Origin of the sequence: Amycolatopsis sp. La24 (genome assembly GCF_029087445.1) — a bacterium.
Taxonomy (GTDB): Bacteria; Actinomycetota; Actinomycetes; order Mycobacteriales; family Pseudonocardiaceae; genus Amycolatopsis; species Amycolatopsis nivea.
This window is the reverse complement of record NZ_JARACH010000016.1, coordinates 57,672-115,342: the sequence shown is the minus strand read 5'-3', so window position 1 is coordinate 115,342 and position 57,671 is coordinate 57,672. Positions and strand designations below refer to the sequence as shown.

At 70.5% G+C, this 57,671-nt stretch carries 36 protein-coding genes (2 of these 36 cut by a window edge); 19 read left to right on the top strand and 17 right to left on the bottom strand.

Going from position 1 to position 57,671, the window contains the following annotated elements; all coding sequences use genetic code 11:
* The 6 genes from PUT80_RS17615 to PUT80_RS17590 all read left to right on the top strand — a co-directional run.
* Nucleotides 1-779 carry the 3' portion of a sugar ABC transporter permease gene (locus tag PUT80_RS17615; protein ID WP_043829941.1) on the top strand. The gene continues 136 nt to the left of window position 1, outside the view, so 779 of the gene's 915 nt are visible here — the last part of the coding sequence; its start codon lies beyond the left edge, outside the window; it ends in the stop codon at nt 777-779.
* Nucleotides 776-1,663 carry a carbohydrate ABC transporter permease gene (locus tag PUT80_RS17610; protein WP_275292867.1) on the top strand — a complete coding sequence of 296 codons (888 nt, stop codon included), beginning with the start codon at nt 776-778 and terminating at the stop codon, nt 1,661-1,663. Before PUT80_RS17615 ends, PUT80_RS17610 begins: the two co-directional genes overlap by 4 nt.
* 26 nt (nt 1,664-1,689) lie before the next feature.
* Entirely contained in the window at nt 1,690-2,628 is a 939-nt protein-coding gene (locus PUT80_RS17605; protein ID WP_275292866.1) for a sugar kinase, read from the top strand.
* On the top strand, nt 2,625-3,929 hold the full coding sequence (locus tag PUT80_RS17600) for an alpha-glucosidase/alpha-galactosidase (protein WP_275292865.1): 1,305 nt from the start codon (nt 2,625-2,627) through the stop codon (nt 3,927-3,929). The genes PUT80_RS17605 and PUT80_RS17600 overlap by 4 nt, the downstream gene beginning before the upstream one ends.
* Before the next feature lie 177 nt (nt 3,930-4,106).
* Complete coding sequence (locus tag PUT80_RS17595) at nt 4,107-4,937, top strand: endo alpha-1,4 polygalactosaminidase (protein ID WP_275292864.1); 831 nt, start codon at nt 4,107-4,109, stop codon at nt 4,935-4,937.
* A gap of 52 nt (nt 4,938-4,989) precedes the next feature.
* Entirely contained in the window at nt 4,990-5,799 is an 810-nt protein-coding gene (locus tag PUT80_RS17590; RefSeq protein ID WP_275292863.1) for a class I SAM-dependent methyltransferase, read from the top strand.
* On the opposite strand, the gene PUT80_RS17585 is transcribed toward PUT80_RS17590, so the two are convergent.
* Nucleotides 5,796-6,692, bottom strand: coding sequence for a DMT family transporter (locus PUT80_RS17585; protein ID WP_037813012.1), 897 nt, complete (start codon nt 6,690-6,692; stop codon nt 5,796-5,798). The two genes, PUT80_RS17590 and PUT80_RS17585, sit on opposite strands and share 4 nt — an antisense overlap.
* Before the next feature lie 82 nt (nt 6,693-6,774).
* Here PUT80_RS17585 and PUT80_RS17580 point away from each other — a divergent pair, with 82 nt between their 5' ends.
* From PUT80_RS17580 to PUT80_RS17560, 5 genes are all read left to right on the top strand, one after another.
* Entirely contained in the window at nt 6,775-7,668 is an 894-nt protein-coding gene (locus PUT80_RS17580) for a LysR family transcriptional regulator (RefSeq protein WP_037813014.1), read from the top strand.
* A 592-nt stretch (nt 7,669-8,260) separates the two neighbouring features.
* A complete protein-coding gene (lanKC, locus tag PUT80_RS17575) occupies nt 8,261-10,795 on the top strand; it encodes a class III lanthionine synthetase LanKC (protein ID WP_275292862.1) in 2,535 nt (844 codons plus the stop codon).
* A gap of 32 nt (nt 10,796-10,827) precedes the next feature.
* Nucleotides 10,828-10,962: a class III lanthipeptide gene (locus PUT80_RS17570; RefSeq protein WP_158691391.1), complete on the top strand. Its 135-nt coding sequence runs from the start codon at nt 10,828-10,830 to the stop codon at nt 10,960-10,962.
* A gap of 384 nt (nt 10,963-11,346) precedes the next feature.
* Nucleotides 11,347-12,999, top strand: coding sequence for an ABC transporter ATP-binding protein (locus PUT80_RS17565; protein ID WP_275292861.1), 1,653 nt, complete (start codon nt 11,347-11,349; stop codon nt 12,997-12,999).
* 517 nt (nt 13,000-13,516) lie between these two features.
* Nucleotides 13,517-15,232 (top strand): ABC transporter ATP-binding protein, encoded by a 1,716-nt coding sequence (locus PUT80_RS17560; protein WP_238606902.1) that lies wholly within the window; start codon nt 13,517-13,519, stop codon nt 15,230-15,232.
* A gap of 155 nt (nt 15,233-15,387) precedes the next feature.
* On the opposite strand, the gene PUT80_RS17555 is transcribed toward PUT80_RS17560, so the two are convergent.
* Nucleotides 15,388-15,774 carry a hypothetical protein gene (locus PUT80_RS17555; RefSeq protein ID WP_037813020.1) on the bottom strand — a complete coding sequence of 129 codons (387 nt, stop codon included), beginning with the start codon at nt 15,772-15,774 and terminating at the stop codon, nt 15,388-15,390.
* 191 nt (nt 15,775-15,965) lie between these two features.
* On the opposite strand from PUT80_RS17555, the gene PUT80_RS17550 reads away from it, so the two are divergent.
* On the top strand, nt 15,966-16,919 hold the full coding sequence (locus tag PUT80_RS17550) for a 2-dehydropantoate 2-reductase N-terminal domain-containing protein (protein WP_275292860.1): 954 nt from the start codon (nt 15,966-15,968) through the stop codon (nt 16,917-16,919).
* A gap of 504 nt (nt 16,920-17,423) precedes the next feature.
* Here the strand turns inward: PUT80_RS17550 and ligA are convergent.
* Nucleotides 17,424-19,415, bottom strand: a complete 1,992-nt coding sequence (gene ligA / locus PUT80_RS17545) for an NAD-dependent DNA ligase LigA (RefSeq protein ID WP_275292859.1) — start codon at nt 19,413-19,415, stop codon at nt 17,424-17,426.
* A 586-nt stretch (nt 19,416-20,001) separates the two neighbouring features.
* On the opposite strand from ligA, the gene PUT80_RS17540 reads away from it, so the two are divergent.
* Nucleotides 20,002-20,157, top strand: coding sequence for a hypothetical protein (locus PUT80_RS17540; protein ID WP_275292858.1), 156 nt, complete (start codon nt 20,002-20,004; stop codon nt 20,155-20,157).
* A 4-nt stretch (nt 20,158-20,161) separates the two neighbouring features.
* Here the strand turns inward: PUT80_RS17540 and PUT80_RS17535 are convergent, their stop codons facing one another.
* Both PUT80_RS17535 and PUT80_RS17530 read right to left on the bottom strand, forming a co-directional pair.
* Nucleotides 20,162-20,659: a hypothetical protein gene (locus tag PUT80_RS17535; RefSeq protein ID WP_275292857.1), complete on the bottom strand. Its 498-nt coding sequence runs from the start codon at nt 20,657-20,659 to the stop codon at nt 20,162-20,164.
* Between the two features lie 117 nt (nt 20,660-20,776).
* Complete coding sequence (locus tag PUT80_RS17530; protein WP_343076889.1) at nt 20,777-21,139, bottom strand: helix-turn-helix domain-containing protein; 363 nt, start codon at nt 21,137-21,139, stop codon at nt 20,777-20,779.
* A 93-nt stretch (nt 21,140-21,232) separates the two neighbouring features.
* Here PUT80_RS17530 and PUT80_RS17525 point away from each other — a divergent pair, with 93 nt between their 5' ends.
* Nucleotides 21,233-21,877 (top strand): SDR family oxidoreductase, encoded by a 645-nt coding sequence (locus PUT80_RS17525; protein ID WP_275292856.1) that lies wholly within the window; start codon nt 21,233-21,235, stop codon nt 21,875-21,877.
* Between the two features lie 40 nt (nt 21,878-21,917).
* Here PUT80_RS17525 and PUT80_RS17520 read toward each other — a convergent pair whose 3' ends face one another.
* The 6 genes from PUT80_RS17520 to PUT80_RS17495 all read right to left on the bottom strand — a co-directional run bounded on the left by PUT80_RS17520 (nt 21,918) and on the right by PUT80_RS17495 (nt 29,176).
* Nucleotides 21,918-23,543, bottom strand: coding sequence for a carboxylesterase family protein (locus PUT80_RS17520; RefSeq protein ID WP_275292855.1), 1,626 nt, complete (start codon nt 23,541-23,543; stop codon nt 21,918-21,920).
* A gap of 1,275 nt (nt 23,544-24,818) precedes the next feature.
* Nucleotides 24,819-25,640, bottom strand: coding sequence for a helix-turn-helix domain-containing protein (locus PUT80_RS17515; protein ID WP_275292892.1), 822 nt, complete (start codon nt 25,638-25,640; stop codon nt 24,819-24,821).
* A gap of 861 nt (nt 25,641-26,501) precedes the next feature.
* The gene (locus tag PUT80_RS17510) at nt 26,502-27,239 is read right to left on the bottom strand and encodes a hypothetical protein (protein WP_275292854.1); all 738 of its coding nucleotides are present in this window, start codon (nt 27,237-27,239) and stop codon (nt 26,502-26,504) included.
* A gap of 494 nt (nt 27,240-27,733) precedes the next feature.
* Nucleotides 27,734-27,934, bottom strand: a complete 201-nt coding sequence (locus tag PUT80_RS17505; protein ID WP_275292853.1) for a hypothetical protein — start codon at nt 27,932-27,934, stop codon at nt 27,734-27,736.
* Between the two features lie 172 nt (nt 27,935-28,106).
* Entirely contained in the window at nt 28,107-28,745 is a 639-nt protein-coding gene (locus PUT80_RS17500) for a hypothetical protein (protein ID WP_275292852.1), read from the bottom strand.
* 47 nt (nt 28,746-28,792) lie between these two features.
* The gene (locus tag PUT80_RS17495) at nt 28,793-29,176 is read right to left on the bottom strand and encodes a hypothetical protein (protein ID WP_238606933.1); all 384 of its coding nucleotides are present in this window, start codon (nt 29,174-29,176) and stop codon (nt 28,793-28,795) included.
* 887 nt (nt 29,177-30,063) lie between these two features.
* Here PUT80_RS17495 and PUT80_RS17490 point away from each other — a divergent pair.
* The 4 genes from PUT80_RS17490 to PUT80_RS17475 are packed head-to-tail and all read left to right on the top strand — an operon-like array spanning nt 30,064 to nt 34,888.
* Entirely contained in the window at nt 30,064-30,915 is an 852-nt protein-coding gene (locus PUT80_RS17490) for a geranyl diphosphate 2-C-methyltransferase (RefSeq protein ID WP_037813061.1), read from the top strand.
* Between the two features lie 10 nt (nt 30,916-30,925).
* Nucleotides 30,926-32,023, top strand: a complete 1,098-nt coding sequence (locus PUT80_RS17485) for a family 2 encapsulin nanocompartment cargo protein terpene cyclase (RefSeq protein WP_275292851.1) — start codon at nt 30,926-30,928, stop codon at nt 32,021-32,023.
* Between the two features lie 49 nt (nt 32,024-32,072).
* On the top strand, nt 32,073-33,488 hold the full coding sequence (locus PUT80_RS17480) for a family 2B encapsulin nanocompartment shell protein (protein ID WP_275292850.1): 1,416 nt from the start codon (nt 32,073-32,075) through the stop codon (nt 33,486-33,488).
* A gap of 5 nt (nt 33,489-33,493) precedes the next feature.
* Nucleotides 33,494-34,888, top strand: coding sequence for a family 2B encapsulin nanocompartment shell protein (locus PUT80_RS17475; protein WP_238606939.1), 1,395 nt, complete (start codon nt 33,494-33,496; stop codon nt 34,886-34,888).
* Nucleotides 34,889-35,023: 135 nt separating this feature from the next.
* On the opposite strand, the gene PUT80_RS17470 is transcribed toward PUT80_RS17475, so the two are convergent.
* Nucleotides 35,024-35,560, bottom strand: coding sequence for a snapalysin family zinc-dependent metalloprotease (locus PUT80_RS17470; RefSeq protein ID WP_275292849.1), 537 nt, complete (start codon nt 35,558-35,560; stop codon nt 35,024-35,026).
* 38 nt (nt 35,561-35,598) lie between these two features.
* A complete protein-coding gene (locus PUT80_RS17465; RefSeq protein WP_238606941.1) occupies nt 35,599-36,294 on the bottom strand; it encodes a serine protease in 696 nt (231 codons plus the stop codon).
* A 443-nt stretch (nt 36,295-36,737) separates the two neighbouring features.
* Here PUT80_RS17465 and PUT80_RS17460 point away from each other — a divergent pair, with 443 nt between their 5' ends.
* On the top strand, nt 36,738-37,808 hold the full coding sequence (locus PUT80_RS17460) for a S1 family peptidase (protein ID WP_275292848.1): 1,071 nt from the start codon (nt 36,738-36,740) through the stop codon (nt 37,806-37,808).
* Nucleotides 37,809-38,082: 274 nt separating this feature from the next.
* On the opposite strand, the gene PUT80_RS17455 is transcribed toward PUT80_RS17460, so the two are convergent.
* The 4 genes from PUT80_RS17455 to PUT80_RS17440 form a co-directional block, all read right to left on the bottom strand.
* The gene (locus tag PUT80_RS17455; RefSeq protein WP_037813453.1) at nt 38,083-38,280 is read right to left on the bottom strand and encodes an MbtH family NRPS accessory protein; all 198 of its coding nucleotides are present in this window, start codon (nt 38,278-38,280) and stop codon (nt 38,083-38,085) included.
* 20 nt (nt 38,281-38,300) lie between these two features.
* The gene (locus PUT80_RS17450) at nt 38,301-39,542 is read right to left on the bottom strand and encodes an MFS transporter (RefSeq protein WP_275292847.1); all 1,242 of its coding nucleotides are present in this window, start codon (nt 39,540-39,542) and stop codon (nt 38,301-38,303) included.
* 914 nt (nt 39,543-40,456) lie between these two features.
* Nucleotides 40,457-55,255, bottom strand: a complete 14,799-nt coding sequence (locus PUT80_RS17445; RefSeq protein ID WP_275292846.1) for a non-ribosomal peptide synthase/polyketide synthase — start codon at nt 55,253-55,255, stop codon at nt 40,457-40,459.
* 9 nt (nt 55,256-55,264) lie between these two features.
* Nucleotides 55,265-57,671: the 3' end of a non-ribosomal peptide synthase/polyketide synthase gene (locus PUT80_RS17440; RefSeq protein ID WP_275292845.1), read on the bottom strand. It continues 15,548 nt past the right edge of the window; 2,407 of the gene's 17,955 nt are visible here — the last part of the coding sequence; the start codon falls outside the window, past its right edge — the gene reads right to left on this strand; its stop codon occupies nt 55,265-55,267.

The following is a 57,671-nucleotide window of genomic DNA, read 5'->3' as shown; positions in this document are numbered from 1 at the left end:
GGTCGCTGATCCTGTCGTTCCAGGCCGACGACCTCGTCACCCCGTCCCGCTTCGTCGGCGTCGACAACTACGCGGCGCTCGCGCAGGACCCGCACTTCGGCCAAGCGGTCGGCAACACGCTGCTGTACACGGCGTTATACGTTCCGCTGAGCATCGTGCTCGGCCTCGCGCTGGCGCTCGCGCTGAACCGGCGCGTGCGCTTCATCGGCGCGTACCGGACGTTGATGTTCGTTCCGTTCGTGCTGTCGGCCACCGCGCAGGGCGTGCTGTTCTCGTTCATCCTCGACCCGGAGTTCGGTGTCGCCAACTCGCTGCTGCACCGGATCGGCCTGAGCCCGCAAGGGTTTCTGACCGACCCGTCGCAGGCGTTGCTGGTCCTCGTGGCCATCACGCTGTGGAGCGGCACCGGGTTCTGCATGGTGGTCTTCCTGGCCGCGCTCCAGGACGTCCCGCCGTCGCTGATCGAAGCCGCGCGGCTGGACGGCGCCGGTCCGTTCCGGATCCTCCGGCACGTCACCCTGCCCGCCGTGCTGCCGGTGACCACGTTCCTGACGCTGTGGCAGCTGATCCAATCGCTCCAGGTGTTCGACCTGACGTACGTCACCACCAAGGGCGGACCGCTCGGCTCGACCACGGTGATCGTCTACTTCATCTGGCAGCAGGCCTTCCAGAACTTCACCGCCGGATACGGCGCCGCCGCGGCCTACGTGCTCGCCGTCGTGCTGCTCGCGCTCGGGCTGGGCGTCCGGTTGCTGCGCCGCGACAAGGAGGTCCGATGACCACGCGCGCCCACGTTGCCCCGGTTTCCGCATCCCAACTGCCTGGCGTGATCCGTCAGCCCAGGCGCTGGCGGCTTCCGTTCAGCCCGTGGCATCTGCTGCTGGCCCCGCTGGCGCTGGTGTTCGCCGCCCCGCTGGTGTGGCTGCTGCTCAGCTCGGTGATGAGCAACGCGGAGATCAACCGGTTCCCGCCGTCGCTGTGGCCGTCCGGGATCGACTTCTCCGGCTACCGCTACGTGCTGGAGAACGCGCTGTTCCTGCGCTGGTTCACCAACTCGCTCACCGTGTCGGTCGTGACCGTGGCGGCCAACCTCGTCTTCGGCTCGCTCGGCGGCTACGCGTTCGCCCGCATGCGGTTCCGCGGTTCGAAGGTGATGCTCGGGCTGATGATGGCGACCATGGCGGTGCCGTTCCAGCTGACCATGATCCCGACGTTCCTGGTGATGAAGAAGCTCGGCCTCATCGACTCGCTCGGCGCGCTGATCGTCCCGTCGCTGGTCACGCCGTTCGCGGTGTTCCTGCTGCGGCAGTTCTTCCTGTCGCTGCCGCGCGAGCTGGAGGAGGCGGCCTGGATCGACGGCTGCTCGCGGCTGCGGGTACTGATCCGGATCGTGCTCCCGCTGTCCCGGCCCGCGCTGAGCACCGTCGCCGTGCTGACCTTCCTCAGCACCTGGAACGACCTGACCTGGCCGTTGATCGCGATCAACCACGACACCCAGTACACGCTGCAGCTCGGACTGACCACCTTCCAGGGACAGCACCACACCAACTGGGCGGCGGTGATGGCCGGGAACGTCATCACCGTGCTGCCGGTGCTGCTGGCCTTCCTCGGCGCGCAGAAAACCTTCATCCAGTCCATCACCTCCAGCGGCCTCAAAGGCTGAACCGCACTCCTCCAGAGGAACCACGCATGCCGCACCGCTTCGACCTGCTCGTGCTCGGCGACGTCAACCCCGACGTCGTCCTCGGGCCGCTGACCGGGGACCTCGACTTCCGGCAACGGGAGAACCTCGTCGGCCACGGCTCGCTCACGCTCGGCGGGTCCGCCGCGATCACCGCCGCCGGGGCCGCCCGGCTGGGGCTGAAAACCGCCTTCGCCGGGCGGATCGGCGACGACGCCGCCGGTCGCTTCGTCCGCGACATCCTCGACGAACGCGGCGTCGACACCCAGGCGCTCACCGTGGATCCGGCGTTGCCGACCCCGCTCACCGCGATCCTGACCCGCGACGACAGCCGGGCGATCGTCACCAGCTCCGGGGTGCTGGACGCGGTGTCGGCGGCGGACGTCCCGGCTGAGCTGCTCGCGGACGCGCGGCACGTCCACGCCTCGTCCTACTTCCTGATGCCCAAGCTGGCCGCCGGGCTGCCGGAGCTGTTCCGCACCGCACGGGCGCACGGCGCGACCACGTCGCTGGACACCAACGACGACCCGGCGCGGCAGTGGGATCCCAGCGGCATCAAGCTGGTACTTCAGGAGACCGACTTCCTCCTGCCCAACGCCGCCGAAGCACTCGAGCTGTCCGGACAATCCAGCCTGCTCGACGCCGTGGCGCACCTCGCCGCACAAGGGCCGACGGTCGTCGTCAAGAACGGCGCTGACGGCGCGATCGCCCACCACCGCGGCGAAACCGTCACAGTTCCCGCGTCCCCGATCACCCCGCTCGACACCGTCGGAGCGGGCGACAGCTTCAACGCCGCGTTCCTCGCTGCGATGCTGCGCCGGCTGCCGCTGTCCGACGCGCTCCGGGCCGGGGTGACCGGCGGCGGCCGTTCGACGCTCGCGCGCGGCGGGATCGACGGCCAACCGACTTGGAACGAGCTCCACCTCACTGAAACGGAAAGTGCATGACCACCAAGATCACCTTCATCGGCGCCGGCAGCGTCGTGTTCACCCAGGGCCTGCTCGCGGACCTGTTCGCCTATCCCGAACTGGCCGAGGTGCACGTCGCGCTGCACGACATCGACCCGGAACGCCTGCGCGTCGCGCACGCGGCGGCCGGTCGCATCGCCGAAGCCCGCGGTGCCAAGCCCGTCCTCACCGCGCACCTCGACCGTCGCGAAGCCCTGGAAAGCGCGGACTTCGTCGTCAACATGGTCCAAATCGGAATGGGCGAAGCCACCCGCGTCGACTTCGACATTCCGGCGCGGTTCGGCGTGAAGCAGACCATCGGCGACACGCTCGGCGTCGGCGGGATCTTCCGGGCCCTGCGCACTTTCCCGTTCCTGCGCGAGCTCGGCGAGGACATCACGCAGGTGTGCCCGCGGGCGTGGCTGCTGAACTACACGAACCCGATGGCGATGAACGTGCAGTACCTCTCCGAAACGCTCGGCCCGGACCGCGTGGTCGGCCTGTGCCATTCGGTGTACTGGACCGTGCACGACCTGGCCAAGCTGCTGGAGGTGCCGCTGTCCGAGGTCACCTACCACGCCGCGGGCATCAACCACCAGGCCTGGATCCTGCGTCTGGAGCATCAGGGCAACGATCTGTACCCGCGGCTCGCCGAACTCGCCGAAGACCCGCAGCTGCGGCGGCGCGTGCGGTTCGACATGTTCCGGCGGCTCGGCTATTACCCCACCGAAACCAGCGAGCACTCGTCCGAATACGTGCCCTGGTATCTGGGCCACGCCAGCGAAATCGAGCGGCTGCGGCTGCCGATCGGCGCGTACCTGGACGTCGTGGCGGAGAACGAGGCCGAATACGAACACACCCGTCAAGCCATCGAACGCGACGAACCGCTCACCGTCGAGGGCACCAACGAATACGCGCCGCAAATCATCCACAGTGTCGTCACCGGGACGCCGCGGACCGTTTACGGCAACGTGCTCAACCGCGGGCTGATCCCGAATCTCCCCGCGACCGGAGCCGTCGAAGTGCCGTGTCTCGCCGACGCGACCGGCATCCGCCCCACCCGCGTCGACGCGCTTCCGCCGCAACTGGCGGCGCTCAACGGCACCTATCTGAGCACGACCGAACTCGTGGTGCGCGCCGCGGTCGAGGACGATCCGCGGCACATCCGCCACGCAGCGATGGCCGACCCCGCGACGGCGGCCGCGCTTCCGGTCGAACGGATCTGGGAACTGTGCGACGAAATGGTGCTCGCGCACGGCGACGCGCTCCAGCCCGGATTGCGGAAAACCCTGGGCAGCTAACGAGTCTTGACGGCGCGGCGCGGTGATCCGCTAAACTTCTGGTGCCTGCCGGACGGGCAGGCGCCAGAAGTACGCCCAGCCGGTAATGCGGAATGCCCCGCGAGCCCGGACCCAGTCGCCAGGATGTCTTCGAACCCTCCGAGGCGGGGCCGTACTCACCATCGCTGGAGTCACCAGATGCATTCGCTTCCTGGTCGGATTTCTCGGGGAACCGCGGCGGCCGCGCTGCTCGTCGGCAGTTCGGCGTGCGCGCTCGGGGCCGCCGGCCCGGCGGAGAGCGCGCCGCTCCCCGCGCCGCACAGCGTCACGCTGCCCGCCCCGCATGCCGGGTTCGACTATCAGATCGGCGGTCCGTACACGCCGCCGTCGGGCGTCCAGGCGGTCAGCCGCGACCACAGCGCCCCGGCCGCCGCCGGGGCGTACAACATCTGCTACGTCAACGCTTTCCAGGCCCAGCCCGGCGCCGAGGGCGAATGGGGCGACCTGGTCCTGCGCGACGGCAACGGCGACGTCGTCATGGATCCCGACTGGAACGAGGCGCTGCTCGACCTGCGCACCGCGGACAAGCGGAGCCGGATCGCGGACAAGGTCGGCGGGTGGATCGACGAGTGCGCCGGCAAGGGCTACCAGGCGATCGAGCCGGACAACTACGACAGCTTCACCCGGTCCCAGGGCCTGCTCAGCGCGCGGAACGCGCAGGACCTCGTGAAGCTGCTTTCCTCGCGCGCGCACGGGAAAGGCCTGGCGATCGCCCAGAAGAACACCTCGGAACTGTCCTCGTCGCGGACGGACAACGGGCTGGACTTCGCCGTCGCCGAGGAATGCGGCGAGCAGGACAATTGCGCGGAATACACCCAGTATTTCGGCGACCACGTGATCGTCATCGAATACACCTCGGACGGTTTGCACAACGCGTGCGCCAAGTGGGGCAGCAGCCTGAGCGTCGTCCGGCGCGACCGGGACGTCACGCCGAAGGGCGAATCCGGCTACGTCCGCGAAACCTGCTGAGACTTCCGTCATCCTGCCAGCGCCGCCGCGCGGATGCTGGCAGGGTGGCGGAATGGCCGACGAGTACCCGTTCGACAACGCGAGCGCCCCGGCGAGCGACCGGATGTCCGCGCTGGAAGCCAGCTACGACCGGACGACGTTCGAGCACCTGGGGAAACTCGGCGTCGGCGCGGGATGGTCCTGCTGGGAAATCGGCGCGGGCGGCGGGTCGGTCGCCCGGTGGCTGGCCGGGCGGGTCGGTCCGGACGGGCACGTGCTGGCCACCGACCTCGACACCCGGCTGCTCGCCGACCTGCCCGCCAACGCTGAGGCGGTGCGCCACGACGTCCGAGCGGAGCCGGTCCCGGATCGGAAATTCGACCTGATCCACGCGCGCCTGGTGCTGATCCACTTCCCGGAGCGGGACGAACTGGTCGCGAAACTCGCCGGCGCGCTCGCCCCCGGCGGTTGGCTGGTCCTCGAAGAAATCGAGCCGCGCGGGCAAACCGTGCTCGCGACGCCCGACGAGACCAGTGCGACGGTTTTCCGTTCCGTGCAAGGCCGGATCCTGGACCTGCTCGAACGAGCGGGCAGCGACGTCGAATGGGCCGGGCGGCTGCCGGAGGTACTCGCCGGGGCCGGGCTGCGCGAGGTCGGCAGCGCGCGGGTCACGACCCGGTGGCCGGGCGGCGGGCCGGAAATCCGGTTGCTGGGCGGCGGGCCAGAAATCCGGTTGCTGGCGGCGAATTCGGTGGAGCTGGCCGAAAAGCTGGCCGCGGACGGCGTGCCGCCGGCGGACATCGAGCAGTTCCGCCGGGTGCTCGCCGATCCGCGGTTCACCGTGTCGTCCTATCCCCTCGTGTCGGGGTGGGGACGCCGTTAACGACGGCGGGAGATCGCCACGCCGGCCAGGCAGAGCACGCCGCCGACGAGTCCGTACGCGGTCGGGGTTTCGGCGAGCAGCAGCCAGGACAGCAGCACGGCCACCGCGGGCACGGCGTAGGTCACCATCGTCAGCCGACCCGCGTCCGTGCGACGCAGCGCGTATGCCCACGCGGTGAAGCCGACCGCGGTCGGGAACACTCCCAAGTAGACGCTGCCGAGCACCGCGCCGGCCGGTGCCACCTGCAGTTCGCTGACCAGCTGCGGTGCCCACGGCAGCAGGACCACGGTGCCGACGACGCAGCCGAGCCAGATCGCGGTCAGCCCGTCGACGTGGCGCAACGTGATCTTCTGGACCATGACTCCGGCGGCGTAGAGCACGGCGGCCAGCAAGCACAGCAGCACGCCGGCCCAGTCGTTGCTGCCGGTGGCTCCGGTCGCGATCAGCGCGGCCCCTCCCAGCGCGACCAGCGAGCCGATGACGAGCGAGCGCGAGAAGCCTTCGCCGAGGAACTTCCCCGCCGCGACGGCGACCATCAGCGGTGCCAGGTTCACCAGCAGCGCCGCGGTCCCGGCGTCGACGTGCCGCTCCCCCGCGTTGAGGACGACGGTGTATGCGGCCAGCCACAGCACGGCGTAGGCCGCGACCAGCAGGAACGCCTTGCGCGACAGCCGGACGCGAACCGCGCCCTTGGCCACGGCGAACACGGTCAGGGTGACGGCTGCGACGGCGAGCCGCAGCAACGCCAGCGGCGCCGGGGACAGCGCGTGCCCAACGCTGCGGATAGCGACGAACGACGAAGCCCACAGCACGACGGCGAGCCCGGCAGCTGCCGCGATCTTGCCGAGGTCGGTCTTGCCGGCGGGCGGGACGGTTTCCACGAGATCGGTCACCTGGCCATCGTCGCCTCGGTCGGATGTACAGCACAAGCGATGAGTTCTGTACCTCCGTAAAGGAGTGCTGTACATTCGCCGCATGCTGGACATTCCCCGGCTCCGCGTGCTGCGCGCAGTCGTCGCGTCAGGGTCGATCCGCGCGAGCGCCGCCGCGCTCGGCTACACGCCGTCCGCGGTGAGCCAGCAAATCACCACGCTGCAACGGGAGACCGGGCTGCAACTGTTCGAACGGTCCGGCCGCGGCATCGAGCCCACCGAGGCCGGGCGCACCCTCGCCGCCGAGGCCGAGACGCTGTTCGAGGCGTTCAGCCGGGTCGAGCAGGTGGTGAGCGAGTTGCGGGCCGGACGCGTCGGCCGCCTGTCGATCGGCTACTTCGGCTCGGCAGGCTCGACCTGGCTGGCGCCGACCGTCGCCGCGCTGCGCACCGAATTTCCCGGCCTGCGGCTGGACCTGATGCTGACCGAGTTCACCCCGGGCGACCCGGACATCGACATCTTCGTGGAGGAAACCGGGGCCGAACATCCCGGGTCGGTCGTCGTGCACCGGCTGGCCGAGGACCCGTACCTCGCGGTCGTCCGCCGGGACGACCCGCTCGCCGGGCTGCCGGAGGTGCCGCTGGCCGCGCTCGCCGAACGGCATTGGGTCGACAACGACCTGCGCGAAGGCCCGTGCCGGCAGGTGCTGCTCAACGCCTGCACGCAAGCTGGGTTCTCGCCGAGTTTCGTCGTCGAGACGCACGACTACCGCACCGCGATGTCTTTCGTGGCAACGGGAATCGGACTGACGGTGGTGCCGGAGCTCGGCATCGGCGAATTGCCGGACGGGCTCACCACCGTGGCGCTCGCCTCCCCCGCGCCGGTGCGGCATCTCAGCCTGGCGGTGAAGAAGCCGATCGCGGAGCACCCGGCTGCGCGGCGGGCGGTGGAGTTGCTGGAAAGCCTGGTGTGTTCGGGGAAGGCACTGGCCGGGTAGGGAGCTTGGGCGAGGCGCGGCCGGGAAAGCCGTGAGGGTGCCCCTCACGGACGGCCGACCCGCGAGCCCGGGATCGCCGAGGTTTCGCCCGCGCGGCCGGGAACGCGGGCCGGAAAAGCCGTGAAGGACTCCTTGAGGGAATCAGATTCCCTCAAGGAGTCCTTCACGGCACGCCGGGCGGGGCGAGAATCGCGCGGATCCCCCTTCTCTGGTAACGAATGCGGCACATTCCCGACGCGAATGCGCCGCCGCCACCCCGAATGGCCCAATCCGCACCGGGTTCGCGCCGGACGACGGGCGGAAGCCGGGTCACCGGAACGGGTTGATGGCCTTCCGCCAATTTCTCCGGCTCTTTCCGCGCCGACCTGGGCGAGTCGCCGGGAAACGTCTTCGTTACACCCCGATCGGGTAGGGATGACTCACGCGCAGTCCCGGTTTTCGCGGCCCGAACCCGCGTCCGTCACCCTGACGAGGAGCCTCGAACCCCCGGGTTGGCGGATTGGCCGGGGCACCCCCCTCGTGCGGGAATGGTGTCACCGTCCGACATCGAAGTCGCCCGGTTTTCCTCAGGAAAAGGGAAGGGCTCGTTTTCATGGACGTCCGGTACGAGGCTTTCTGCTTCGCCGATCCGCTGTTCTTCGACGAACCGCGGGAATCCCCGGGCGCGGCAGGCGACCTGGCCGCGGGACTGCCGCTGCCGGGGCCCGGGTGGACGGACGAGACGCACGGGATCTGGCGGTCGCTGCGCCCGGCCGGGCGGAAACTTCCCGCCCAGGGCTGGAAAATCCACGTCTCCGCCGGTCTGGACAACGCGGCCGGCGTACTGTCCCGGGTGCACCGGTACTGTGTGGAGCATCAGGTCGCGTACAAGCATCTGCGCTCCCGGGCGACCCTGCTCAGCCGCAATTCGAAATACGCGCCCCGCGAAGGAAGCGGCAAGCTGATCACGATTTACCCGCACTCCGAAGACGCGCTCGCGACGATACTGTCCGACCTTTCCGCCGAGCTGGAAGGCGAGCACGGTGCGTATATTCTGAGCGATCTGCGCTACCGCGAAGGTCCGCTTTACGTCCGATACGGCGGATTCGCCGAACAGTGGACCGAACACGCCGGAACGAGGGTGCTGGCAATCCGCCGTCCGGATGGCACGCTCGTGCCCGACCGGCGGGAACCGTCCTTTTCCGTGCCGGAATGGGCGCCGATTCCGTCCTGTTTGTCCGACAGCCTGGCCGCGCGCAAGAGCGGAGCCGAATTCCCGTACCGGGTGACCGGTTCCCTGCACTTTTCCAACGGCGGCGGCGTTTATCTGGCCGAACGAGGGGTCGACCGGAAGACCGTCGTGCTGAAGGAGGCCCGGCCGCACGCCGGGCTGGACCGCGACGGCGCCGACGCGGTCGCCCGGCTGAACCACGAGCGCGAGGTGCTCGAAAGGCTGGCGGACGTCCCGGGCGTCCCGCGCGTGTACGAGCAGTTCACCGTGTGGGAGCACCATTACCTGGCGATGGAGCACCTGCCCGGCAGCACGCTGAGCAGCTGGCTCGCCCGGCATTACCCGCTCACCAGCGGCACCCGGGCCGAAGACGGCCTCGAGTCCTTCCGCGATCGCGCGCTGGCGGTGCTCGCCCAGGTCGAACGGATCGTCGCGGACATCCACCGGCACGGGATCGTGTTCGGCGACCTGCACGGCAAGAACATCCTGGTGGACGAGCAGGACCGGGTGTCGCTGATCGACTTCGAACTGGCCGTCGACGCCGATTCCGGCGACCGGCCGGGGCTGGGCGCGCCCGGATTCCGCGCGCCCGCCGACCGGCACGGTTTCGAGATCGACGAGCACGCACTGGCCGCGCTGCGGCTGTGGCTCTTCCTTCCGCTGGTGATGCTGCTGGAACTCGCGCCGGGCAAGCTGCGCGGGCTCGCCGACTTCGCCCAGCAGCGGTTCGACCTGCCGGACGGGTACGCCGACCGCGTGGTCTCCGTGCTCGCCCCGCGCACCGACCGGCCCGCGACCCACACCGCGCTGGACGAGCCGCGGCCGGACTGGGCGCTGGTCCGCAAGCAGATCGCGGAAGCCATCCTCGCGAGTGCCACGCCAGACCGGACCGACCGGCTGTTCCCCGGCGACATCGAGCAGTTCCGCTCCGGCGGCGCGGGGTTCGGCGTCGGCGCCGCGGGTGTGCTGCACTCGCTGCACGTCGCCGGAGCAGGCCGTTTTCCGGAATACGAACAGTGGCTGCTGGCGGCCGCCCGGCGGCAACCGCCCTCGCGGCCCGGATTCTTCGACGGCAGCCACGGCATCGCGTACGTCCTCGAGGAATTCGGCTACACGGCAGAAGCCGACGAGCTGCTCGCCGCGTCGCAGTCGCTGGTCAGCCAGACCACCGACCACGGCCTGGAAAGCGGGCTCGCCGGAATCGGCCTCACCCGACTGCATTTCGCGACGACCCGCGGCGACAACGAATTCGGCCGCCAGGCGCTGGACATCGCCCTCAAGCTCGCGACCGCGTTCGAGACCGCCGACCCGCCCGGCCGCTTCGCCAGGGCCGGACTGCTCAGCGGCTGGTGCGGGCCCGCGCTGCTGTTCCTGCGCCTGTACGAGCACACTGGAGAACCGTCGTGGCTCACGCTTGCCGACCGCGTGCTGGCCCGCGACCTGGAGGAATGCACTGCCGCGTCCGACGGATCGCTGCAGGTCCGCGACGGCACCCTGCGCCTGCTCCCTTACGCCGCGATCGGCAGCGCCGGAATCCTGCTGGTCGCCGAACAGGTCGCCCGGAGCCTGCCGGACTCGGCCGCCGCCCAGAGCCTGCCCGGGCTGCGGGCCGCGTGCCGCGGGGAGTTCGTGATCCACCCGGGCCTGCTCTACGGCCGGTGCGGGCTCGCCGCCGCGCTGTCCTTCGCCGACGAGCCGGACCGCGAAGCCATCGACCTGCACCTGGCGCGGCTGTCGTGGCACGGCGTCCCGTACCACGGCGGGCTGGCCTTCCCCGGCAACCAGCTGCTTCGCCTGTCGACCGACGTCAGCACCGGCAGCGCGGGGGTCCTCCGCACGCTCGCCGCACTAATGGACGGCGCGGAACTGCTGCCCTTCCTGGGCTCCGCACCGTCCCCGCACACCTCCGGCCGATGAGCGCCGGCGGACCCCGAGAGAAGGGAACACCCATGGAACACGTCCTGGAGCTGCAGGCGTTGGAGGCCCCCGAAGCCCTCGAAGGCCAGGGACTGGACCACCACGGCCACAGCCACTACAGCGCATGGTGCGGCGAGAGCACGCTCAGCCTGCTTCTCTGCTACTGACCGCGCGGGCAGGGCGGGAACGGCGCAGGACAAGTGCGCCGTTCCCGCCCCGTTCATTCTGCACTGACTGTTCGTCGCGGTCGCGGCGAGGCAGCTGTCGGGGATCGACGGGCGCGGCCAGGCAACTGCCGAGGGTCGACGGGCGCGGCGAGGCAACTACCGGGAACCGACGGTCGCGACGAGGCAACTGCCCGGAATCGACGGGCGCGGCGAGGCAGCCGCCGGAAAACGACGAGCGCAGCCAGGCAACCGCCGAGGGTCGACGGGCGCGGCGAGGCTTCCGGTGCGTTCGGTTGTCGTCCAGCCCTCGCCTTCCGCCGACGCCACGCTCGCTGCCGGCGCCCGCCGATCTCAACTCGCCGACCACCACGCGAAGGGAGCGACATGGCCGGAGCCGCCGATCGCCTCCTGACCTCGGTCGCCCGCCTGGACCGTCCCCGGCTCGCCGCGCTGATCGTGGCGTCGCTGATCTCCGCCGGCGCCGGACTGCTGCTGCCCGGCGCCCTCGCCGCCGCCACCGACGCGGTGCTCAGCGGCCGAAGCAGCACCGGCGCGGTGGTGTGGCTGCTCGCCGTAGGTGCCGCGGAGATCGCCGCGGACGCCGTCATCGTGGTCCTTCCCGCCCGCCTGACCAGCAACGCAAGCGCCTGGCTGCGCCGCCGGATAACCGACCGCGTCCTCGCCTTAGGCACCGGCTCGCCGTTCGCCCCGGGCGACGCGGTCAGCCGGGTAAGCGGCGATTGCGCCGCCGCCGGAGGCATCGCCGCGGTCGTGGTGCAACTGGCCGCGACCGGGCTCATGTCCTCCGGTGCGATAGTCCTGCTCGCCCTTTTGGACTGGCGGCTCGCGCTGGTCTTCCTGGGCAGCCTGCCCTTCGCCTTGCTGCTGGCGCGATCGCACCTGCGCGGAACGGCGAAGGATGTTCTTGCCTACCAACGGGTTTCCGGCGAACTGTCCGCCCGGCTGCTCGACGCCGTCGCCGGCCTGCGGACGATCGCCGCGTCCGGCACCGCCGACGCCGAAGCCGCCCGGGTGCTGCGTCCGCTGCCGCGGCTGAACCTCGCCGGCCAAGGCATGTGGCGCACCCAGGCGCGGATGGTGTGGCGAGCCGGTCTCCTGCTCCCCACGGTGGAAATCGTCACCCTCGCCGCCGCCGGTTTCGGTGTCCTGGACGGACGCCTGAGCGCCGGAGACGTCCTCGCCGCCCTGGGCTACGTCGCGCTCGGCCTGGGCCTGGTCACGCAGATCCCGTTGCTCACCACCCTTTCCCGGATCCGCTCGGCCGCGCTCCGGATCACCGAAGTCCTCGACACCGAGCCCCCGCCGCGCGGCGCTCTCGGACTGCTGCCCGGAAACGGCACCCTGGAACTCCGCGGTGCCACCGTGCACGGCGCACTCGCCGACGTCGACCTCACCATCCCTGGTGGTTGTTTCGCCGCGATAGTAGGAAGTTCCGGCTCGGGAAAGTCCACTGTGGTCTCTCTGCTCGCCGGTCTTCGCCGCCCCGACGCCGGACAAGTGCTGCTAGACGGCCGCGACCTCGCCGTACTGCGTCCAGAGGAGCTCCGGGCCGTCGTCGGGTACGCCGCCGCCGAACCCGCGCTGCTCGGCGCCACTGTCGCCGATGCTGTCGCTTATGGCTCGTGGGCGAGCGTCCCGGCGGTCGATGCGGCTTGCCGGACTGCCCGCATTCACGACATCCTCGTGCGCTTGCCGCGCGGTTACGACACTCCGCTAGCCGAAACTCCGCTGTCCGGCGGGGAAAGCGCCCGGGTAGGCCTCGCGCGGGCGCTCGCGCGGAACCCGCGGGTGCTCCTGCTCGACGACGCCACCGCCAGCCTGGACACGATCACCGAACGCGCCGTGACAGCTGACCTGGGCCGCCGGACGAGGGTAGTCGTGACACACCGGGCCGCGATGGCCGCACGGGCAGATGTGGTGGTATGGCTGGCGGCTGGGCAAGTCCGGGCGGTTGGGCCGCACGCGCGGTTGTGGCAGATGCCGGGGTACCGCGCGGTGTTCACGGAGGAGACGTGAGCGGGATGCGGTGGCGGAAAGCTCTCGCCGGACCGCGCGCCGAGGCGGGTTCGTGCCGTCGCCTCGAGGCGCAGCCGACACAACATGCGCACGGCGCGACCGCGAACGGCGGACCGCAGCACACCGCTCCCCCAGGATCATCCGCGCCCGCAACACTGACCGCGTCCACGCTGCTGCACCGCACTTCAGAAACGAACCCCGCGCAGCCAAGCCACGTTCGCAACCACACCGCGCCGTCGCATCACGCACCCAAAACGAACCCCGCGCGACGGCGCACCGGTCTCACAGCGCAACCCACTCACGCACGCCACCGCACCACGTCGGCGCTGCCGCACCACACTCCACAACCAACCCCCGCGCCACCGCGCACCCACCTCGCCGCGCAACCAACCCACGCACGCAACCACACCACGCCCACGCCACACCACACCCCGCAACCAACCCCCGCACCACCGCGCACCCGCACCACCGCCCAGCCAACCCCCGTGCGCAACCGCACCGCCCGCACGGAGCGGCCATGAGCGTCGGCCGCCTCTACTGGAGCGCCCTCGCCGGGCAATGGCGCGGCGGGCTGGTTCTCCTGGCCTGCTCTGTCCTCGAAGGACTGCCCGCGTTCTTCTCCGGGCGGCTCGTCGAACTGGCCGTCAACAGCGGGTTCGCGGCAGGCAAACCCGGGGTCGGCCTCGGGTGGCTCGGCGTGTTCGGGCTGGCCGCGCTCGGGGGCGCGTTCGGGTCGCGGCTGGTGTGGCGGCAGCTGGGCAAGGTCGTCGAGCCGTTGCGGGACGCGCTGGTGACTGCCGTCGTGCGCGGGGTGCTGCACGATCCCGCGCCGCCGCGGAGCGGGCCGGACGCGCGCGGCGTCGCGCGGATCACCCAGCATGTCGAGGTTGTGCGCGACGCTACCGGCGGGCTTCTCGTCCAGGCCCGCGGCATGCTCGTCACCACGGCGGCGGCGGTGGCCGGGCTGGTGACCGTCGCGGGGTCGCTGGCGTTGCCGGTCGTGGTGCCGGTGGTGCTCGCGCTGGCCGGGTTCGCCGCGCTGCTGCCCTCGCTCGCCCGGCGGCAACGCGCGCTCACTCTGGCGGACGAAGGCACGGCAGCCGCCACGGGCTCGATCTTTGCCGGGATGCGCGACGTCGTCGCTTGCGGAGCCGAACCGGTCGCCGCGCTGACGGCCGACGACGCGGTGGACCGGCAAGCCGCGGCTGCGGTGCGGGTCGCCAGGTCAGCAGCGCTCCGGTCGGTGATCGTGGCGCTCGGCGGGTTCGTCCCGCTGGTGCTAGCGCTCGCCCTCGCACCGGCGATGGTCGCCCGCGGCGAGCTGACCGCGGGGGCCGCGCTCGGGGCGCTCGTCTACCTCGCCACGACCTTGCAACCCGCGCTGCGCGGACTCGCCGCCACCGCGTCGACGGTCGTCCTCCGGTTGCTCGTCGCACTGCGCCGGCTCGCCGAAACCACCGCCCCGCCCGAAAGCCGCCCGGCGACCGAAAGCCCCGCCGGGCTCGGGCTCGCCGTGCGCGACCTGACGTTCCGCTGGGGCGCGGCGCCGGAACCGGTCGTCCGCGGCCTGAACCTCGACCTGCGCCCCGGCGAACACCTGGCGGTCGTCGGCCCGAGCGGCATCGGGAAATCGACCCTCGCCGCGCTGCTCACCGGACTGCTGACCCCGCAGCACGGCGAAGTCCGGCTGGGCGGCGTGCGCGCCAGCGAACTGGCCGACCGCCCTCGGCATCTCGTGCTGGTCCCGCAGCAGGCCTACCTTTTCGCCGGAACCCTGCGCGAAAACCTGTCCCTGTTCCACCCCGAAGCCTCCGACCGCCGCCTGATCGCAGCCGCGGAAGCCGTCGGCGCCGCCCCGCTGCTGGCCCGCCTAGGCGGCCTGGACGCCGAACTCGGCCCCGGCGCGGAGGGCATTTCCGCTGGGGAGGCCCAACTCCTCGGACTGGCGAGGGCCTATGCCGCGCCCGCCGGAGTCGTCGTGCTGGACGAGGCAACGTCCACTTTGGACCCGGCAGCGGAGGTCCACGCGGAACGCGCCTTCGCCGCCCGGGGAGGCACCCTGATCGTGATCGCGCACCGGCTGTCGTCGGCAGTCCGGGCGCACCGAGTGCTGCTGATGGACGGACAGGAAACGGTGCTGGGCCGACACGACGAACTGCTGGCCGCATCGCCGCGGTATGCCGAGATGATGCGAGCTTGGCTGCCGGAACGATCGCGCCTTGAAGCCAGCTGACCGGCAGGACCGCGTCGTGCGCAGCCGCCGCCGGGCGGGAACGGCTGGAGCAGATTCCCCCGCGATCGGAGCACTCCCGTCACGTCGCCTGCCTGCCCGGATCCGCGCTGATCTGCCGTCCGCCCGGATCCGGGGCAGCCTTCCGGCGGTGCGGCTCAGACCTTGCGCGGCACCGAGGCGATGAGGATCCTGCTGGTGCCGTGGCCGAGGTAGATGTCCACCTTGCTGAACCCGCCGGACGGCCCGGGTTCGGTCCAGCCGAACTTCCGGTAGTCGTTCAGCGCGGACCGCGTCTGGACGTCCAGCAGCGTGCCCGCCTGACGGAACTCGAAGGTCACCGTGGTGCTCGCGGACCCGGCGTCGTCGCGGACGTAGCCGCTGACGCCGACTGAGCGGTTGTACCAGGTCAGCGTTCCCCCGGCGGCCCCGCCGCTGATGTGGTCGCCGAAGTCGGACGTCGGGTAGTCGGCCGCGCTCGCGGCTCCCGCTCCCCCGAGCACGGCGACCGCGGACACGGCGAGGCTGACGGCGATGCGTTTCATGATGGTCCCCCAGAGATGGTCGATGCTGGGCGGAATCGTACTGGGCCGCAGCCTGCGAGGCGGGATTATGCGTGAATTCGCGGGCCTTGCCGGGAAGGCGTCGCGGGCGCTCGTTGACAACCGGAGACAGTCTCCATATCTTGGCAAAGTGGAGATTGTCTCCAGTTTCAGGGTTCCCGTGAGGTGCGGCTGTGAAGATCTTGATGTTCGGACGCGGCGTGATCGCGACGATGTACGGCTGGGTCTTGGAACAGGCGGGGCACGAAGTCGAGTTCTATGTCCGTCCGGGTCGCGCGGCGGAGTACGGGGAGTCGATCAGCCTCGATGTTCGGGACTTGCGGGCGCGGAGGCGGCGGGGTGTCCGGACATGGCCGGTGCGGTATCGCGAGGAACTGGAGCCGGGTCATGAGTTCGATCTGATTGTGGTGAGCGTCCAGCACTATCGGCTCGCGGAGGCGGCGGCCTTTCTGGCGCCGCGGGTCGGGAAGGCGACGGTGCTGGTTTTCGGGAACGTCTGGTCCGAGCCGCTGGCCGCGATCGGCGATCTTCCGATCGAGCAGGTCGTGTGGGGGTTTCCGCAGGGCGGCGGCGGTTTCGGCGAGGACGGGGTGCTGCGCGGGATGCTGTTGCCGCTCGCCGTGTTCGGGACGCTCGGCGAGCCTCCGACCGAACGCGAACGGGTGGTGCGGGAGGTGTTTCGCGACGCTGGGTTCCGGATCCGCGAGCGACCTGACTTTCGCGGCTGGCTCTGGGTGCACTTCGTCTCGGACGCGGGTCTGCACTCGCAGGGCGTGCGAGTCGGCTCGTTGAGTTCGCTGGCCGGGTCACGGGACGATCTGCGCGAGGCGTTGCTGGCCGGACGCGAGCTTGTGCCGCTTCTCGAAGCCCGGGGCATCGACGTGCGGCGGCATCGGGGCGCGTTGCTGCTGTTCCGGGCACCGACCTGGCTGACGGTCCCCGTGCTCGGGTGGATGCTGGCCCACTTTCCCCCGGCGCGGCTGAATTTCGAGGCGCACTCCGATCCCGACGCCCGCGAGCCGCGCGAGATCTGCCGCGACGTCCTGGCCGACGCCCGGCGGCTCGGGGTCACGGTGCCGCGGCTGGAGGCGGCGGAGCCGTACTTCGGTCTGGAAAGGACAGAGTGAGCCCCGGCTTTCTCGAAGCGTTGCCAGAACAGTCCCGGCGGGATCGGACTCTGGACGCCAGCGGGTGCCCGCGGCTGGTCGCTTCGCCGGGTGTCGACGGTTCGCGCGGGCCCTGGGGTTCGCTGCCTCGGAGCCCCACCACTCGCGCGAGCCTCTCGCCGCACGCTCGCGCTGACCCGGCTGTTGCCGGGCCGCGCAGCGAGCGCACTGCCGAATGCGCACGACGCCTGGAGTTCGGCCGCCGAAATCGCGGGGCGGCCGCCCATTCCGGACGCCGGAGCACCTCGCACAGCCGGACGAACAACGCGTCGATGGCACAGCCGACGATCAACTAGCCATCCGAGGCCGCGAACGCGCGGCACGACGGAATCCGACGAACACGTTGCCAGGCAAAGAGTTTTCAGCCATTCCGGCGTGCGCCAGCGCGAGCCGCCGCCACGATCCGGCGACCTCTCCCCGCCGGTTTTCCCGGGCGGCGGTCGCCCGTCCGGGAAAACAGCGGGCTCAGACCACTCCGGCCGCGATCAGCTGCTCCCAGATCACCCCCTGGTCAACGACCTCGACGCCCAGTTTCTCGGCCTTCGTCAGCTTGCTCGCGCCGACGTCGGCTCCGGTGATCAGCAGGTCGGTGCTCGCCGACACTGACGACGCGGTGGTCGCGCCTGCCGTCTCGCACAGGCGCTGGAAGGTGGGGCGGGGCACTTTCTCCCCGGATCGCGGGTCGCTGATCGCGCCGGTGACCACCACGGTCTTGCCTTCCAGCGGCGCGCCCGCAACGACGGCGGGCGGGAGGTCTTCTTCCAGGACGTCCAGGGAGACTCCGCGTTCTCGCAGGCGTTCCAGCTCGGGGCGCAGCCGGGTGAGGTGTTCCACCAGGGAGGCGGCGACCTTCGGTCCGATGTCCTCGACCTCGACGAGACCGTCGACGCCCGCCTCGATCACCGCTTCCAGGGAGGCGAATCCGGCGCGGCACAGCCGGGCGGCGGTGCCTTCCGACGCCATCGGGATCGCGAGCCCGATCAGCGCCCGGCGCAGCCCGACCCGGCGGCTGGCGTCGATCGACTCGATCATCCGCGTCGCCGAGACCTCGCCGATGCGGTCGAATTCCAGGAGACGTTCCTTGGTGAGCCGGTAGAAGTCCGACGGGTGTTCCAGGATCCCGGCCTCGGCCAGCCGTTCGATCCACACGCCGCCGATCGCGTCGATGTCGGCGGCCGCGCGGGACGCCCAGTGGATCAGCCGCCGCACGGTCTGCGCGGGGCAGGAAACGTTGGTGCAGAACAGTTCCCGGCTGTTGCCCTGCTCGGTGAGCGGCTGTTCGCACGACGGGCACGTCGACGGGGGCACGATCTCCCGCTCGGCTCCGGTGCGTTTCGACTCGTCGAGCACGCCGCCGACGAACGGGATCACGTCGCCCGCCCGGCGCACCAGGACGGTGTCGCCGATCTTGATGCCGCGGGCGCGGATGACCTCCTGGTTGGCCAGCGTCGCGCGGGTGACCGTGGTCCCGCCCACGAAGACCGGCTCCAGCCACGCGACCGGGGCGATCTTGCCGGTTTTGCCGACGTCCCAGACCACATCGGACAGCACTGTGGTCTTCTCCTCGGCTGCGAACTTGTACGCCAGCGCCCCGCGCGGCGAGCTCGACCGGGTGCCCGCGGCGGCGTACGCGGCCCGGTCGGCGAGCCGCAGGACGGCGCCGTCGATGTCGTAGTCCAGGTCGTTGCGCTGCTGCTCGATCGTGGTGATCACGGCCTGTGCGGAGGCCGCGTCGGCGCAGCGGCGCATGTCCGCCGCGGTGAACCCGAGCGCCAGCAGGCCGCTGCCCAGGTCGGTTTCCGAGCTGCCGGGTTCGGTGTCCAGGTCGAAGGCGAAGAAGCGCAGCCGGCGCTCGGCGACCGCGGCCGGGTCCTTCGCGCGCAGCGTGCCCGCCGCGGCGTTGCGCGGGTTGATCAGCGGTTTGTCCGGGTGCGCGGTGTTGTAGGCGGCGAACGTCGAGCGCAGCATCACCGCCTCGCCGCGCACCTCGACCCGGCCCGGGGCGCTGACCTGGTGCGGAACGCCGTCGGTCAGCGCGCGCACCAGCATGGTGACGTCGTCGCCGGTGGTCCCGTCGCCGCGGGTGACCGCTCGGGCCAGCCGGCCGTCCTCGTACACCAGGGCCAGCGACAGGCCGTCCAGTTTGGGCATCACGACCACCGGCTGGCCGGGGAACCGGTCGAAGAACGCCTCGACCTGCTCCGGCTTCGTCGCCTTCTCCAGCGACAGCATCGGCCGCGAATGCCGGATCGGCGCGTGCAGCACCGCGGGCCCGCCCACCTGGTCCAGCGGATTCGGGTCCGGGGCCAGCTCGGGGCTCGCCTCGATCAACCCGCGCAGCTCGTCCTCGATCGCGTCGTACTCCGCGTCCGCCACCACCGGCGAACCCCGGTAGTACGCGTCGCGCAGCACTACGACCTGATCGGCCAGCTCCTGAATACGTTCCCGAACGTCCACGAACCGGAACGCTACCCGGCCCCACCGACAAAACCGGACAGCGACGCAACCCGAGCAACCACGGCACGAATCTCCGGCGGCCGGACGAAGGCCGGAACTCCTTGTGCGGCAAGGGTCTGATGCCGCGGCAAGCGCTCCCCCGGCCGGCTCGGCTGACGCCGCCCGCAAAGACAAGACTGTTCTTTCCCCCGATCGCCGCGCACCCCCGATGCCATCGATCACCCGACAGCGGGGAGTTCTGGGGTGCCGGAGGAAAACCGCGTCGAGCGGGAGCTTGTCCTCGAACAGGAGTACGTGACCAGCCTCTGCGGCCGGCTCGACGCGGTGCGCGAGGGGGTTCTGCAGCGCAGATCCGGAGGCCCCGGCGGATCACGCCCCGGGGGCGGGTGGTCCCCGCGCTGGACGACAAACTGCTCGATCCCGGCGCGGCGGACGCCGGGGCCTGTCAGGGAGGCAGCGGTGATGGCGGCGCTCACGGCGGACCGGACCGGGCGGATCGGCGACATCGTCACGACGTTGCAGGCCGAGCAGGACCGGATCGTCCGCGACGGGTACGCGGGCGTGGTGGTGGTCGCCGGGGCGGCTGGTGTCGTTGCGGGGAAGCGGCACGACGACGGTGCTGGAGTTCGATTCGGTGCTGATCGTCGATCCGGCCCGGATCCTCGAAGCTCCGCGCGGGCGGCTGGGGATCGTCCATCTTGGACCGGTGCCGGACGAGCTCGCCCGGCTCAAGGAACGGTGAACGGTCAGGATTCGAGTTCCTGCAGCGCGCGGGCCAATCGTTTGATCATGGACCGTCCCGCGTCGACCTGGAGCCGGGCGAATTCGTAGCCGAGGACGCCTTCGCCCGCGACGCCGATCCGGCCCCGGAGCGCCTGTGCCACGCCGGAGTTCAGTTCGGGTTCCGAGACCCAGGCGAGCTGGTCGAGCGTCCACGACCGCAGCGGCTTGCCCGGGGCGGCCCGGACGATGCCGCCGACGGTGAACAGCGCGACGCCGTGCGAGGTGAGCGAGAAGACGAACCGGCCCGGGGTCGAGATCGGCACCTGAGGGGCTTCGGTCTGCCCGCGACGCGCGGCGAGCGCCATCCCGGCCGCGCCGGCGAGGCCCGCGATGCCCGCCGCGCCGGCGACCATCGTCTTGCGCACGCCGCCGGTGCGGAACGCGACCAGTGCGTCCAGCACGCGCTCCCCCGGCGCGAGTTCTCCGGCGAGCCGGCTCTCGACCTTTTCCCGCAACGTCACGATCCGCAGCCTTTCCCGATTCGCCAGCACGGTCCACGACCGGGCAGTTCTCGGAGGCTATGCGTGCCGGAAGCCAGCGGGTGACGGGATTTTCTCCGACAGACCCCCGGAAGAAACTCAGCTCTGCCGTGCGGCCTGGGCGCGTTCGCGGGCTTCGAGGATTTCGGGGACGTGGCTTTCGGCCCATTCGCGGACCGCGCGCAGCGGCACCAGCAGGGACTGGCCGAGGTCGGTGAGCCCGTACTCCACGCGCGGCGGCTGTTCCGCGTACTCGACGCGGACGAGCAGGCCGTCCTCCTCCATCGCGCGCAGCGTTTCGGTGAGCACCTTCGGGGTGACGCCCTGGATCCGGTCGACCAGCGCGGTGAAGCGCATCGGCCCGTCCTCCAGCGCGTTGACCACGAAGACCGTCCACCGCGCCCCGATCCGGTGCAGCACCACCCGGGACGGGCAGCGGGCGGACATGACGTTGTAACGCACGGCTATTCCTCCGGTTCCGGTTACGTTGAAGTACCTGGTCACTTTTCCATAGCCTACTTCGGCCACGGCGAACCGACGGAACGGAGAAGGACCATGAACAACCGGCTGGCCGGACAGACAGTGCTGGTGCTGGGCGGACGGCACCTGGGCACGGCGATCGCCGACGCCGCGAGCGCCGAGGGCGCGAAGGTGCACGTCGCGTCCCATCGGCCCGGCGGACTGCACATCGACCTGCGCGACGAGGCGACCATCGCGGCCGCGGCGGACGAACTCGGGCCAGTCGATCACGTCGTCAACACCGCGGCGGCGCCCCACGCGGTGCCGGTCCGCGAACTCGACCGGGACAAGACCGTCGACGCCTTCGCGGCCAAGGTCATCGGCCCCTTGCTGCTCGCGAAACACTTCACGATCCGACGGTCGCTGCTCCTGTTCTCCGGGCAGGTCGGCTGGCGTCCGGCGCGCGGAAGCGTCGTGACCGGCGTGACCAACGGGGCGGCCGCCTTCGCCGCGCGACACCTTGCCGCCGAACTCGCGCCGGTCCGGGTCAACGCATTGTCGCCGGGGATCATCGACTCCGGCGTCTGGGACGGAAAACCGGACGTCCTCGCCAACGCCGCGAAACGAACCCTCGTCGGGCGCACCGGCACCGTCGCCGACGTGACCGACACGGTGCTGTGGATGCTGCAGGCCGAATTCCTCACCGGCGAAACCATCCACCTCGAAGGCGGACGGCCCTGAAACCGGTGCCGGCAGGAGGAAACCCTGCCGGCACGGCACCTCACCGACGCTGCGCGAACGGAGCCAACGGGTTCCACAGGCCGTCGCACCGGTGCTGGCGCGGGATCTCAGTGGTGAGCTGGCTGTCCCCCGCCGCGTTGAGGGACATGACGACCGGGTTGCGTTCGGTGAAGGGATCCCACTGCGGAGTGCCGTCCACGGTGGGGTTTCCGGTGCGCGCGAAGCCGGTCCACTGCGCCACCAGCTGGTCGGAGAGCACCTTCTGGTTGGGGTTGAGCTGAACTCCCGGCGGCGGCGTCAGCAGCATCCCCTCGGAGACGTGGTACGCGCCGTTCGGTTTGGTGGGATCGAGGAAGAACGCGGGCGGGACGTCGGTGTCGTCCATTTCGTAGGCATACACCGGAATATGCCGGGACAGCCGCTCGTCGTTCAGCAGCGCGGGGCAGACCGAATTGGAGTCGGCCACGATGGTCCGGAAGGCGAGGAACGGCGCCGGGTTGGGGAATCGCTTCAGCGGATAGCTTTCGCTGACCTCCTTCGCGTGCTCGCCGTACTGCTGCGCCACCATTTTCCGGTAGTCCTCCGGAGTGGAAGCGGACGGCAGCTGGACCTCGTCGCGGGCCACTCCGTGCATCAGCGCGACCTTGTTGACCCGGCCCTTGGCGAACGCCTCGCCCGGCGACATCGGCAGCGTGGTCCCGTTCACGATCGGCGCGATCGGGCCGCTGTCCGGTTTCATCCCGTTGCCCGCCTGCTTCAGCAAGGTCGCCACGGGCACCTTGCGCAAGCACTCCCCGGCATTCGACTCGCACCCCAGCGCTTTGGCGAACCGCGCGCCCGCCTGCTGGGCCTCCTCCTCGTCGGGAAGATCGGCCTTGCAGTCCTGCGCCTGCCACTGGATGTCCTTGCCCAGCAACGAGTTGTACTCGCCGTTCTGGGCGATGCCGCGCTGGAACAACCCCGCCGCAGTGGGCGAAACGGTGTGGTCGCAGACGCTCGAACCGCCCGCGGACGCCCCGTAGATCGTGACGTTGTGCGGGTCTCCGCCGAACTTCGCGATGTTGCGCTGCACCCAGCGCAGCGCGGCCTGCTGGTCCTGCAACCCGTAATCGCCCGCGTGCTCGCCGTACGCCGCGTGCGCGAGGAACCCGAAAATCCCGAGCCGGTAGTTGACCTCGACGCTGATCACGCGGCCCTCGGTCACGAGCCGGCTCGCGTCCTGTGCCTGCAGGATCAGGAATCCGCCGCCGTGGAATTGCACCATGACCGGGAGCTTCTCGTGCCCGGGGTTGGCGGGCACGCGGACGTTCAGGTTCAGGCAGTCCTCGGTCTCCGATCCGGGGCCAAGCCCGGCCAGCTGCGGGCACGCGTTGCCGGGCGCGGTCGCGGGGAACGGCTCGGTCCATTTCGCCGGACGCTGCGGCGGGGCCCAGCGCAGATCGCCGACCGGCGGCGCGCCGAACCGGATCCCTTCCCACGACCGGACATCCGGTCCGGCGATCCCGCACACCGGACCGTCGTCGGTGGTCACCGTCGTGTCCGGCGAGCACGCCGGCGGGGGTGCCGCCGCGGCCCGCTCGCCGGCCATCGACGCCGAACCGGCCAGCGACGCCGCCGCCAGCGCGACGGCCGCCAGCGCGACGCCTGCCTTCCCGTCAAGTCTCATCCGTCCTCCTTCGCTCCCGCCTCGCCGGGAGAGCCGGACGGAGGGCGCGGGACACGACGAGCGGCATCCACGCACCGACCAGGCGGCCTGCCGGCATGGGCTCGACATCACCGGCGGCCTTTTCCCGGCCGCCGCCGCGAGAACGGCACGAACCGCTCGTTCCCGCCTGACTCCAGCATGGGCTCGCCGGGAAAAGGCACAACCTCCGTTCGGTCGCGCCGGAACTGTCAAATTCCCGGGCAGAATGGTCTTTGTCAGGGATCGGATTCGCGCCGCCGGACCGGCCGCGACGGGTCGATCGGCGAATGCGGTTCATTCTTCGCCGCAGCAGAACGGAATCCGCGGGAAACGCGGACGGAACACCGCCTTCTCCGGGGAGCGGCAGGGGCAGCAGGATTGCCCGCCTGACAAGCACGCAGCGGGTGTTCGCAGTCGCGGTTCCCTTCAGCGCCGCGCCGAACTGCCCGTCGGACAGCCCGGCCTGCCGGGAGAGGCCGGGCAGCGCGGCCGGGCTCGCTCGGCACAGCAGGCCGAACCGCCGCTGCTCGTCGACCCGGTCGCGCCGGGCCTTCCCGCCCAGCGCACCGCCGCCAGCGAGGCCTCCGACTCGTCGACCCCGACGAGCACCGCGCGGTCAGGCTGTTTCCCGGACACCTCCGCCGGCCTTTCCCGCCGCCGGGCCTGCCGTGGCCTGCCCGCGAGTGCTCCGGCAAGGCCCGAAATCCTTTCCCTGGGGGCGAAAGCGCCTCCCACGGGGATGGCCGGCGTCCGTGCTGGCCGCGTGCTCGAGCAGCCGGTACCGACCGCCCGCCAGCGGACCGCTCGCCCGGGCCCCGGCGACGATCAGCTGCGCCCCGGCGGAAATCCCGGACAGCGCTCGCGCCGCCGAGCGCACCCGGACGACCTGCATGCGGACCGGCACGACCGGATGTTTGCGAGACCGCGCGGCCACCTGTTTTCCCGCAGCCCGCTTTCCCGGCCAGCGCGCCCGTCGTGCCACGCGTGGACCGCTTCGGTTCCGGCTCCGCGCGAAACCGCGGCGGCGAGAGCGAAAGCGAGTGCGCGCCCGGCGCGAGCAGCCCGGCTTCGCCGGACCGCGCGGCCAGCAATTCGGCCGCGGTCCGGAACCCTCCGCGTGGCTCAGCGGGATTGCCCGGCTGTTCCGCTTCCTGCGGCAGCGGGCAAGGCAGAACGGTCCCGGCTCAGCGGCACCGGAGCGAAATTGCGCCGTTCCCCGGGAAACGTTCCGCCTTCCGGACGCGTCCGGCGCCCGGGCTATTCCACCGGACGGCTGGATTTCGCGCTCCGCCAATCAGCCGCCACCGTTTCGCGGAGGATGCGCTGCGCGGTCATCCGGGTCGCCTGCAGCGACGAATGCGCTTCCCGCGAATTGAACACCCGACGCGGCGCCGCGACGCTCAGCGCGGCCACCGCCGTCCCGGTCACGTTGAACACCGGGACCGCCGCGGCGAGCAGCGCGCCGGGAACGCGCGGGTTGAACGACACCTCTCGCTGCCTGATCTCGCGCAGTTCCGCGCTCAGCCACGCCGGGAGACCGCCGCCGTTCTCGTCCTCGCCGCGGTAGCCGGCGAAGACCGCGAACCGCCCGGCGAGACCCGGGTCGAACGCCATCAGCACGCGTCCCGCCGCGCTTCCGGCGAGCTGCGAATCGTTTTCGATGCGCTCGGCCAGCGAGCAATATCCGCTGCTGTAGATCAAATGCACGAAGTCGACGACATTTCCGCTGGCCACGCCGAGTCCGACCAGATAGCCGGTGCGCCAGTGGATGTCGATCAGGGACGGGAGGATGCCTCTGCGCAGCCGTTGCAGTTCCTGCGTCGAACCGGGCCTGGCGAGGCGGCACACCGCTTCCCCGTGCCGGTAATGGTATCCCGCCCGCACGACCATTCCGTATCCCTGCATCTCGGCGAGAAGCCGGTGCACCGTGCTTTTCGGCAGCCGCGTCGACCGCGAAATCTCGCTCAGCGTTTCGATCCCTCCCGAATCCCGGATAGCGCCCAGGATCGAAAGCGCCCGGGGAATCGGCCTGCGCGGCGCCACGCTCGTGCAAGCCCACCGCCCGTTGCCGTCGCTCATAGTCACGACCGAAACCTCCACCGCATCCGCGAAATCCCTCTCGTGCACCCGCGCGGAGTCTCCTCCCCGCGCACCGGCGAGGCCGCGCGACCGCCGCCCCGCGCGGGCCTCGCGCCTCCGCCGTTCCCGGGCGGCGCCGCGCCTCGCCGCCGCCCGATTCGTTCGCTACCCGCGTCTTTCCCGAGACAGTCCTGCTCTCGCGCCTTCATGCTTGCCCAGTGCCGCGTCCGGCACAACCGGTCGCACCCGTTCACTGAAAGAGATCGCCCCAGTGGCGCAGCGGGACGGCCCGCCCGCCTCGTCGTGCGACAGGTCCGTCCCCGGAACCGGTCGCAGCCGGTCACGCTGCGTCGCCGTCCCGGGTTCCCGCGCCCTCGTGGTCGCCCGCCGTGACAATCGCTTCCCACCGCTTTTCGTCCGTCGGACAATCAGGGCGAAAGATCGCGCGGAAACCCCGGCGAACAATCGCCCAGAGCCGAGAATGTTCACGGCAGTCCCGCGTTTACGCCGGAGCGCGTCGGCGGACTCCGGGCAGCGCCGCCGTCGCCCGCGACCCTGGCGCCCCCGCGGTCGGCGGGCGGCACCAGTTCCGAAGCGACGATCGACCGGACCGGCCACGACGGCGAGGGTGGCGCCGTCCGTGCCGGCCGCGGGAGAACCGGCCGATCCCGTTTCCGGCGACCGCCGCTCCTCCGCCGGACGACAATACCAGCACTCAGTAGCCAGCGAGCGACCAAACGTGGACGGAGAGCAATGTTCCAGACCACGGAACAGGGCCTTGACGCGCCCGGGGATTTCCGTTCCGGACCGAGAAGTGCGCGAGGGGAACCGTGACGGAATCAGAGTCCGTCAGGGTTCCCCTCACGCAGCACAGCAGCGAGCCGCCGAAGCTCCGCGGCGAATCCGGCCGCTTCGGCGAGGCAGCGCACGCAGGCGAGTTTTCCGCCAGCCGCACCAGGAGCGGACAGCAGGCGTCCGGTGAACCGGCCGCCGGCTGCCTCCGCGACGGCACCGTGCCCCGGGCAAGCCTAGGTCGATCGCCGCCTCCTGGACCGGGAAATCGTGGTTGCCCGACAACAGATGGATGCGGCAGCCGATCGCCCGCAACAGCGAAAGCACCTCCGGGACAACGGAAAACAGCGTGCCCCGGCTCGCCCGCCAGGTCTGCTCCGCCGCGAACCCGGCCGGTGCGACCGACTCGCCTTTCATCGCGAGCGCGTACGACCGGCAGATCTCGTCCAGCAGCCCCGGCGGCGCATTCTCCGCAGCCGCGCACTGCGCGATGGCTTCGAGGCAGGACAAGCCCGCTTGCCGGTCGCAGGTGCCGTCGTCGAGGAGGACCCGCAGATAATGCCGCGAAGTGTGCCCAGGCAGCAGAGTCCCGGCCAAGACCAGAATGACGTATTTCGCCGCGGGGTTCCTTCCGCACCGATTCTTCGCAGCCGCGAAAAACCCTTCCGCGCGCGTTTTCGCCGATTGTCCGGGCTGACGCTGCAGCGGCGCACATCCGAGCAGCGCCGCTTGTTCCACGGCCCGGACCCCCAGGTCCGTGACGAGTAGAATGCCGGCACGGCTGGCCAGGTCGAGTTTGTTCTGCACCCGGGCCACCTGCGCGTCCCGCGCCGCGGGCTGAAGAACAACTCAGCCGCGATTTCGTTCGTCGTCAGCCCGCGCACCACAATTTCCGCAGCGAAAGGGAACCAGCGTGCACGGTGATTTCTTCCGCATCGGCAGGCATTCCCTGCTGGCGAAGCAACGCATGCCCGTCTCGATTCCCTCTCCATGACTGCACCTCCCCCGGGGAGCGACGGAATTCAGGCCGGCTCGACGACCACGACCAGTTCGGCGACTGTGCCGGCGGCAAACACCTCCAGCACCGAGACGGGGACCCCCGAGCTTCTTCCGGATCGGCGCGAGCACCCAGGTGGCCGCGGTCTCCGGTTGGCGGCCACAACTCCCGCGATCGCGACGCGGCCGTCGAAATGTGCGAACCGCTCGCACACAGCACGGACGAGGGGGTGCGGCGCGAGACTTCTCTTCGAGGAAATCGAGAGCATCAGCCGGTCCTCATCGCCATGGATCCCTGAGGGCGCTCAGCCCAGCACGCCGAACATCCGCGTCGGACACGCCGCCACCTGCTCCGCCACCGCCTGATGCAGCTCAGCCGCCAGCAGCGCCACCGTCGGCACCTCGAACACGGTGCGCACCGGCAACCGCTTCCCCGGGAACGCGACCGCCCGGGTCGCCGGCAGCGAATGCCCGCCCGGCTTCCCGCGGTTCCGGCGACGCCGCACGGTCCACCTAGCCGTGGGGCGTCATCGGCAGCTCGCCGAGCCAGGGCCACGACGAGGGCGCCAAGTGCGCGGGCCGCCGGGAGCGCAGAACTCCCGTAGCTCGGCCGCCGAGCCGCCAAATGCGCCGCCGGCACCCGGTCGCCGCCTCGCTCTCGACCAGGACCCCGCAGGGTCAGCTTTTCAGCGGCCGCCGGACCCCGAGCCACGCGCTCCAGCCGAACAATCCGGCCAGCAGCGCCGCCGACGCCGCCAGCAGCGCCAGGTCGACCGGCAACGCGTCCGGGTCCAGCACGTCCGCCCGATGCGGCGCGACGATGCCCGCCCGGTCCTCGACGACGTCGACCTTCTCGCCGGTCTTCATCCGCGCCTTCACCGACAGGTCATCGACCAGCAGCGTGCCGTCCGGCCGGTCGACCCGCGCGGTGCAGGCGGTGCCGCCCTTGACGCGATGGCATTCGGAGGACACCGCGATCGCGCGGTACCGATCGCCGTGCACCGCGACGTAACCGACCGCCGTCACCCCTACGGACACTAGGTAGAACCCGGTCAGCAGGAAACCGCCGACGAGGAACCAGCCGCGTCCGGAAAACATGAACACCGCCGACGTCGCGAGCGCGGCGAGCAGGACCCCGAAAAGCAAGCCCGCCGCGGCCGCCACCGAACTCGAGCTGACGAACCCCACTGCCGCGCCCGCGCCGAGCACCACCACCGCGAGCCAGCACCACCCGGCACGCAGAGCGACGACCCGACCGCTCGCCGCAGCTTTTCCCGGGCCGGAATCCCTTGCCGCAGCAGGCTTTCTCGTGGACACGCGGGAATGATGACACGGCGGACCCGCCGCCGTACGCCGATCGCGGATTACCGGCGCGCGTGCTGCCCCTCGGCCGGAGCCCGGAAGAACGACCGCACCGGCAGGAGCAAGCCCGCCAGCGACAGCACCACGAAGACCACCTGGTGCACGTGGTCTGTCCCAGGCGGCAGCCGGAACACCAGATGCGCCAGCCAGAACACCGGGTAGAACCACAAGGCGAACCAAGCCCACCGTTCTCCGGCACGGAACGGGAACACCGCGATCAGCCCGCCGAACAACCCGAGCCCGGCGGTGGCGAGCGCGTCGGTGCGGTAGAGCAGCGCGTCCCCGGCGGGCGGCGCGATGGCGACCACGATCCCGAACGCGAGGATTCCCGCGCTGACCACGGCGAGGGCGATCCAGCTGATCCGCATCGGGGAGCCACCGTTCATCCGGCGAATTTACTCCGCTTCCGCCGGTTTCGGCCCGCTCAGACCGAAACGGCCCGGCCGGCAAGGCGGGGTTCGCGGTCCGTGCCACGTCCTCCTCCGGCAGCGCACAAGCCAGCCGACGCACCGCCTTCTTCACCACCGCTACCGACATTCCGTGCTCATGCCGTTGATTCCGGTACAGATCGGGCGCCAGCGGAGCCAGCAGCACGTCCGGCGGCGCCTCGTCCTTCGACCTGGCCTCGCGCACCTGCGCCGCCACGAAAACCCGCCAGAACCCGGACACCCCGGTCTCCGCACCCAGCGCCAGCGGCAAGTGCCGCTCCAGCAAATCGATCATCGCGTCGTAAAACGGCACCAGCCGCTCCCTCGACGCGGCACCCGGTCCGAGCCGCGACGGTCCGGACAGCATCGATTCCCGCTGTCGCCGCTCGTGCTCGTCCAGCAACGCGACCGCCACCGCGGCGACGCTGTCGCAGCGCCGGTACAGCGTCCCGCGTCCGACCCGGCCGGGCCGTGCGCGACCGGCCCGCCCCCGGAGTTCCGCGGCCCGGAACCGCTTAGGCCCATCGGGCGTCACCCGTCTGCCGGCATCGTCCACAGGCTGTCGCCTTCCGTCATCCGCCCGTGTCCGCGGCGGCATCGAACGAGGCCCGGCGACCGGCGCGCGAACACCCCGCAGGAGCGGTTTCCTAGGCCAGAAGAGGCACGCCGGACGGCTCCCGCCAGCCCGCGAGTGAATTCCCGCGAATCGTCTTGTCCGGGGAAAAGAATCCTCGCTAGCCTCGAACGCAGAGGGAGAAAAGCCGAGCGCCTCGCGCCGAGACGAAGCGCGCCGGCACAGTTCGCCGCGTGACGGCCGGAAATTGCGGTCCAAAAGGGAGTACATGATGACGTCTGTTGCCCGTCCGGTTGCCCGCACCGCGTATCAGCAGTCGGTCGCCGACTACTGGAACGCCGAAAAGGATCCGGTCAACCTGCGCCTCGGCGACGTCGACGGGCTTTACCACCACCACTACGGCATCGGCGACTACGATCCGTCCGTCCTGGACGGACGCGGGGAAAAACGGGACAAGGCGATCATCGCCGAGATGCACCGGCTGGAGACCGCGCAGTCGCAGTTTTTGTTGCAGCACCTGGGAGACATCGATCCCACCGCCCGGCTGCTCGACGCCGGCTGCGGCCGCGGCGGCACGAGCGTGCAGGCGCACCAGAGGTTCGGCTGCCGGGTGGACGGCATCTCCATTTCCGAGCAGCAGGTCGATTTCGCCAATGAACAGGCCCGGCTGCGGGAAATCGACGATTCGGTGCGATTCCATCTCCGGAACATGCTCGACACCGGATTCGAAAGCGGCGATTTCGCCGGGATCTGGAACAACGAAAGCACGATGTACGTCGATCTGCACGAGCTGTTCGCCGAACACGCGCGCCAGCTCGCGCCCGGCGGGCGATTCGTGACCATCACCGGGTGCTACAACGACCTGACCGGCGGGCGTTCGCGCGCGGTGAGCCAGATCGACCAGCATTACATCTGCAATATCCACGCGCGCGGCGACTATTTCAAAGCGCTCGCCGCCAACGGGTTCGTCCCGATCAACGTCGTGGACCTGACCGAGGCGACCATCCCGTACTGGGAGCTGCGCGAGCAGTCGTCCGTCGCGACCGGCATCGAGGGGCCGTTCCTGACCGCCTACCGCGAGGGCAGCTTCCACTACCTGCTCATCGCCGCCGACCGCGTCTGAGCGGGCCGACATGTCCGGAATCGCAGCGGTCCGGCCCCACCCCGCGCTGGCTGGCCCGGCCGGGCTGGGGACCTCGGCGGCGCGGATCGCGGCCCAGTTCGCGCCGTCGCGCGGGACCGATCCGGCCTACGCGGAGCGGGAATGGGGCGACGGCAGCGCGTCGCCGCTGTACTGCCCGGTCGTGCGCCGCGTCGACGAGCCGCTCGCCGAGGAGGTGGACCGGCGGCTCGTCGCGTGGGCGGAGGACTGCGGGTTCGAGGGCGAGGGGCTGGACCAGATCGCGCAGGCCACGTTCGGCAGGCTGGTGATGCTCGCCCACCCGGACACCTCCGACCCCGACCGGCTGCTGATCGCCGCGCAGCTCAACGCGGTGTGGTGGGCGGCGGACGACTACTACGCCGACGACAGCTCCCTCGGCGCCTCGCCGACCGAGCTCCCGCCGCGGCTGGCGCTCGTCATGGCCGCGATGGACCCGGTCGCGCCCGCGGGCGAGTTCTCCGAGCCGCTGGAGGAGGCGCTGCGGGCCGATCCGATCCGGGTCGGGTTCCGCTCCGCGGTCGACCATCTCGGCAGGCACGGTTCGCCGGTGCTGGTCCAGCGGGTCTGCTACTCGACCTTCGCGATGTTCGTCAGCTGGGACGCCTACGCCGCGTGGCGCCACACCGGCCGCTATCCGCCGGCCTGGGAGTACCTGGCGGCCCGCCAGCACGACAGCTTCTACACGTCGATGACGCTCGTCGACGCGGTCGGCGGGTACGAGCTGCCCGCGCCGTTCTACTACGACCCGCGCGTGCGGGAGGCGATGATGCGCGCGGGCACCGCGACGGTCCTGGTCAACGACCTCCATTCGGTGGCGAAGGACGCGGCCGACGAGAACCCGGTCTGCAACATGGTGCTGCAGATCGCCGCCGACCGGGGCTGCTCGGTCTCCGAGGCGGTCGAGACCACGGTCGCGCTGCACAACCGGATGGTGCGCGAGTTCGAGGAGGGGCACCGCGCCCTGCTCTCGATCCCGTCGCCGGAACTGCAGCGCTTCCTCGCCGGCGTCCGCGACTGGATGGGCGGCGGCTTCGAATGGCACGCCACGAACCCTCGCTACCGATCCTGACCCGCACCCCTGATCCCAGGCTTCGCAACCCAGACAAGGTGGTTTCGCTGTGACTGTCACCGACCCGGTCGACTCCGCGGACGTGGAGGACCAGGAACCCTTGAGCCTAGGCCGCGCGGCGGCGCGGCAGCTGGCCACGACGACGAAGTCCGTGCCGCAGATGCAGGGCATCAGCACGCGGTGGCTGCTGAAGGTGCTGCCGTGGGTCGAGGTGTCCGCGGGCACGTACCGCGTCAACCGGCGGCTGTCCTACACCGTCGGCGACGGCCGGGTCACGTTCGTGACCAGCGGCTCCGAGGTCCGGGTCATCCCGCCGGAGCTCGGGGAGCTCGCGCCGCTGCGCGGATTCGAGGACGAGGAGGCGCTGGCCGAGCTCGCCGGCCGGTTCGAGCAGCGCGAATACCAGCCGGGCGACGTGCTGGCCGAATTCGGCAGCCGCGCCGACCAGGTGTTCCTCGTCGCGCACGGCAAGATCACGAAGGCGGGCGTCGGCGCCTACGGCGACCAGACCGTGCTCGGCACGCTCGTGGACGGCGACTACTTCGGCGAGAACGTGCTCACCACCTCGGACGGGATCTGGGAGTACACCGCCAAGGCGGTCACCGCCGCGACCGTGCTGACGTTGTCGCGTCAGGAATTCGAAGGCGTGTTGAACCGCTCGGATCCGCTGCGCGCGCACCTCGACGCCTTCGTCGCGGGCGGCGGCACGGCCCGCAACGAACACGGCGAGGCCGAGATCGCCCTCGCCGCGGGCCACGACGGCGAACCGCAGCTGCCGGGGACGTTCGTCGACTACGACACCTCCCCGCGCGAGTACGAGCTGAGCGTGGGGCAGACCGTGCTGCGGGTCCACAGCCGGGTCGCCGACCTCTACAGCGAACCGATGAACCAGACCGAGCAGCAGTTGCGGCTGACCGTCGAGGCGCTGCGGGAGCGGCAGGAGCACGAACTCGTCAACAACCCCGATTTCGGCCTGCTGAACAACGCCGACTTCGACCAGCGCGTGCCCACCCGCACCGGCCCGCCGACGCCGGACGATTTCGACGAGCTGCTGTCGCTGGTGTGGAAGGACCCGGGGTTCTTCCTCGCGCACCCGAAGACGATCGCCGCGTTCGGGCGGGAATGCAGCAAGGCCGGGATCTACCCCGGTTCGGTCGACCTCGGCGGCCACCAGGTGCCCGCGTGGCGCGGCGTGCCGATCCTGCCGTGCAACAAGATCCCGGTCACCGAGACCCGCACCAGCTCGGTGCTGCTGATGCGGACCGGCGAACAGTCCCAGGGCGTCGTCGGGCTGCACCAGACCGGGCTGCCCGACGAATACCAGCCGGGCCTCAACGTGCGGTTCATGGGCATCAACGAGCAGGCCATCCTGTCCTACCTGGTCTCGGCCTACTATTCCGCCGCCGTCCTCGTGCCCGACGCGCTCGCCGTGCTGGAAGCCGCCGAAATCGGCCGGGAGGGCTGAGCGCGGTGCCCGTCACGGAACAAACGGACCGACAGGAGCAGCTCTCCCTCGGCGTCAAGGCGGCCCGCACCCTCGCCACGACCACCAAGTCGCTGCCGCAGATGCGCTCGATCACCACGCGGTGGCTGCTGTCGCAGCTGCCGTGGGTCGAGGTGCCCGGCGGCAGCTACCGGGTCAACCGGCGGCTCACCTACACCGTCGGCGACGGCAAGGTGAGTTTCTTCCAGACCGGCGCGCAGGTGCAGGTCGTCCCGCTCGAGCTCACCGAGATCGAGCTGCTGCGCGGCTTCGCCGACGAAACCGCCCTCGGGGCGCTGGCCGACGCGTTCGAACAGCGCGAGTACGAGGCGGGCAGCACACTCGTCACCGCCGGGCAGCCGCTGGACCAGCTCGTCCTCGTCGTGCACGGCAAGGTCACCCGGCACGGCGAGGGGCAGTACGGCGCGGAAACCCATCTCGGCACCGCGACCGACGGCGACCACTTCGGCGGCGAACTCCTCTCCGGGGACGACGCCACCTGGGGGTTCACCGCCCGCGCCGCCACGAGGGTGGTCGCGCTGGCGCTGCCCGCCGGCTCGTACGCCCGGCTCAACGGCAGGCTCGACTCCCTGCGCGCGCACGTCGCGCAGGCCGTGTCCCAGCCGCGGAAACCGCAGAACCGCAAGGGCGAGGCGAACATCGACCTGTCCGCGGGGCACGACGGCGAACCGGTTCTGGCCGGGACGTACGTCGACTACGAGCCCTCGCCGCGCGAGTACGACCTCGCGGTGGCGCAGACGGTCCTGCGGGTGCACAACCGCGTCACCGATCTGTACAACGACCCGATGAACCAGTTCGAGCAGCAATTGCGGCTCACCGTCGAGGCGCTGCGCGAACGGCAGGAACACGAACTGGTCAACAACCCGGATTTCGGCCTGTTGCACAATGCCGATCTCAAATCCCGGATCACCACGCGCACCGGTCCGCCGACGCCGGGCGATCTGGACGAACTGCTCTGCCGGCGCCGTAAAACGCGTTTGTTCCTCGCACATCCGCGGGCGATCGCGGCGATCGGGCGCGAATGCACGAGGGCGGGCATTTACCCGGAGCCGGTCGTGGTGGACGGGAAACGCGTCACCGCGTGGCGCGGGGTCCCGATCCTGCCGTGCGACAAAATCCCGGTCACCGAAGCAGGCACCACGTCGGTGCTCGCGATGCGCACCGGGGAAGACGACGCGGGCGTCATCGGATTGCGGCCGAAAAACCTCGCCGACGAATACCGGCCGGGGTTGAATGTGCGGTTCATGGGCATCAACGACCGCGCGGTGTCGTCCTATTTGGTCAGTGCGTATCACTCCGTCGCGGTTCTGGTGCCGGACGCGCTGGGGATTCTCGACGACGTCGAGGTGGCGCGCGGCTGAGGTGTGCCGATGCTCGCCGGAAGCCGAGGTGCTTCCGGCGAGCATCGGTGTGTCAGCGGTAAATGTGCTTATCTGGCAAGCGGACTCGGTCGTGCAGGTGGTCCGTGCTCGTCGCCTGAGCGAACACTCGCCGGGTCAGCGGTAAATGTGCTTGTCCGGCAACCGAACCGTCGCGAAGCCGTTCGCGAAGTTCGCGCCCACCTGGGCCGACTCCTGGGCGTCGGGCATCGCGTTCTTGCACGTGATCCCCGGGCCGTGGCCGGACATCAGTTCCGAGCAGGGGCCCTCGTAGTGGTCGGGCAGGCCGAGGTTGTGGCCGATTTCGTGGGCGATGATCCTGGTCGGGTCGTTGCCCTCGGCGACCTGCTGGGTGTCGATGTAGATGTCGCCGTTGCCGTGCCCGTCGGTCTGGGTGTAGGAACCGCCGCCGGTGGTTTCGTGCATGATGATGGTCGCGGCGCCGCCGCTGTTGAGGTGCACGTTGTGCACGGAGTTGTTCCAGTTCGCCGCGGCCTGGGTGGCCTCGGCCTGATAGTCGGGCAGACCGCTGGCGTCGTAGTACAGTTCGACCGCGTCCAGCGGCGCGGCCGACGCCGTGCCGGCTCCGGTCAGCGGCAGCACCAAGGCGGCGGCCGCGCCGGCGGCCAGCTGGCCAAAGCGGTGCAGGGTCATGGTTTTTCCTCTCCGCACAAGGGTTTACTGGACAGGGGTCAGCTTCCGATCTGCTGCTGGATCCACGACATGTACTGGGCGATGCCGGTGTAGAGGGTGCTGGTGGCGCATTCGCCGCCGTTGTCGCCGGGGCCGTGGGTTTCGCCTACCAGCGTCCAGTTCCCGGTGGTGCCGACGATCGCCGGGCCGCCCGAATCGCCGTGGCAGGCCGAATGCGAGTAGTCGCCGGAGATGCAGACGTCGCCCGAACCGCCGCCGCCTTCGGCGCAGGCGCTGCTGTCGAGGACCTGAAGGTCGATCTGCTGCAGGGTTTGCGGCGTCTGGCAGTTGGGCCAGCTCGTGCAGCCCCAGCCGAGCAGCCGCGCGCCCGTGCCCGGCGACGGGTTGCTCTGCGCCATCGCGACCGGTGCGGACTGGGCGGGCTGGCTCAGGTGCATCATCGTCAGATCGGTGCCCGGATTGGTGATCACGTTGTCGATCTGGCCGACTTCGCCGGAGTTGATGTCGGTGGAACCGATCCGCGCCTGCGAGGCCTGGCCGCAGTGGTGCGCGGTGATGATCCACTGGGGCGCGACGAGGCTTCCGCCGCAGCCGTTGTCCAGGGACACCATGAACGAGTAGGTTTCGGTGGCGTCGCTGCCTCCGATGATGGCCGGCTGCGCCGCGACCGCCGGTGCGGCCACTCCGAACAAGAGGGCGGCCGCGCCCATCATCGTCAGCAAGATTTTCCGCATCGCTTTCCCTTCCATAGCAGCAAATCCCGCCGATCGCGGGAGTGGAGTTCGGCCGGGATACGGCCGGGGACGACTTCGCGGGCGCCGGGCCCGCGACGGAAACCACAGAGTCCCAGGGCCGCCGGAGTCCGAACACCGTCGAAAGGAGGGATACGACCGGACCTCGAACCGTGCGCGGCGGCACGAACCTCGATTACCGGCATGAACCGAACGCGGAATAAGCTGTTCCGGTTCGGTGTCCGCGCTGTTCAACGAGCCGCTAATGGTTCGGATGCGGCAAGTTCCGTTGAGCGGACGGCACGACCCGCTGACCAGCAAAGCCGAACGGGATTCGCGACTTTCGTGGGTATAAGAGATTGCCAAGCGTCCCTAAACTGCGAATTGCGCACGCATTCGCTGACCGCAGTGCGCCATCGTCCTATTCGCAAGAAACGGAGATGTGCATGATCCCAGCACTCAGTCAAAGACACGGCGGACGCGGCGGTATTGCCTTCGCCGCGGCGGTTCTGGCCGCTGGATCAGTTTTCGCCGCCTCGGGCGTCGCGACCGCCCAGCCCTCGGCGGCCCCGCTGAACGCGAGAGCCGCGACCGCCATGTCCGCCAGCCTCGCGAAATCGCTCGGCGACCGCACCGTCGGCTCGTTCTACGACCAGGCCGGCTCGCGGCTGACAGTCACCGTCACCGACCAGGCCGCCGCCGACCAGGTCCGCGCGGCGGGCGCGACGCCGAAGTTCGTGAAATACCTCGCGTCCCAACTGAAAGCCGTCACCGCGGAACTGGCCCGCACAGCGAGCGTCCCCGGAACCGCGTGGCGTGTCGACCCGCGGACCGGACAGGTGCTCGTCACCGCAGATTCGACGGTCACCGGAGCCAAGCTCTCCCAGGTGACCAACGCCGTCCACCGCTTCGGCGACAAGGCCCGTTTCGCGCAGACGAAGGGCAAACTGCGCCCGCTGATCAGCGGCGGCGACGCGATCTGGGGCCAGGGCCTGCGCTGCTCGCTCGGCTTCAACGTGCACACCTCGAGCGGCCAGGCCGCCATCCTGACCGCCGGACACTGCGGCGTGGCCACCAACGACTGGTGGGCCGACCAGAGCAACTCGCAGCACATCGCCACGACGTCCGCCGCAAACTTCCCGGGCACCGACTACTCGTACGCCACCTACGACGCCGGCGTGGACGCCCCGAGCGCCGTGAACACCGGCCAGCAAATCACCGCAGCGGGCGACGCGACCGTAGGCGAAACCGTCACCCGAAGCGGCTCGACCACCGGCGTACACGACGGCCAGGTCACGGCGCTCGATGCCACGGTGAACTACCAGGAAGGCAGCGTGAGCGGCCTGATCGACACCACAGTCTGCGCAGAACCCGGCGACAGCGGCGGCTCGCTGTTCGACGGAGCCACCGCACTGGGCCTCACCTCAGGCGGCAGCGGAGACTGCAACTCCGGCGGAGAAACCTTCTTCCAGCCAGTCCCCGCAGCACTGAGCGCCTACGGATTGGTTCTTCCGTAAGGCTAATGCCCCTTTTCGCGTACGTGAGGGGAACCCTGAAGGAATCTGATTCCCTCAGGGTTCCCCTCACGTCCCGCAACCGATGCACCCACCGAATCAAGGCACCCACAGCCCCGCAACCCCGATATACAGCCAAAAACACGGCGCGGGGGTGCTTGTCAAGGCATCTTTCCCGCCTTGACAAGCACCCCCGCGCCGTAGTCACAATCAGGCTGAGGGGTGGTGGGCCCCACCGAGGACGCAATGTCGCCGCCAGGCGACGAGCCGCCCGAGATTACTCAGCCGCCATCCTCTCCCGAAGAGAACGAGGCCGCATATCCGTCCACACCTCGTCCACATGCCGCATGCACTCCTCCCGGCTCCCCCTCATCCCATCCCCCCGCCACCCAGCCGGAACCTCCTTGTCCGCAGGCCACAACGAATACTGCTCCTCGTCATTGACCAAAACCTGAAACACACCCTCGTCATCCATCACATATCCCTTCCCACAATTCACTGACCAGAAGACTCTTCAAGCTCACGAACCCGAGGCGCAGCAGGCAACCCCCGCAAAGTCCGGCTGAACGTCGTCACCAAAGTGACCACCGCAATAGACCCAGTACAAGTCAACACAGCAGCCACCGCAGGCAACGCCTCCACCAACCACCCGCCCAACGCAGGCCCGGCAGCAGCAGCCAACCCGCCAGTCACCCCGAGAACTCCCCCGAGCCGCCCGCGCAACCCGTCCGGAGTGGACAGCAACTGATAAGTAGCAATAGCAGTATTAGCCGCAGGAGGCAAAAACGCAACAGCCGCGAACAACGCCCCCATCACATATCCATTGTGGACGAACACGGCAAGCGGCGTCAGCACGGTCAAGGCCCAAAACACCCCGATGACCAACCCATAAGCACTAACCCACCGATGCAGATAAGGCGCGGCCAATGACCCGAGAATCCCCCCAGCCCCCAACATCGCCGCCATCACGCCAATCTCCCCCGACGGCACTCCCCGCTCATTAGCCAGCACAATAATTACCAAATAATAAGCGGAAAAGAACAGATTCAAACTGACCACGCACAACACCGTCGCCCGCAACGGCGGCCGAGTCCACACCCACCGAAGCCCCTCGACGATCTCCCGCCCCAGATGCCTGGCCGGAGCGTCTTCAGCCCGCCCGGGCCCCCGAGGCAACCGCACGAACAACAACGACACAAACGCAAAGACATGCGCGACCACGTCGAAGAGAAACGGCACCGCCCGCCCCACCGCGAAGAGAAACCCGCCAAGCGCAGTCCCGGACAACTGCCCAGCACTAGTCCGCGCAGCATTCATCGCCACCGCCGAAGGAACCTGCTCCTCCACCACCAGCCGCGGCAAACTGGCTTCCTCCGCCGGCTCGAACAAGGCCCGGCTCAACCCCATCACGACGGCCACCGCGACAAGCATCCACACCTCGGCAACGCCCCAGTACAACGCGAGCACCAACCCGCCCGCCGCGACCGCCTGCGCCGCTTCGCACCCGAGCATGATCCGCTTGCGAGGCCACCGATCCACCAACGCCCCCGCGGGCAACCCGGCGACCAGCTGACTGATCGCGACCGCCCCGAGCACCAGCCCCGACTGCGCCGCCGACCCGGTGAGCGCGAGCACCAGCAGCGGAAACGCGATGGTGGTCGTGCTGAACCCGGCCTCGGAGACGACCTGGCCGGTCCAGAGAAGCCGATAGTCGCGATTGCCCGCGATCCCGCTCATGCCCCGCCTCCCGAAGCTCCCTGTGGACGAACCGCACTCGCGCTCCCGGCAACGGAGGGCTCCCTCCGCGGCCAGCCGTCTTGCCCGGCTGTCCGGCTCATCCCTCGGCCCTCCGACAATCAGCGGGCACGGCAGACCGAGCCTTGCAACAGTCCTCGGGGACCAGCCCGCTCATGCCCCGGCGATTAGCGCGCACCACACCCACGGAACCGGCTCGGCAAGGGCGCGTGCTTGGAGACCCGCTCACGACCTACCACCCCGGCAATCCGCCGCAATGGCCTGCAAGACACCCACCGAACCGGACGCCGCGGACCATCCCGCGGAATCGGCGCGGCGACGTCCCCTGCCCGGACACCCGCTCGCCCCACACCGCCCCGGCGACCTGCCGCGACAGTCAGCAAAACGCCCGCGGAACCGGCCTGGCAGCGGCCCGTCTCCGGAGAGCCGCCCATGCCACAAGACCCGGCAATCCGCCGCAGCAGCCCGCACCGCACCCGCGGAACCGGCCCGGCAACTGCCCTCGTGGGCAAGGCCGCTCATGCCCCGCCGATCAGCGCACACCACACCCACGGAACCGGCCCGGCGACAGCCCTCGCGGACGAGGCCGCTCATGCCCCGCCGACCAGCGCACACCACACCCACGGAACCGGCCCGGCGACAGCCCTCGCGGACGAGGCCGCTCATGCCCCGCCGACCAGCGCACACCACACCCACGGAACCGGCCCGGCGACAGCCCTCGCGGGCAAGGCCGCGCCGGGCCCGGCAACCAGTGCGCACCACACCCGCGAAACCGGCCCGGCGACAGCCCCTGTCCGGACATCCGCGCGTGCCGCACCACCCCGGCAACCCCGCCACAACAGCCCGCAACACACCCACGGAATCCGCGCGGCAACAACCCCTGCCCGGCAACCCACTCATGCCTCCCCACCCCGGCAATCCGCCGCAATAGCCCGCAACGCCTCCGCAAACCCCGCCGCCACTCCAGCCACCGTCGTCCGGGCATGTTGATCCGGCTGGTAGTACCAGGAAAACTCCAACTGCCCCTCCCGCACCCCGCCGACGACTTCCAGTGCGTGCGGCGACCGGTTCGCCGGGTCCTGGTCTCGGCCGAGCGGCGGGAGCGAGCGGCGGAACAGTCCGTCGCCCGGGGCGGTGTTTTCGCCTTGGCCCAGATAGTTGAAGGCGACCCGCGGCGCGCTCCGGCCCAGGTCGGGGAAACGGAAGCACCGCAGAACCCCATGCCCGAAGCCGTTCCCTGGCACCGCGCGCAGCTGGCGCCGGACGGATTTGACCTGGGTTCGCCAGGTCGCGGCCGGGTCGACTGTCAGGGCGACCGGGAATACGGTCGTGAACCAGCCGACCGTCCGGGTCAGGTCGACGTCGTCCAGGATCTCCTCCCGGCCATGGCCTTCCAGGTCGATCGCTACCGCCGGGTCGCCGGTCCAGCGGGTGAGCGTCCAGGCCAGAGCGGTCAGCAGGACATCGTTGATCCGCGTTCGGTAAGCACCGGGAGCGAGATGCAGCAAAGCATCGGTGTCACGTTCGCCGATACGGATCGACACCGATTGCTGCGGTTCCGGAGCCGCGCCTACCCGGTCGACGGGGATGTCGCAGCCGGGCAGGTCGCGGGCCCAGTGCGGGCGTTCGGCGTCCAGTGCACCGGATTCCGCGAACTCCCGCAGGCGGTGTGCCCAGTCCCTGAAGGACGTCGTCTTCGCGCCCAGATCGGGCTTTTCCCCGGCTTCGATCTGCCGGTAAGCCCGTTCCAGATCCTCCAGCAGAATCCCCCACGAGACCGCATCGACCACCAGGTGGTGTGCGACCAGGAAGAGGCACGGGTTCTCGGCGGAATCCGACAGGAGAGCACGCAGGTGCGGAGGCTGGGCCAGGTCGAAGCTCGCCTGCGCGTCGTCGGCGGCCCGCTCCAGGTCCACAGTGGACACTCGGCGCAGGACGGAGCCGGAGTTGACTGGGTCGTTGTGCTGGAGCCAGCCCTCGGCGGTTCGCTCGAAGCGCAACCGCAGCGCATCATGGTGAGCTACCAGCGCATCGACAGCCTGGCGCAGCACTTCCTCGTCGACCGGACCGTTCAGCTCGACCAGCACGGACTGGTTGAAATGCGCGGGGTTGACCGGCGAGGCATCCAGGAACCACCGCTGGATCGGGGTCAGCGGAACGGCCCCGACCACGGCCTCGCGATCGTCCTCGGCCGAATCGGCGGGCTGGACCACACGGGCCAGTTCGGCGACCGTTTGGTGCGTGAACAGGTCTTTCGAGCGCATCGCCAGCCCAGCCTGCCGGGCGCGGTGCACGACTTGGATGCTCAGCAACGAATCACCGCCGAGTTCGAAGAAGTTGTCCGCCGTGCCGACCTGTGGAATCCCCAGCACCTCGGCCCAGACATTCGCCAGCAGTTCTTCCGAATCAGTGCTCGGGGCGACGTACTCGGCGGTCTGCAAGGCGGACAAGTCCGGCGCGGGCAGGGCAGCGCGGTCGATTTTCCCGTTGGGGCTCACGGGGACCGAGTCGAGCGGCACGAACACCGAGGGGATCAGGTAGTCCGGCAGCGTCTCGCCCAGGAAGGAGCGCAGGTCAGCGGTTTCGCCCACCACATAGGCGACCAAGCGCTTGTGCCCGTGAGCTTCCCGAGCCGCGACGACGGCCTCGTGCACCGCCGGGTGCCGGCGCAAGGCGGACTCGATTTCGCCGAGTTCCACCCGGAAGCCGCGGATCTTGACCTGGTCGTCCACCCGCCCGGCGAACTCCAGGTCGCCCGACGCGGTCAGCCGGACCACGTCGCCGGTGCGGTACATCCGCGAGCCGGGCGGGCCGTACGGATCGGCGACGAACCGGTCGGCGGTCAGGCCGGGCCGGGACAGGTAGCCGCGCGCCAGGCCGATGCTGCGGACGTACAGCTCGCCCGCCGACCCAATAGGGACCTCGCGCAAGCCCGCGTCCAGCACGTGCACTTCCGTGTTTCGGATCGGTTTGCCGATCGGCAACGCCCCGCCCGGAGACAGCGGTTCGCTCCACGAGGTCACGACGGTGGTCTCGGTCGGCCCGTAGGCGTTGATCATCCGCCGCCCGGGCGCCCAGCGGGAGACCAGCTCGGCGGGGCAGACATCCCCGCCGACGACGATGGTCCGCAGGTCCGGCAGCGCCGTCTCGGGCACGGTCGCCAGCGCGACGGGCGGGAACTGCGCATGCGTGATCCGGTACTCCGCCAGCACCTCGGCCAGTTGCATGCCGAGCAGCGGGCCCTCCGGCGGCACGACGAGCGCGGCGCCGGCGGGCAGGGTCATGCAGAGTTCCGAAACCGACGCGTCGAAGCTGGGCGAGTTGAACGCCAGCACCCGGTCGCCCGGCCGGATCCGGAAATGCTCGATCTCGGCGGCGGCGAAGGACGCCAGGCCCTTGTTCGGGACAACGACGCCCTTGGGCCGCCCGGTCGATCCCGACGTGTAGATGACATACGCCGGTTGATCGGGGTCGACGGGGACATCGAGGTTCGTGTCCGCGTACTTCCTGGCGTCGAGTTCGCCGTCCACGACGAAGACCGGGTCGGCGTCGCGCAGCATGAACTCGATGCGTTCGGCCGGATAGCCCGGGTCGACCGGCAGGAATGCGGCCCCGGTCTTCGCCACGGCCAGTTCCGCGAGGATGAGCGCGGTCGAGCGCGGCAGCCGGACGGCGACGATCCGTTCCGGCGCGGCACCCCGGTCGACGAGCAGCCTCGCCAGCTGGTTCGCCCGCGCGTTCAGCTCGGCGAAGGTGATTTCTCCGGCAGCAGAGAGCAAAGCCGGAGCGTCGGGCGTCCGCGCGACTTGGGCTTCGAACAGTTGCGCCACCGACGCCGGCGGGACGGCCACGGCGGTGTCGTTCCAGGCCCGCAGCTGGTCCACCTCGGCTCGCGGCAGCAGCGGCAAGCCGGACATCGGCTGGTCCGGCAGCGCGGCGAGAACGGTCAGCGCGGTCAGCAACCGGTCGGCGAGCCGCTCGATCGTCGCGGCGTCGAACAGGCCGGTGGCGTAGTTGATCGCGGCGTGCAGCGACCCGCCGTCCTCCTCGAATTGCACGAGCAGGTCGAAGGTCGCGGTCGTCGCGGGCAGGGCGACTTCCTCGGCGACCAGCGCGCCGCCGCCCGGCCGGTCGCCGGTGTTCTGCAGCACGACCATCGCCTGGAACAACGGGGTCCGGCTCGGGTCGCGGACCGGCTGGGCCGCGTCCACCACGCGCTCGAACGGCACGTCCTGGTGGGCGAACGCGTCGAGGACCGTGTCGCGGACGCTGCCGAGGAACTCCCGGAACGACCCGCCCGAGTCCACTGTGGACCGCAGGACCAGCGTGTTGACGAAGAAGCCGATCAGCCGTTCGAGTTCGGCCCGCTCGCGTCCGGCGGTCACCGTGCCGACCGCGACGTCCTCCTGTCCGCACCACCGCGCCAGCACGACCTGGAAGGCCGCGACGAGCGTCATGAACAGGGTGCCGTGCTGTGCGCCGGCGAGTTCGCGCAGGTTCGCGGTGACCTCGGCGGGGATGTCGAAGCCGAACCACTCCCCTTCGTTGCTGCGGACCGCGGGGCGCGGCCGGTCGGTGGGCAGTTCGAGCGGGGCGAGCCCGGCGAGGCGGTCGCGCCAGTGGTCCAACTGCTCGTCCAGATCGGGGCTGTCGAGGAAATCTCTTTGCCAGGAAGCGAAATCCGCGTACTGTACCGGCAGCTCGGGCAGCCGCGGCTTCTCACCACGAAGGTAGGCGGAGTAGCAGGTCTCCAGTTCGGCGGCCAGGATTCCGGCAGACCAGCCGTCGGTGACGATGTGGTGCAGCACCAGCAGCAGGACGTGATCGCCGGATTCCCCCCGGAACAACCGGGTGCGCAGCAGCGGTCCGGTGCGCAGGTCGAACGGACGGAGTGCTTCGCGCACCAAGGTTTCCTCGGAGAAGTCCGCCACTGGGAGGTCGATCGGTGCGGGCTCGTGGACGATCTGAACGGCGTGGCCGTCGATCGCATCAAAGGTGGTGCGGAGCGATTCGTGCCGGGCGACAACCGTGTTCAGCGCCTTTCGCAAGGCGTCTATATCGAGTTCGCCACGCAAGCGCAATGCGGTGGGAGAGATGTATTCCATACCGCCGGGTTCGAATTCGTCCAGGAACCACAAGCGTTGCTGAGCGAACGACAACGGCAGCGCACCGTCCCGCGCGACCACCGGGATCGCCTCTACAGCAGCCTGTTCGAGCGGGAGTTCGGCGGCGAACTGGCTGAGCGTCGGCGCGGAGAACAGCATCCGCGGCGACACCTCGACCCCGAACTCCGCACGCACCCGCGACGTGATCCGCATGCTGAGGATCGAATCGCCGCCCAGTTCGAAGAAACTGTCGTCGGCGCCCACGCGGTCGATTCCCAAGACGTCGGCCCAGATCGCGGCGAGCCGCTGTTCCGCGGCGGTGCGCGGCGCGACGTACTCGGCGGTTCCGGTACGGCCGGGGGCGGGCAGCGCATGCCGGTCAAGCTTGCCGTTCCGGTTGAGCGGGAGCGCGTCCAGCGACACGAACGCCGACGGGACCAGGTGCTCCGGCAGCCGTTCGCGTGTCCATTCGCGCAAGCCCTGCGCTTCGCCCACCACGTACGCGACGAGGCGGCCTTCGCGGGCGATGACGGTGACGTCGGCGATCGCCGGATGCCGTCGCAGGACGGTCTCGATCTCGCCCGGTTCGACGCGGAACCCGCGGATTTTGACCTGGTCGTCGACGCGGCCGAGGTAGTCGAGCGAACCCTCGGCGGTCCAGCGGACCTGGTCGCCGGTGCGGTACATCCGCTCCCCCGGCGGGCCGAACGGGTCCGCGACGAACCGGTCCGCGGTCAGGCCCGGCCGGCCGAGGTAGCCGCGGGCGAGCTGCGGTCCGGCGAGGAACAGTTCGCCGGGCAGGCCGGGCGGCACGGGTTCGCCGGTGTCGCCGAGGACGTACGCGCGGAAGTTGGCCAGCGGACGGCCGATCAGCGGCTGGTCGCCGGTCACCGGCGCGTGGATCGAGTCGACGGTCGCTTCCGTGGGCCCGTAGTAGTTGTGCCCGGTGACGTCCGCGGCGGCCAGCTGCCGCCACAGCGTTTCGGTGGCTGCCTCGCCGCCGGTGATCACTGTGCGAGGCCGGACTTCGCCAGTCGCCAGCCCGGCGTCCAGCAGTTGTTGGAGGTAGGCCGGGGTGAGGTCGAGCAGGTTGAGGCTGTGCGCGCGGACGGCCCGCACCAGGGCGACCGGGTCGAGCCGGGTGTCGTCGTCCAGTACATGCAGCTCGTGGCCGTCGACCATCGCCAGCAGCGGTTCCCACGACGCGTCGAAGGCCAGCGACGCGGTGAGCGCCGCCCGCTCCCGCCCGCGGTCGAGGAAGACGGCGCGGTGCGCGACCAGCAGGTTCACCAGCGCGCGGTGCTCAACGACGACGCCCTTCGGCTTGCCGGTCGAACCGGAGGTGTAGATGACGTACGCGGCGGTGTCCGCGTCTGGCCGCTTCGAGAGGGGCGCTGGCGACGCGTAACTCTCGTCGGGCCTGCCCAGGACGACCACTGGGCGCGCGTCGTCGAGCAGGAAGCGGACACGTTCCTCCGGCAAGTCCGCGTCGATCGGCAAATACACCGCGCCTGCCTTGAAAATCGCCAGGACCGCGATGACGGCTTCGGCCGACCGCGGCAGCATGACGGCCACCACGCGCTCCGGTCCGGCACCCCGCTCGATCAGCTCCTCCGCCAGCCGCGTGGCGCGGGCGTCGACCTCCGCGTAGTCCAGGACGGTGTCGTGGAAGACCAGCGCGGTCTCGTGCGGCATCCGGGCGACGGTCGCGTCGAACACCTCCAGGACCGTCTCCGCAGGAAGGTCGGCGGTGTCGCCGTGTCCCAGAGCCAGCACCTGGTTGCGCTCGTCGGCGGTGAGCGGCGAGAGCGAGCCGACGCGCCGCTCCGGGTCGGCGGCGATCGCACGCACCAGCTGGGCGAGGTGTCCAGCGAGCCGGTGCGCCGTCGAAGCGTCGAACAGCTTCGGGTCGTAGGAGAGTTCGAGCCCGAGCCGGTCGTGGAGATAGGCGGTGAGGTTCAGCGGATAGCTCGTGGTGTCCAGCGATTCGACGTCCAGCACGCGGACGCCGTCCTGACCGCTGTCTTCGATCGGGTAGTTCTCGAAGACCACCACACTGTCGAACAACGCCGCGCCCGCCGGCACCCCGGTGAAGGTCTGCAGCTGCGAGAGCGCCAGGAAGTCGTACCGGCGCGCGTCCGCCTGCTCGGCCTGGATCGCGCGCAGCCATTCGGCGGCCGACTGTCCATTCCGGACTTCCACTCGCGTCGGGACGGTGTTGATGAACATCCCGATCATCGCTTCGACGCCGGGGAGCTCGGGCGGTCGCCCGGAAACCGTGGTGCCGAACAAGACGTCCGGCTCGCCGCTGTAGCGCGCGAGCAGCAGCGCCCACGCCCCCTGCACGACCGAGTTCACCGTCAGCGCGGCGGTTTTCGCCATCTCGCGCAGTGCCGCGGACTCCCCCTCGGACAGCTCGACCAGCACCGTCGCTCCGGATTCCGCTCGGTGGGCCTCGGTGGGACGACGGTCGTACGGAAGCGGCGTCGGCGCGGCGAAACCGTCGAGCACGTCGCGCCAGTGCTCCTCCGCCGCGGCCCGGTCCTGTCCGGCGAGCCAGGCGAGGTAGTCGCGGAACGGCCGCCGCGGGGTCAGTTTCGCTGGCGTGCCTTGGACAATCGCCGTGTACTGCTCGCACACCTCGCCGAAGACCTGGGCGGTGCTCCAGCCGTCCAGCAGCACGTGGTGCGAGGTCCAGAGCAACTGCACCTCGTCGTCCGCGACCCGGGCGATCTCCAGCCGCATCAACGGCGGGGCGGTCAGATCCATCCCCGCGGCCAGATCGGCTTCGAGCAGTTTCGCCAGCTCAGCCTGCTGGTCTTCGGCAGCGAGGCCGCGCCAGTCGTGCTGGCCGACCGGCACCCGGACCCCGCGATGGACGCGCTGCACCGGCTCGTCGACGCCGTCCCACGCCGTGCTGCTGCGCAGGATCGGCGTCCGGTCCACCACGCGCTGCCACGCCTCGTCCAGCGCACGCGGGTCGCGGACGCCGCCCAGCCGCAGCCGGAACTGGTCGAAGTACGCGCTCGACCCGGTGTCGACCAGGCTGTGGAAGACCATGCCCGCCTGCAGCGCGGTCAGCGGGTAGATGTCCTCGACCTCGCGGCCGTCGCCGGCCAGCCGGTCCACCGTCGCCTGGTCGAGCCGGGCGAGCGGGAAGTCCGACGGCGTGCGGCCGCCCGCCCCGGCGCAGTGCGCGATGATTTCCCGCAGTGCCGCGACGGTCGCTTCGGCTAGGCCGCGGACGGTCGCCTCCTCGTGCATCTCGGCGGAGTATTCCCAGGTCAGGTGCAGTTCGCCGGATTCGACTACGCCGACGACGTCCAGCAGGTACGGGCGGATGCTGTCCGGCGCGGAATCGTGGCCGAGGCTTTCCCCGCGGCCTCGGTAGAGCCCGTCCTCGGCAGTTCCGACGTCCCAGCGGCCGTGGTAGTTGAAGGAGATCTGCGGGGTCGGGTCGTTCCGCAGCGGCGACTCGGTCAGGTAGCGCAGTGCCTCGTAGCCGACGCCCTTGTTCGGGATGGCGCGCAGTTGTTCCTTGACCGACTTGAGGATCGCGTCCCAGCCCTCGCCCGGCACGGTCAGGGCGACCGGGTACTGCGCGGTGAACCAGCCGATCGTCCGGGACAGATCGAGCGGCGCGGCGAGGTCTTCCCGGCCGTGGCCCTCCATCTCGAGCACCACCTGCGACCGGCCGGTCCAGCGCGCCAGCACGCGGGAGAGGGCGCTGAGCAGGACGTCGTTGACCTCGGTCCGGTATGCGCCGGGCACGTCTTGCAGCAGGGCGGAAGTCTCGTCCCGGCCCAGGGAAACGGACACCGAGCGCGCCGACTCCGCGGTGTTGCGGCCGGAGCGGTCGACCGGGAGGCCGGTCTCGACGCCGCGCAGCACGCTCCCCCAGTACTCCGCCTCGCCGTCGAGCCCGCCGGTGCGGACGTGGTCGGCGAGCGTCCTCGCCCAGTGGGTGAACGAACTGCCCGCCGGTTCCAGCGGTTCGCCTTGGTAGGCGTGTTCGAGGTCGTCCAGCAGGACGCGCCAGGACACGCCGTCCATGACGAGGTGGTGCGCGGTAAGGAACAGTTGCGGCGAGCGGTCGCGGAAGGTGAACAGGACCGCACGCCACACCGGGCCGTTCGCAAGGTCCAAAGAGGTCTGTGCACGCTCTGCCTCCGCATGCATCGCGGCCTCGACGTCGTCCACTTCGGACAGATCGGCGTGTCGCAGGATGTCTGCTTCTTCTGCGGTAGCTGGCTCTTGCTGCCAGCTTCCGTCCACTTCGGAGAACCGCATCCGCAACGCAGCATGACGAGCGGTGACTTCAGCGATCGCGGCGGTCAGCCTCGAAACGTCTACTGAGGACAGTACAAGGTGGACGGACATGGTCAGCCGCCATGGCTCGTCCAGGTGCGCGAAGAGCCACGACTGGATCGGGCCGAGCGGTGCGGGTCCGGTCTGCTCCGGCGCAGGAGTGACCGGTCCGCCGGTAGTGACGACGCGGCCCAGTTCGGCGATTGTCTGGTGCTGGAAGAGATCCTTCGACGACATCGTCAGCCGGGCCTGGCGAGCGCGCGACACGACCTGGATGCTGAGGATCGAGTCGCCGCCGAGACCGAAGAAGTTGTCCTCGACGCCGACCTGGGCCACCCCGAGCACCGCCGACCAGACCTCGGCGAGCACGGTCTCGATCTCGGTACGCGGGGCCACGTAACGGTTTTCGACCCGCGCCCCAGGAGCGGGCAGCGCACGGTGATCGAGCTTCCCGTTCGCGTTGAGCGGCAGCTCGTCCAGCGCGACGAACACCGCCGGGATCATGTGCGCGGGTAGCGACCGGGCGAGGAATTCGCGCAGCACCGTGGTTCCCGGCACGGTCCCGGTCAGGTACGCGACCAGCCGCCGGGCGTCGCCGGTCCCGTGCGCGACAGCCACCGCGCCGGTCACGTCCGGATGCGCCGACAGTGCCGCCTCGACCTCGCCCAGCTCGATCCGGAACCCGCGGATCTTGACCTGGTGATCCGCCCGGCCCCGGTAGGCGAGTTCGCCGTCCGGGGTCCAGCACAGCAGGTCGCCGGTGCGGTACATCCGGGTGCCCGGCTCGCCGAACGGGTCGGCGACGAAGCGGGACGCGGTGAGCCCCGGCCGGTTCAGGTAGCCGCGCGCCAGGCCCGCGCCCGCGACGTACAGCTCGCCGGTGACGCCGGGCGGAACCGGTTCGAGGCAGGCGTCCAAGACGTAAGCGCGCAGGTCCGGAATTGGCACTCCGACAGTCGCGCGGTCGTCGAGCAGCCGGTACGTGACATGCACGGTGGTCTCGGTGATGCCGTACATGTTGACCAGCTGCGGCCCGTCGGGATGCCGCCGTCGCCATTCCTCCAGCCGCACCGGATCCAGGGCCTCGCCGCCGAAAATCACGTACCGCAGGCTCAACGGCGCGGACGGCAGCGAGCCGAGCCGGTAGAACGCTGACGGCGTCTGGTTGAGCACGGTCACCCGCTGTTCGGCCAGCAGTGCCAGGAATTCCTCCGGCGACCGGACCGTCTCGGACGGGACCACCACGAGGCGCCCGCCGTGCAGCAGGGCTCCCCAGAGTTCCCAGACCGAGAAGTCGAAGGCGTAGGAGTGGAAGAGCGTCCAGACGTCCTGGTCGCCGAAGCCGAACCAGCGGTCGGTCGAGGAGAACAGCCGGGTCACGTTCGCGTGCGGGACGAGCACGCCCTTGGGCATGCCGGTGGATCCCGAGGTGTAGATGACGTACGCCGTGTTCTCCGGGCGGACCCGCACGCCGGGATCGGTGTCCGGCTGGTCGTCCGCGGCGACCGTGTCCACGACGCACACCGGCTGCGCGTCGGCGAGCATCGCCTCGATCCGCGCGGGCGGGTAGTCCGGGTCGATCGGCAGGTATCCCGCGCCGGACTTCAGCACGGCGAGGATCGCGACGACCAGGTCCGCCGACCGCGGCAGCCGCAGCGCCACCAGTCGTTCCGGTCCGGCTCCCTCGCCGATGAGCCGGTGTGCCAGGCGGTTCGCTCGCCGGTCCAGCTCGCGGCAGGTCAGCTCCACGCCTTCGCAGGTCACCGCCACGGCGTGCGGCGTGCGGGCGGCTTGCGCGGCGAACAGCCGGTGCAGCGTCGGCTCCGGGGGCGCGACGGCGACCGGGTTCCAGTCGCGCAGGACGCGGTCGCGCTCGGCGGCGGTGATCCACGGCAGGCGGCCGAGCGGTTGCGCGGGGGTCGCCGCGATTCCGGCCAGCAGGATCCGCAGCCAGTCGCTCAGCCGCTGGACGGTCGCCGCGTCGAACAGGTCAGTGTTGTAGTTGACGACCGCGTCGAGCCGCCCGGCGGTCTGCTGGAAGTGGATCGCCAGGTCGAAGCCGGCGGTCACGATCGGCGGCGCGACCTCCTCGACGGCGAGCCCGGGCAGCGCGGGCCGGGCGTCCGGGGTGTTGTGCAGCACGACCATGACCTGGCACAACGGGGTGCGGCTGGGGTCGCGTTCGGGCTGGACGTCGTCCACGACACGGTCGAACGGGACGTCCTGGTGCGCGAAGGCGTCGAGCACGGTGTCGCGGACTTCGCCGAGGAACTCGGCGAAACCGCGGTTCAAGTCCACTGTGGACCGCAGGACGAGGGTGTTGGCGAAGAAGCCGATCAGGCCTTCCAGCTCGGTGCGTTCCCGGCCGGACACGACGGTGCCGACCGCGATGTCGTCCTGTCCGGACCAGCGCGCGAACAGCAGCTGGCAGGCGGCGAGCAGGGTCATGAAGAGCGTGCTGCCCTGTTGCCGGGACAGTTCGGCGAGCCGTGCGGTGGTGCCGACCGGGACGCTGAACTCCTGCAGCGCGCCGTTCTTCGTGCGAACCGCCGGGCGGGGCCGGTCGGTCGGCAGGTCCAGCGGCTCCAGACCGGCGAGCCGGTGCCGCCAGTAGCTGAGCTGGCCGTCGAAATCGGAGCGGTTTCGTTGCCAGACCGCGTAATCCGCGTACTGCACAGGCAGCGGCGGCAGCTCAGGCTCGTCGCCGCGGGTGAACGCCGCGTAGAAGGCGGCGAGTTCGCTCAGAAGCACGCCCGACGACCAGCCGTCGGTGACGATGTGGTGCAGCACCAGGGTCAGGACGTGGTCGTCGGGGCCGAGCCGGGTGAGCGCGGCGCGCAGCAGCGGGCCGGTGTGCAGGTCAACCGGGCCGGTCGCGGCGGCCAGCGCGGTGTCGAGATCTCCGTCGACCGCCTGGAGATCGACCGCGTACGGCGGGTGGACGATCTGCTTGCCTTGGCCGTCGACTGTCGCGAAGGTCGTGCGCAGGGATTCGTGCCGGGCCACCAGCGCGGTGAGCGACTGGCTCAACGCATGCACATCAAGGTCGCCGCGCAGCCGCAGCGCGGTCGGCGAGACGTACTCGGTGCTGCCGGGGTCGAATTCGTCCAGGAACCAGAGTCGTTGCTGGGCAAAGGAAAGCGGGGCTTCGAACGGGCCGTCGCCGCGCGGGATCAGCGGGATCGCTTCCTGCGGCGCGGACGTGGCGGGCAGGTGCGCGGCCAGCAGTGCCGGGGTCGGGGCGGTGAAGACCAGCCGGGCGGGCACGTCCGCACCCAGTTCAGCGCGCAGTCGCGCGACCACGCGGATGCCGAGCAGCGAGTCGCCGCCGACGGAGAAGAAGTCGTCTTCGACGCCTACTCGTTCCAGGCCGAGCACTTCGGCCCAGACGTCGGTCACGAGCCGTTCACGGTCGTCTCGCGGCGCGATGTACTGCGCGGACGCGGAAATCTCCGGCTCCGGGAGCGCCCGGCGGTCCAGTTTGCCGTGCCGGGTCAGCGGAAGCAGGTCGAGGTGAACGAACGCCGACGGCACCAGGTGCGCGGGCAACGTCTGAGTCAGCGCGGCGCGAAGCTCGGCGGGCTCGGCATCGCCGACGAGGTACGCGACGAGCCTGCCGTCCCGCGCGTCGACGGCGGCATCGAGCACTTTCGGCTGAGCGCGCAGTGCGGTCTCGACTTCGCCGGGCTCGATCCGGAAGCCGCGGACTTTGACCTGGTCGTCGGTCCGGCCGAGGTGTTCCAGCCGGCCGTCGGCGGTCCAGCGGGCGCGGTCGCCGGTCCGGTACAGGCGGGTTCCGGGCGCGCCGAAGGGATTCGGCACGAACCGGTCGGCGGTCAGGCCCGGCCGGCCGAGGTAGCCGCGGGCGAGCTGGGCGCCGGCGAGGCAGAGTTCGCCCGGGACCCCGGCGGGGACGAGCCGGAGCTGTTCGTCCAGCACGTACGCGCCGACATTCCCCAGCGGACGGCCGATCGACGGCCGGTCCCCGGTCACCGGTGCCCATGTCGCGTCCACAGTGGACTCGGTCGGGCCGTAGTAGTTCCCGGCGGCCACCCCGGACCCGGCGAGTTCGCGCCAGAGGCTCTCACCGATGGCCTCGCCGCCGACCATCAGAAACCGCGGCCGCTGGTCGCCGTCGAGCAGTCCGGCGGGCAGCAGTTGCCGCAGGTAGGACGGGGTCACGTCGAGGAAGCCGATGCGTTCCTCGCGGACGTAGCGGACGAGCGCGGCCGGGTCGAGGCGGGTTTCGTCGCTGATCAGGTGCAGTTCGTGGCCGTCGGCCAGCAGCAGCGGTCCTTCCCACGACGTGTCGAACGACAGCGACGCGGTGAGCGCCACGCGCAATCGTTCGCGGCCGAACGCGGCCCGGTGGTTGGCCAGCAGGTTCGCCAAAGCCGCGTGCTCGACCACGACGCCCTTCGGCGTGCCGGTCGAACCGGACGTGTGGATCACGTAGGCGGCGTCCGACGGCTTCGGCGCGGCCGGGCGCGGGCCGTCGGTGAAGCCGCCGATGCGGTCCAGCACCACCACCGGCCGGGTGTCGGCCAGCAGCGTCTCGATCCGCTCGGCGGGCAGGCCGAGATCGATCGACTGGTGCACCGCCCCGGCTTTGAGCACGGCGAACAGCGCGATGATCGCATCGGCGGAGCGCGGGAGCAGCACGGCGACCACCCGGTCCGGCCCCGCGCCCCGGCCGGCGAGCTCGGCGGCGAGGACGTCGCTGCGGGCGGCAAGTTCGGCGAAGCTCAGCCGGACGTCGCCGCAGACCAGCGCGGTCGCGGTCGGCTGCGTCTTCGCCTGGTGGTCGAGGAGGTCGACGATCGTGCCGTCCGGGACGTCGAGCACCGGGCCGCGCCAGCCGAGCAGCTGGGCTTCTTCGGTCTCGGTGGTCAGCGGCAGGTCGGCGATCCGGCGGCCCGGGTCGGCGGCGATCCCGGCCAGCAGCCGCAGCAGGTGGGCGATCAGCCGGTCGACCGTCCCGACCTCGAACAGTTCGGTGCTGTATTCCACGAGCCCCGCGAGGCGGCCGCCCGACTCCTCGAACTCGACGGTGAGGTCGAAGTTGGCCGAATCCCGCCCGACCCCGGCCGGTTCGGCGGCCAGGTCCGGGAACACCGGCCCGGTCCCGTTCGCGGTGTGGAGCAGCACCATGACGTCGAACAACGGGTTGCGGCCGGGGTCCCGGCCCGCGTGCACAGCGTCGACCACTTCCTCGAACGGGACGTCGTCATGGGCGAAGGCGTCGAGGACGGTCTGCCGTGCCGCGGCCAGGTGGTCGGCGAAGGAAACCGACCGGTCCACTTCGGACCGCAGCACGACGGTGTTGACGAAGAACCCGACCACCCGCTCCAGCTCCGGGCGGTCCCGGCCGGAAACGACGGTGCCGAGCGCGACGTCCTCCTGGCCGGTGTAGCGCGCGAACAACGCCTGGCAGGCCGCGAGCAGCACGGTGAACAGCGTGGTTTCCGAGCTGCGCGCCAGCTCCGCGAGCCCGCGCGCGACATCGGAGGGGACGGCGAACTCGCATACCACACCCGCGGTGCTGCGGGCCGCCGGACGCGGCCGGTCCGTCGGCAGGTCGAGCGGGGTCACGCCGGTCAGCTGCCGGGTCCAGTGCTCCAGCCCGGCCGCGCGGGTCGGGCGATTGTGCTGCCACCGCGCGAAATCCGCGTACTGCAACGGCTGCGGCGGCAGGTCCGCGCGCTCGCCGTCCCGGTAGAGGAGGCCGAGTTCTTCGGTCAGCACGCCCATCGACGCGCCGTCGGTGGCGATGTGGTGCACGCACACCAGCAGCACGTGCTCCGCCAGCCCGAGCCGCACGAGCACCGCGCGCAGCAACGGTCCGTGCGAGAGATCGAAGGGTCGCGAGTACTCCGCTTTCAGGACAGCGTCGAGGTCTTCCGGCGCAGCATCCACCACGGGCAGCGCCACCTCGTACGGCGGCTGAATGAGCTGCCGGGGTTCGCCGCCGACCTCCTCGAAAGTCGTGCGCAGCGGTTCGTGCCGGGCGACCAGCAGCCGCAACGCCGTCGCCAACGCCTCGACATCCAGCTCACCGGTCAGGCGCAAGGCGAACGCGCTGTTGTATTCAGGATCGTCCGGGCGCAGCTGGCTGAAGAACCACAGCCTGCGTTGCGCGGACGACAGGGGCACCGGGCCGGAACGGTCGGCGGCCGCCGGGATCTCCGGTGCGCGGCCGGCCGCTCCGGCCATCCGGCGGCGCAGCGCTTCCTGCAGGTGGGCGGGCAGCGCCGCGATGCGGTCCTCACGGGACGAGGTCATGGGGAGTCCTCACGATTCCAGTTCTGCGGCAAGCCGTTCCAGCTCGCTCAGCACGAGGTCTTCGACGGTTTCGGCCAGCGCCGCGACGGTGCGCGCGGCCATCACGTCGGCCGGGGTGAGCCGGACGTCGAAGAGCGCGCTGGCTTGGGCGGAAATCTGCAGGCTGCGCAGCGAATCCCCGCCGAGGGAGAAGAAATTGTCCTGCGTGCCGACGCGGTCCGCGCCGAGCACCTCGGCCCAGATCCCGGCGAGCGCGCGCTCGGTCTCGGTCGCCGGTTCGACGTGCCCGGTTTCCGCCGCCTGGGGGGCGGGCAGCGCGCGCCGGTCGAGTTTTCCGTTGGCGCTCACCGGAAGCCGGTCGAGCGCGACGAACACCGACGGCACCAGGTAGTCCGGCAGCGACCGGGCAAGGAACTCCCGGAGCGCTTCTTCTCCGGCCGCCGACACGACGTACGCGACCAGCCGCTTCGCGCCCGGCTGGTCCTCCCGGACGAGCACCGCGGCCTGCGCGACGTCCGGATGCCGGGCCAGCGCGGCCTCGACCTCGCCCGGTTCGACCCGGAACCCGCGCAGTTTGACCTGGTCGTCGCGGCGGCCGAGGAATTCCAGGGCGCCGTCGGGCCGCCAGCGGACGACGTCGCCGGTGCGGTACATCCGATCCCCCGGCGGGCCTTCCGGGTCGGCGACGAACCGGTCCGCGGTCAGCCCCGGCCGGTCCCGGTAGCCCCGGGCCAGGCCCGCGCCGGCCAGGCACAGTTCGCCGGGCACGCCGGGCGGCACCGGGCGCAAGTCCGCGTCGAGCACCCGGACGCGGGCGCCGTCGAGCGGGCGGCCGATCGGGATCCGGTCCGGCGGCGGCGCGTCCATCGGATAGGCGGTGACGAACACGGTCGTCTCGGTCGGGCCGTAGCCGTCGACGACCCGCAGCCCGGGACACGCGGCCAGTACCCGCCGCACCGCTTCCGCCGGGACGACGTCGCCGCCGGTCCAGACCTCGCGCAGGCCGGCGAAGCACTCCGGCGTTTCCTGGGCCAGGATCCGGAACAGCCCCGCGGTGACCCAGACCGACGTCAGGCCGTGCTCGCGGACGAGTCCGCGCAGCAGCGGCGCGTCGAGGCCGGTGTCCGGGCTGGTGACGACCCAGCCGCCGGTGAGCAGCGGCACCCACAGCTCGTAGGTCGAGGCGTCGAACGCGAGCGGCGAGTGCAGCAGGACCCGTTCGTGCCCGCCGCCGCGGAACCGGTGGTCGGCGGCCAGCGCCGCGATGTCGCGGTGGCGCACCACCACGCCCTTCGGCACCCCGGAGGAGCCGGACGTGTACATCAAGCAGGCCGCCTGATCCGGGTCGACGGCGAGCTCCGGGTCGCTGTCCGGCTCGTCGTCCACAGAGGACAGCAGCACGGTCTGGCCGAGCGGATGTTCTTCCGCGGCAACGATGAACCGGACGCCGTCGAGCAGCATCCGTTGCCGCTCGAGCGGAGCGCGCGCGTCGATCGGCAGGTACGCGCCGCCCGCCTTGACCACGGCCAGTTCGGCGATCACCGCGTCCGCGTGGTCCACGGCGAGCCCGACCGGTTCCTCCGGCCGCAGCCCGAGCCCGGCCAGCCGGTTCGCGAGGCGGTTGGCCCGCCGGTTCAGCTCGGCGTACGTGACCGGTTCGCCGTCGAGGACGGCCGCGAGCGCGTTCGGCCGGAGACGGACCTGCTCGGCGAACAAGTCCGGCAGCGACCGGGGTTCGGGCGGGCCGCAGGTCGCGGTTCGTTCGGCGAGGAGCTGGGTTTCGGCCGCGGTCATGACCGGGACAGCGCCGAGCGTCCGGTCGCCGTCCGCGGTCAGGCCGCTGAGGATTTCCAGCAGCCGCGCCGCCAGGCTGGTCACCGTCGCCGGGTCAAAGAGCGCCGGGTCGTAGCCGACGTCCACCGTCAGCTCCGAACCGGGCGAGGCGACGACGGTGATCGGGAAGTTCGTCGTCTCCCGCGCGGAGAGGTCGCGCACGGTCAGGCCGTGTCCCGCCGCCGCGCCGGTGATCGGGTAGTTCTCGAACACCACGAGGCTGTCGCACAGGTTCACCCCGCCGGGCAGGCCCGCCCAGCCCTGGACGCGCGCCAGCGGGACGTGCCCGTGCCCGCGTGCTTCGGCCTGCGCCGCCTGCAGCCGGGCGAGCCAGTCCGCGACGGGAACACTCCGGTCCACCGCGACCCGCACCGGCAGGGTGTTGATGAAGATGCCCGGAATGTCGTCCACCCCGGGCACTTCGGCCGGACGGCCGGAGGAGGTCGCCCCGAACACGACGTCGTTCTGTCCACTGTAGACCGACAGCAGCAGCGCCCACGCTCCCTGCAGCACGACGTTGTGCGTGAGGCCGTGGCGTTTGACGAACGCGTCCAGCCGGGCGGTGGCGGCGCGGTCCAGGTGC

Bases quoted from the DNA above. Each gene is read 5' to 3' on its own strand.
- PUT80_RS17610 (WP_275292867.1), top strand. From the start codon at position 776: ATGACCACGCGCGCCCACGTTGCCCCGGTTTCCGCATCCCAACTGCCT.
- PUT80_RS17605 (WP_275292866.1), top strand. From the start codon at position 1,690: ATGCCGCACCGCTTCGACCTGCTCGTGCTCGGCGACGTCAACCCCGAC.
- PUT80_RS17600 (WP_275292865.1), top strand. From the start codon at position 2,625: ATGACCACCAAGATCACCTTCATCGGCGCCGGCAGCGTCGTGTTCACC.
- PUT80_RS17595 (WP_275292864.1), top strand. From the start codon at position 4,107: ATGCATTCGCTTCCTGGTCGGATTTCTCGGGGAACCGCGGCGGCCGCG.
- PUT80_RS17590 (WP_275292863.1), top strand. From the start codon at position 4,990: ATGGCCGACGAGTACCCGTTCGACAACGCGAGCGCCCCGGCGAGCGAC.
- PUT80_RS17580 (WP_037813014.1), top strand. From the start codon at position 6,775: ATGCTGGACATTCCCCGGCTCCGCGTGCTGCGCGCAGTCGTCGCGTCA.
- lanKC (WP_275292862.1), top strand. From the start codon at position 8,261: ATGGACGTCCGGTACGAGGCTTTCTGCTTCGCCGATCCGCTGTTCTTC.
- PUT80_RS17570 (WP_158691391.1), top strand. From the start codon at position 10,828: ATGGAACACGTCCTGGAGCTGCAGGCGTTGGAGGCCCCCGAAGCCCTC.
- PUT80_RS17565 (WP_275292861.1), top strand. From the start codon at position 11,347: ATGGCCGGAGCCGCCGATCGCCTCCTGACCTCGGTCGCCCGCCTGGAC.
- PUT80_RS17560 (WP_238606902.1), top strand. From the start codon at position 13,517: ATGAGCGTCGGCCGCCTCTACTGGAGCGCCCTCGCCGGGCAATGGCGC.
- PUT80_RS17555 (WP_037813020.1), bottom strand. From the start codon at position 15,774: ATGAAACGCATCGCCGTCAGCCTCGCCGTGTCCGCGGTCGCCGTGCTC.
- PUT80_RS17525 (WP_275292856.1), top strand. From the start codon at position 21,233: ATGAACAACCGGCTGGCCGGACAGACAGTGCTGGTGCTGGGCGGACGG.
- PUT80_RS17520 (WP_275292855.1), bottom strand. From the start codon at position 23,543: ATGAGACTTGACGGGAAGGCAGGCGTCGCGCTGGCGGCCGTCGCGCTG.
- PUT80_RS17515 (WP_275292892.1), bottom strand. From the start codon at position 25,640: ATGAGCGACGGCAACGGGCGGTGGGCTTGCACGAGCGTGGCGCCGCGC.
- PUT80_RS17495 (WP_238606933.1), bottom strand. From the start codon at position 29,176: ATGAACGGTGGCTCCCCGATGCGGATCAGCTGGATCGCCCTCGCCGTG.
- PUT80_RS17490 (WP_037813061.1), top strand. From the start codon at position 30,064: ATGACGTCTGTTGCCCGTCCGGTTGCCCGCACCGCGTATCAGCAGTCG.
- PUT80_RS17485 (WP_275292851.1), top strand. From the start codon at position 30,926: ATGTCCGGAATCGCAGCGGTCCGGCCCCACCCCGCGCTGGCTGGCCCG.
- PUT80_RS17470 (WP_275292849.1), bottom strand. From the start codon at position 35,560: ATGACCCTGCACCGCTTTGGCCAGCTGGCCGCCGGCGCGGCCGCCGCC.
- PUT80_RS17465 (WP_238606941.1), bottom strand. From the start codon at position 36,294: ATGCGGAAAATCTTGCTGACGATGATGGGCGCGGCCGCCCTCTTGTTC.
- PUT80_RS17460 (WP_275292848.1), top strand. From the start codon at position 36,738: ATGATCCCAGCACTCAGTCAAAGACACGGCGGACGCGGCGGTATTGCC.
- PUT80_RS17455 (WP_037813453.1), bottom strand. From the start codon at position 38,280: ATGGATGACGAGGGTGTGTTTCAGGTTTTGGTCAATGACGAGGAGCAG.
- PUT80_RS17450 (WP_275292847.1), bottom strand. From the start codon at position 39,542: ATGAGCGGGATCGCGGGCAATCGCGACTATCGGCTTCTCTGGACCGGC.
- PUT80_RS17445 (WP_275292846.1), bottom strand. From the start codon at position 55,255: ATGACCTCGTCCCGTGAGGACCGCATCGCGGCGCTGCCCGCCCACCTG.